53 protein-coding genes (2 of these 53 cut by a window edge) are annotated in these 57,671 nt (G+C 59.9%); 17 read left to right on the top strand and 36 right to left on the bottom strand.

Annotation, left to right across the window (positions count from 1 at the left end; all coding sequences use genetic code 11):
* The 3 genes from BCS36_RS04585 to BCS36_RS04575 form a co-directional block, all read right to left on the bottom strand.
* On the bottom strand, positions 1-26 hold the 5' end (the start) of the coding sequence (locus BCS36_RS04585) for a flagellar protein FlgN (protein ID WP_291301727.1). The gene continues 442 nt to the left of window position 1, outside the view; only the first 26 of its 468 coding nucleotides appear in the window; the start codon lies at positions 24-26; the stop codon falls past the left edge of the window.
* A gap of 126 nt (positions 27-152) precedes the next feature.
* Positions 153-1,979, bottom strand: coding sequence for a rod-binding protein (locus BCS36_RS04580; RefSeq protein ID WP_291301726.1), 1,827 nt, complete (start codon positions 1,977-1,979; stop codon positions 153-155).
* Complete coding sequence (locus tag BCS36_RS04575) at positions 1,980-3,092, bottom strand: flagellar basal body P-ring protein FlgI (RefSeq protein WP_291301725.1); 1,113 nt, start codon at positions 3,090-3,092, stop codon at positions 1,980-1,982.
* A 930-nt stretch (positions 3,093-4,022) separates the two neighbouring features.
* On the opposite strand from BCS36_RS04575, the gene BCS36_RS04570 reads away from it, so the two are divergent.
* A complete protein-coding gene (locus BCS36_RS04570) occupies positions 4,023-4,232 on the top strand; it encodes a hypothetical protein (RefSeq protein ID WP_291301724.1) in 210 nt (69 codons plus the stop codon).
* A gap of 778 nt (positions 4,233-5,010) precedes the next feature.
* On the opposite strand, the gene flgM is transcribed toward BCS36_RS04570, so the two are convergent.
* From flgM to BCS36_RS04550, 4 genes are all read right to left on the bottom strand, one after another.
* Positions 5,011-5,331, bottom strand: coding sequence for a flagellar biosynthesis anti-sigma factor FlgM (gene flgM, locus BCS36_RS04565; protein ID WP_291301723.1), 321 nt, complete (start codon positions 5,329-5,331; stop codon positions 5,011-5,013).
* 3 nt (positions 5,332-5,334) lie between these two features.
* Positions 5,335-5,823 carry a DVU0524 family FlgM-associated protein gene (locus BCS36_RS04560; RefSeq protein WP_291301722.1) on the bottom strand — a complete coding sequence of 163 codons (489 nt, stop codon included), beginning with the start codon at positions 5,821-5,823 and terminating at the stop codon, positions 5,335-5,337.
* 258 nt (positions 5,824-6,081) lie between these two features.
* Positions 6,082-7,461 (bottom strand): MFS transporter, encoded by a 1,380-nt coding sequence (locus tag BCS36_RS04555; RefSeq protein ID WP_291301721.1) that lies wholly within the window; start codon positions 7,459-7,461, stop codon positions 6,082-6,084.
* 708 nt (positions 7,462-8,169) lie between these two features.
* Entirely contained in the window at positions 8,170-9,042 is an 873-nt protein-coding gene (locus BCS36_RS04550; RefSeq protein ID WP_291301720.1) for a methylenetetrahydrofolate reductase, read from the bottom strand.
* Positions 9,043-9,203: 161 nt separating this feature from the next.
* Between BCS36_RS04550 and BCS36_RS04545 the strand changes: the two genes are divergently transcribed.
* The 4 genes from BCS36_RS04545 to BCS36_RS04530 all read left to right on the top strand — a co-directional run bounded on the left by BCS36_RS04545 (position 9,204) and on the right by BCS36_RS04530 (position 13,153).
* Positions 9,204-10,589 carry a phosphodiester glycosidase family protein gene (locus tag BCS36_RS04545; RefSeq protein ID WP_291301719.1) on the top strand — a complete coding sequence of 462 codons (1,386 nt, stop codon included), beginning with the start codon at positions 9,204-9,206 and terminating at the stop codon, positions 10,587-10,589.
* Positions 10,590-11,270: 681 nt separating this feature from the next.
* Complete coding sequence (locus tag BCS36_RS04540; RefSeq protein ID WP_291301718.1) at positions 11,271-11,651, top strand: desulfoferrodoxin; 381 nt, start codon at positions 11,271-11,273, stop codon at positions 11,649-11,651.
* A gap of 58 nt (positions 11,652-11,709) precedes the next feature.
* Positions 11,710-11,847 carry a rubredoxin gene (locus tag BCS36_RS04535; RefSeq protein ID WP_179979990.1) on the top strand — a complete coding sequence of 46 codons (138 nt, stop codon included), beginning with the start codon at positions 11,710-11,712 and terminating at the stop codon, positions 11,845-11,847.
* Between the two features lie 97 nt (positions 11,848-11,944).
* A complete protein-coding gene (locus BCS36_RS04530) occupies positions 11,945-13,153 on the top strand; it encodes an FprA family A-type flavoprotein (RefSeq protein WP_291301717.1) in 1,209 nt (402 codons plus the stop codon).
* 696 nt (positions 13,154-13,849) lie between these two features.
* On the opposite strand, the gene BCS36_RS04525 is transcribed toward BCS36_RS04530, so the two are convergent.
* From BCS36_RS04525 to BCS36_RS04470, 12 genes are all read right to left on the bottom strand, one after another.
* Complete coding sequence (locus BCS36_RS04525; protein ID WP_291301716.1) at positions 13,850-14,236, bottom strand: cytochrome c3 family protein; 387 nt, start codon at positions 14,234-14,236, stop codon at positions 13,850-13,852.
* A 100-nt stretch (positions 14,237-14,336) separates the two neighbouring features.
* Positions 14,337-15,110, bottom strand: a complete 774-nt coding sequence (gene cobJ / locus BCS36_RS04520; RefSeq protein ID WP_291301715.1) for a precorrin-3B C(17)-methyltransferase — start codon at positions 15,108-15,110, stop codon at positions 14,337-14,339.
* A gap of 3 nt (positions 15,111-15,113) precedes the next feature.
* Positions 15,114-16,379, bottom strand: coding sequence for a cobalamin biosynthesis protein (locus BCS36_RS04515; protein ID WP_291301714.1), 1,266 nt, complete (start codon positions 16,377-16,379; stop codon positions 15,114-15,116).
* A 561-nt stretch (positions 16,380-16,940) separates the two neighbouring features.
* A complete protein-coding gene (hemL, locus tag BCS36_RS04510) occupies positions 16,941-18,212 on the bottom strand; it encodes a glutamate-1-semialdehyde 2,1-aminomutase (RefSeq protein WP_291301713.1) in 1,272 nt (423 codons plus the stop codon).
* A gap of 11 nt (positions 18,213-18,223) precedes the next feature.
* A complete protein-coding gene (locus tag BCS36_RS04505) occupies positions 18,224-18,703 on the bottom strand; it encodes a siroheme decarboxylase subunit beta (protein WP_291301712.1) in 480 nt (159 codons plus the stop codon).
* Between the two features lie 113 nt (positions 18,704-18,816).
* Complete coding sequence (locus BCS36_RS04500) at positions 18,817-19,371, bottom strand: hypothetical protein (RefSeq protein ID WP_291301711.1); 555 nt, start codon at positions 19,369-19,371, stop codon at positions 18,817-18,819.
* A 1,317-nt stretch (positions 19,372-20,688) separates the two neighbouring features.
* Positions 20,689-20,955: an RNA-binding protein gene (locus BCS36_RS04495; protein WP_022659825.1), complete on the bottom strand. Its 267-nt coding sequence runs from the start codon at positions 20,953-20,955 to the stop codon at positions 20,689-20,691.
* A gap of 1,076 nt (positions 20,956-22,031) precedes the next feature.
* Positions 22,032-23,390, bottom strand: a complete 1,359-nt coding sequence (gene dnaB / locus BCS36_RS04490) for a replicative DNA helicase (protein WP_367209193.1) — start codon at positions 23,388-23,390, stop codon at positions 22,032-22,034.
* Positions 23,391-23,569: 179 nt separating this feature from the next.
* Positions 23,570-24,076 carry a 50S ribosomal protein L9 gene (gene rplI, locus BCS36_RS04485; protein WP_291301709.1) on the bottom strand — a complete coding sequence of 169 codons (507 nt, stop codon included), beginning with the start codon at positions 24,074-24,076 and terminating at the stop codon, positions 23,570-23,572.
* Between the two features lie 9 nt (positions 24,077-24,085).
* Positions 24,086-24,349 (bottom strand): 30S ribosomal protein S18, encoded by a 264-nt coding sequence (gene rpsR, locus BCS36_RS04480; RefSeq protein WP_179979999.1) that lies wholly within the window; start codon positions 24,347-24,349, stop codon positions 24,086-24,088.
* Entirely contained in the window at positions 24,350-24,658 is a 309-nt protein-coding gene (gene rpsF / locus BCS36_RS04475) for a 30S ribosomal protein S6 (protein WP_291301708.1), read from the bottom strand.
* Between the two features lie 205 nt (positions 24,659-24,863).
* On the bottom strand, positions 24,864-25,781 hold the full coding sequence (locus tag BCS36_RS04470; protein WP_291301707.1) for a hypothetical protein: 918 nt from the start codon (positions 25,779-25,781) through the stop codon (positions 24,864-24,866).
* Between the two features lie 280 nt (positions 25,782-26,061).
* On the opposite strand from BCS36_RS04470, the gene tgt reads away from it, so the two are divergent.
* Both tgt and ggt read left to right on the top strand, forming a co-directional pair.
* Entirely contained in the window at positions 26,062-27,201 is a 1,140-nt protein-coding gene (tgt, locus tag BCS36_RS04465; protein ID WP_291301706.1) for a tRNA guanosine(34) transglycosylase Tgt, read from the top strand.
* A gap of 452 nt (positions 27,202-27,653) precedes the next feature.
* A complete protein-coding gene (ggt, locus tag BCS36_RS04460; RefSeq protein ID WP_291301705.1) occupies positions 27,654-29,312 on the top strand; it encodes a gamma-glutamyltransferase in 1,659 nt (552 codons plus the stop codon).
* 605 nt (positions 29,313-29,917) lie between these two features.
* On the opposite strand, the gene BCS36_RS04455 is transcribed toward ggt, so the two are convergent.
* The 5 genes from BCS36_RS04455 to BCS36_RS04435 all read right to left on the bottom strand — a co-directional run bounded on the left by BCS36_RS04455 (position 29,918) and on the right by BCS36_RS04435 (position 33,650).
* The gene (locus BCS36_RS04455; protein ID WP_179980004.1) at positions 29,918-30,199 is read right to left on the bottom strand and encodes a hypothetical protein; all 282 of its coding nucleotides are present in this window, start codon (positions 30,197-30,199) and stop codon (positions 29,918-29,920) included.
* Between the two features lie 50 nt (positions 30,200-30,249).
* Positions 30,250-30,480: a hypothetical protein gene (locus tag BCS36_RS04450; protein WP_291301704.1), complete on the bottom strand. Its 231-nt coding sequence runs from the start codon at positions 30,478-30,480 to the stop codon at positions 30,250-30,252.
* A 67-nt stretch (positions 30,481-30,547) separates the two neighbouring features.
* Complete coding sequence (locus BCS36_RS04445; RefSeq protein WP_291301703.1) at positions 30,548-32,080, bottom strand: fused MFS/spermidine synthase; 1,533 nt, start codon at positions 32,078-32,080, stop codon at positions 30,548-30,550.
* A 323-nt stretch (positions 32,081-32,403) separates the two neighbouring features.
* Positions 32,404-32,973 carry a nucleoside deaminase gene (locus BCS36_RS04440; protein WP_367209185.1) on the bottom strand — a complete coding sequence of 190 codons (570 nt, stop codon included), beginning with the start codon at positions 32,971-32,973 and terminating at the stop codon, positions 32,404-32,406.
* A gap of 8 nt (positions 32,974-32,981) precedes the next feature.
* Positions 32,982-33,650, bottom strand: coding sequence for a TIGR00730 family Rossman fold protein (locus BCS36_RS04435; protein WP_291301702.1), 669 nt, complete (start codon positions 33,648-33,650; stop codon positions 32,982-32,984).
* Between the two features lie 457 nt (positions 33,651-34,107).
* On the opposite strand from BCS36_RS04435, the gene BCS36_RS04430 reads away from it, so the two are divergent.
* Genes BCS36_RS04430 through miaA form a run of 4 tightly spaced genes read left to right on the top strand, consistent with a single transcriptional unit; the run spans position 34,108 to position 37,788 of the window.
* A complete protein-coding gene (locus BCS36_RS04430) occupies positions 34,108-35,718 on the top strand; it encodes an MBL fold metallo-hydrolase (protein WP_291301701.1) in 1,611 nt (536 codons plus the stop codon).
* A 15-nt stretch (positions 35,719-35,733) separates the two neighbouring features.
* Positions 35,734-36,285, top strand: coding sequence for a 16S rRNA (guanine(966)-N(2))-methyltransferase RsmD (rsmD, locus tag BCS36_RS04425; protein WP_291301700.1), 552 nt, complete (start codon positions 35,734-35,736; stop codon positions 36,283-36,285).
* The gene (gene coaD, locus BCS36_RS04420; RefSeq protein WP_291301699.1) at positions 36,282-36,821 is read left to right on the top strand and encodes a pantetheine-phosphate adenylyltransferase; all 540 of its coding nucleotides are present in this window, start codon (positions 36,282-36,284) and stop codon (positions 36,819-36,821) included. Before rsmD ends, coaD begins: the two co-directional genes overlap by 4 nt.
* A 16-nt stretch (positions 36,822-36,837) precedes the next feature.
* A complete protein-coding gene (gene miaA, locus BCS36_RS04415) occupies positions 36,838-37,788 on the top strand; it encodes a tRNA (adenosine(37)-N6)-dimethylallyltransferase MiaA (protein WP_291301698.1) in 951 nt (316 codons plus the stop codon).
* Positions 37,789-38,257: 469 nt separating this feature from the next.
* Here miaA and BCS36_RS04410 read toward each other — a convergent pair whose 3' ends face one another.
* A complete protein-coding gene (locus tag BCS36_RS04410) occupies positions 38,258-38,911 on the bottom strand; it encodes a carbonic anhydrase (RefSeq protein WP_291301697.1) in 654 nt (217 codons plus the stop codon).
* Between the two features lie 686 nt (positions 38,912-39,597).
* On the opposite strand from BCS36_RS04410, the gene BCS36_RS04405 reads away from it, so the two are divergent.
* The 5 genes from BCS36_RS04405 to BCS36_RS04385 all read left to right on the top strand — a co-directional run bounded on the left by BCS36_RS04405 (position 39,598) and on the right by BCS36_RS04385 (position 44,496).
* Positions 39,598-40,581 carry a nine-heme cytochrome c gene (locus tag BCS36_RS04405; RefSeq protein WP_291301696.1) on the top strand — a complete coding sequence of 328 codons (984 nt, stop codon included), beginning with the start codon at positions 39,598-39,600 and terminating at the stop codon, positions 40,579-40,581.
* Between the two features lie 14 nt (positions 40,582-40,595).
* Positions 40,596-41,699, top strand: a complete 1,104-nt coding sequence (locus BCS36_RS04400) for a 4Fe-4S dicluster domain-containing protein (RefSeq protein WP_291301695.1) — start codon at positions 40,596-40,598, stop codon at positions 41,697-41,699.
* Positions 41,700-42,914 carry a sulfate respiration complex protein HmcC gene (hmcC, locus tag BCS36_RS04395; protein ID WP_291301694.1) on the top strand — a complete coding sequence of 405 codons (1,215 nt, stop codon included), beginning with the start codon at positions 41,700-41,702 and terminating at the stop codon, positions 42,912-42,914.
* Positions 42,915-42,940: 26 nt separating this feature from the next.
* Positions 42,941-43,093, top strand: coding sequence for a sulfate respiration complex protein HmcD (gene hmcD, locus BCS36_RS04390; RefSeq protein WP_291301693.1), 153 nt, complete (start codon positions 42,941-42,943; stop codon positions 43,091-43,093).
* 704 nt (positions 43,094-43,797) lie between these two features.
* Positions 43,798-44,496 carry a methyltransferase domain-containing protein gene (locus BCS36_RS04385; protein WP_291301692.1) on the top strand — a complete coding sequence of 233 codons (699 nt, stop codon included), beginning with the start codon at positions 43,798-43,800 and terminating at the stop codon, positions 44,494-44,496.
* A gap of 786 nt (positions 44,497-45,282) precedes the next feature.
* On the opposite strand, the gene dpaL is transcribed toward BCS36_RS04385, so the two are convergent.
* The 7 genes from dpaL to BCS36_RS04350 form a co-directional block, all read right to left on the bottom strand.
* The gene (gene dpaL / locus BCS36_RS04380; protein ID WP_291301691.1) at positions 45,283-46,509 is read right to left on the bottom strand and encodes a diaminopropionate ammonia-lyase; all 1,227 of its coding nucleotides are present in this window, start codon (positions 46,507-46,509) and stop codon (positions 45,283-45,285) included.
* 45 nt (positions 46,510-46,554) lie between these two features.
* Positions 46,555-47,568 carry a hypothetical protein gene (locus tag BCS36_RS04375; RefSeq protein ID WP_291301690.1) on the bottom strand — a complete coding sequence of 338 codons (1,014 nt, stop codon included), beginning with the start codon at positions 47,566-47,568 and terminating at the stop codon, positions 46,555-46,557.
* Between the two features lie 229 nt (positions 47,569-47,797).
* The gene (locus BCS36_RS04370; RefSeq protein ID WP_291301689.1) at positions 47,798-48,448 is read right to left on the bottom strand and encodes an HAD family hydrolase; all 651 of its coding nucleotides are present in this window, start codon (positions 48,446-48,448) and stop codon (positions 47,798-47,800) included.
* A 2-nt stretch (positions 48,449-48,450) separates the two neighbouring features.
* Positions 48,451-49,260: a DapH/DapD/GlmU-related protein gene (locus BCS36_RS04365; protein WP_291301688.1), complete on the bottom strand. Its 810-nt coding sequence runs from the start codon at positions 49,258-49,260 to the stop codon at positions 48,451-48,453.
* Positions 49,261-50,031 carry a 3-deoxy-manno-octulosonate cytidylyltransferase gene (locus BCS36_RS04360; protein ID WP_291301687.1) on the bottom strand — a complete coding sequence of 257 codons (771 nt, stop codon included), beginning with the start codon at positions 50,029-50,031 and terminating at the stop codon, positions 49,261-49,263. It lies immediately after the preceding gene.
* A 303-nt stretch (positions 50,032-50,334) separates the two neighbouring features.
* A complete protein-coding gene (locus tag BCS36_RS04355) occupies positions 50,335-51,249 on the bottom strand; it encodes an NAD(P)-dependent oxidoreductase (protein ID WP_291301686.1) in 915 nt (304 codons plus the stop codon).
* Between the two features lie 116 nt (positions 51,250-51,365).
* Entirely contained in the window at positions 51,366-52,148 is a 783-nt protein-coding gene (locus BCS36_RS04350) for an aldolase/citrate lyase family protein (RefSeq protein ID WP_291301685.1), read from the bottom strand.
* Positions 52,149-52,344: 196 nt separating this feature from the next.
* Here BCS36_RS04350 and BCS36_RS04345 point away from each other — a divergent pair, with 196 nt between their 5' ends.
* Positions 52,345-54,351: a substrate-binding domain-containing protein gene (locus BCS36_RS04345; protein ID WP_291301684.1), complete on the top strand. Its 2,007-nt coding sequence runs from the start codon at positions 52,345-52,347 to the stop codon at positions 54,349-54,351.
* Positions 54,352-54,443: 92 nt separating this feature from the next.
* On the opposite strand, the gene BCS36_RS04340 is transcribed toward BCS36_RS04345, so the two are convergent.
* From BCS36_RS04340 to BCS36_RS04325, 4 genes are all read right to left on the bottom strand, one after another.
* A complete protein-coding gene (locus BCS36_RS04340) occupies positions 54,444-55,652 on the bottom strand; it encodes an iron-containing alcohol dehydrogenase (protein ID WP_291301683.1) in 1,209 nt (402 codons plus the stop codon).
* Between the two features lie 518 nt (positions 55,653-56,170).
* Positions 56,171-56,599, bottom strand: a complete 429-nt coding sequence (locus BCS36_RS04335) for a molybdopterin-binding protein (protein WP_291301682.1) — start codon at positions 56,597-56,599, stop codon at positions 56,171-56,173.
* 471 nt (positions 56,600-57,070) lie between these two features.
* On the bottom strand, positions 57,071-57,463 hold the full coding sequence (locus BCS36_RS04330) for a DVU_2496 family lipoprotein (RefSeq protein WP_291301681.1): 393 nt from the start codon (positions 57,461-57,463) through the stop codon (positions 57,071-57,073).
* A gap of 94 nt (positions 57,464-57,557) precedes the next feature.
* Positions 57,558-57,671 carry the 3' end of a zinc metalloprotease HtpX gene (locus BCS36_RS04325; protein ID WP_291301680.1) on the bottom strand. The gene runs 750 nt beyond the window's last position, so 114 of the gene's 864 nt are visible here — the last part of the coding sequence; its start codon lies beyond the right edge, outside the window — the gene reads right to left on this strand; its stop codon occupies positions 57,558-57,560.

The raw sequence follows: 57,671 nt of genomic DNA, 5'->3' as shown, positions 1-57,671 counted from the left end.
AGGGATGTATGGACTGTCGTGTACATGATAAACCTCGCTGGGCGGCCTGTGGCTTATGGCCCGCAGGCAGAATCTGCCGCCCCGTCCCGGATGAAGCAATTTCCGTGCCCGGACGGAATGGGAAAAGGCCTGCCCAGGTGGGAGGCCAATCGTCAGCGCCGCAGATCCATGGCTGTCAGGGGCGGAATACCGTAGCTCCCTGCGGGCTGGGCCAACTGCGGCGCCTGCACGGCTTGTGATGCCACTGGCGTTACGGACTCGGCAGGCGTTGCGGGCTGGCCGACCAACACCGACGCGGGCTGCCCTGCCTGGCTCTGCATTGGAGCCTGCAGCGGCTGTATGGTGGCTGGCGCCTGCGGCTGCCCCGGTGCGGCCTGAAGCGGCTGCCCTGCCTGCTGCGCATGATAGGCGGCCAGTCCCGCTCCCGCGCGGCTGTTGGGGCCAACGGCGTCCACACTGCTGTTGCGCAGGATGTCGCTGGCTGAAGTCTTGCGCTGTCCGGGCGGCACATTGGTGGTATACCGCACCTTTTGGATCTGCGGCTGCTGCGCGGCCTCATGTCCGGCGGCAGCGGGCTGCCCCGGCATTGGCGCGCCAACGCCGGGCTGCGATGCCTGATGCGGCCCCTGCTGCGGCACTGAAGCATTTTCAACCGCGAGGTTGTGCAGAATGTCGCTGGCGGAAGTCTTGCGCTGGCCGGGCGGCACATTGGTGGTATACCGCACCTTCTGGACATGCGGCTCCTGCGCGGCTTCCTGCCCGGCGGCCATGGCTGGCCCAGGCGTTATGACGCCGCCTGCGGGCTGTGAAGCCTGCTGCGGGCGCGGCACGGGAATGCCCGCCTGCATACCGGCCTGTGCGCCGGGGAGGCCAGAAGCCTGCCCGGAGGTTTGCGCGAAAGTCTGCCCCTGCTGCTGACCGGGGGCCATTTCCGTCAGAGGCCCAATCTGGTCAGACTGTCCGGACTGACCTGTCTGGGTGGTCTGCATGGCAGCCTGTATGGCTGCGGGCGTGCCCATGCTCTGCGCCATGCGCATCTGCATGTCCAGCGCCTGCGCGGCCTGCCGGGACTGCGCCATTTGGGCCGTTTGGGCTGACTGTCCGTTTCCGGCAGCGGAGTTATAGGCAGGCCCGTTAAGGTGCGTGCGCGGCAGCACCGCGTGCGCGCCCAGCTTGCTGCCCGCCTCAAACTGTGCGGCGCGGGCCATGTTCAGGCCCGTATTCATATTGGGAACGCGCTGCTCCACCTCCTGCTTCGCGGTCGACTCCTTACGCGCCCGCAGGGCGGCCAGAGCCTGCTCCACTTCGGGCGGAGCAACCACGAGAGGCGGCTGGGACGCGGGCTGGCCCGCCGCCGCGAGCGCGGCCTGGGCGGACCCCGTGCCAGCGGGCAGCACCTGAATCTGCATGGATTCACCCATATCCTGCACCGGAGCTATGCCGTCATACACGGAAGGGATGGGCACTCTGCCGCGCATGGCGGTGTGCCCCGCTCTGCCCTGGCCGTCGTTTTGCTCCTCGGCCTGACCGGACGCCTCTGTACCCTGCGGCATTACCGAGGCAACCTGCGGCACAAAGCCGGACGCGCTGCCCGCTTTGGCCGAAGCCGTGCCACGGCTGGCCGAAACGAGATTGCGCGAAAGCTGGGCATACATCATGTCCGCCAGGCCAATACCCCCGGCCGCCGTCATAGACTTGGCCAGCTCCTGATCGTACATGCTCTGCCAGTACTGCTCTTCGCGCCCCTGAAGCATATTGGTCTTGGGCAGGGTATTGCGCATCTCCTGCCACATTTTCTGGATAAATATGGATTCAAAGCCTTCGCAGGCTTCGCGCAGCTTTTTTTCCTTGTCCGCTTCCGTCATTTTTTTGCCGTTGAGATTGCCCACGCCAGCCAGGCGGGACTGAAACTCGCGGCGGGACACTTCAGCCCCGCTGGCCTCATGCGGCACAAGACCTGTGGTAAGAGGCGAGGTCATTTATATTACCTCCAGCTCCGCCAGCAGCGCACCGGAAACCTGCATGGTGCGCAGGATGGAAATAAGGTCGCGCGGGGTGGCCCCGATGGAGTTCAGGCCGTCCACCAGTTCCTGAAGGGTCGCGCCCTCGACAATAACCAGATGGCGGTTTTCTTCGCGCACATTGGTTTCCGTCGTGGGGGTCACCACAGTCTGCCCCTGCGAGAAGGGGCCGGGCTGCGACACCTGCTGCCCTTCCTGCACGGTTATCTGCAAATTGCCGTGAGCCACGGCAGCGCGCATGATGCGCACGTCGCGTCCGAGCACCACGGTGCCAGTCTTTTCGTCCACCACCACCTTGGCGGAGGTGTCCGGGCTGACGTCAAGATTTTCGATGGAGGCCATCAGCGGAACCATGTTGTTCCGGTACTGGGCGGGGATATCCATAGTGATGGACATGTCGTCGACAGCGCGGGCAAAGGGGCCCCCCATGGCGCCGTTGACGCGCTCTGCCACCTGCTGCGCGGTGCTGAAGTCAGCAGTGCGCAGGTGCAGGGTGAGCTTGTCCTGCTGGTTGAACTCAAAGGGGATGCCGCGCTCGACAATGCCGCCGCCGGGAATGATGCCCACGGTGCTGATGTTTTTGCTGACGCTGGCTGCCTTGCCCTGACTGGAAAAACCGCCCACGGTCAGCGAGCCTTGGGCCAGGGTATATATTTTGCCGTCAACGCCCTTGAGGGCAGTTTGCAGCAGCACGCCGCCAAGAAGGGATGTGGCGTCGCCCACGGAAGACACGGTAACGTCAAGGCGCGTGCCCGGCTTGGCCGACACCGGCATGCGGGCCGTCACCATGACCGAGGCTACGTTCTTGGTCTTGAGCGCCGAAGAATCCACGCCAATGCCCATGCGGTCCATCATGTTTTTCATGGAGCTCATGGTGAAGACCGAGTCTTTCTTGTCGCCCGTGCCCGCCAGGCCCACCACCAGGCCATAGCCTATGAGCTGGTTGTCACGAACACCGGAAAAGTTGGCAATATCCTTGATGCGCACGGCCTGCGCCGGAAGAACCATGCTGATCAGCAGGGCTGCTGTGAATATCCACAGAACGGGATTGCGCAAGATCGTCAATTTCATGGCGCTGACTCCTTGCCGGAATACCGGCACAGCTTGCTTTGCAGAATCCGTGCCGGAGGTGACGCTTTACCTGTGGGGGGCGCCTGCGGCGGGATTTTAGCCTTGGGCGGGAAGTGGGGCTTGCGGTGAAGATTCGGTTTTTTCGGGGAGAATAGAACCGGGCTTTCCGTTGAGAGGCTTTTTGTGCACCCTGCGGGTACGGAACCTTATCATTTATTTCATTTGGGCCGCCTCCGGCGGGGGCAGAAGGGGCCTGTGAAGGGGGCTGCGCCCCCTGGCGAGGCCCCCTCTGCACTCCCCCCGTTTACCCCCAGAGCTTTCCAACTACCGCAGATTGGCGAGGGCTGCGCGGCACTTGCTGCGGGAGCTTCCTCGCTTCGCTCGGCGATCTCCCTCCGCGCCGCGCAATGCCATCAACTGCTTTTGCTGTGAAAATAGGCTACGATGCACCTTAGGCTGCAACTTTTGCAGAAAAACGGGTTATTCCTCTTTGAGGTGGCCATGCGCTTGAGGGCGTATTCCAAGGCAAAAAAACTCTGACAGCACACGCACACTCTTTTCTCAAGGATGTGATTCCCCGACAGTGTGAAACAGAATCAGACTTCGTAATAAATACTAAAATCCAATACGTTGGTATAAAACGCCATTCCTGAGACTCCCCCACACCAATAAAGACCTTCACAGCCACTGAGACGCCCTCCCCGATCTCACATTCAAAGCGAAAGCGCACGCTGGCGTTGCGCGGCGCGCAGGGAGATCGCCGAGCGAAGCGAGGAAGCTCCCGCAGCAAATGCCGCGCAGCCCTCGCGGAATAACGGAAACGGGAAAACCCAAGCGGGGTGCTTCGGGGGGGATGCAAGGGGGGCCGAGAAGGGGGCGCAGCCCCATAACCGGCCCCGCCTTGCCGCACGCCGCGCAGGCGGCCAAAACTTGATAAAAGAAAAGCCGCCGTGCCCGCAGGGCACTCAAACCGCCTTTCAAAGGACAAGCCCTGCTTTATCTTCTTCAGAGCGCCAGCCCGCAGCTCTGCACTTCACCGCCGCGCAGTCGGCCAAAACAGCAGAAAAAGAAAAGCCCCATGCCCACAACAGGGCACAGAACCCACATCGCAAAGGACAAGCCTTGTTTTGTTTTCTTTAAATACTGATTGCGGATGTCCTCGCGCCCCAAAACCAGACTCAAAGCCTTTGCCACAACGTGCTATTCTCTGACAGTGACGCGCCATTCCTGAGACTCCCCCACACCAATAAAGACCTTCACAGCCACTGATACGCCTTCCCGATCTCACATTCAAAGCGAAAGCGCACGCTGGCGTTGCGCGGCGCGCAGGGAGATCGCCGAGCGAAGCGAGGAAGCTCCCGCAGCAGAAGTCGCGCAGCCCTCGCGGAATAACGGAAACGGGAAAACCCAAGCGGGGTGCTTCGGGGGGGGATGCAAGGGGGGCCGAGAAGGGGGCGCAGCCCCATAACCGGCCCCGCCTTGCCGCACGCCGCGCAGGCGGACAAAACTTGATAAAAAAAAGCCTCGTACCCGCAGGGCACTCAAACGGCCTTTCAAAGGACAAGCCCTGCTTTATCTTCTTCAGAGCGCCAGCCCGCAGCCCTGCACTTCGCCCCCGCGCAAGTGGCCAAAACAGCAGAAAAAGAAAAGCCCCATGCCCACAACAGGGCACAGAACCCACCTCGCAAAGGGCAAGCCTTGTTTTGTTTTCTTGAAGCACCGACTACACAGCCCCACGCCTCACGCCACTGGCAATCCAAATAAAAAAACCAGAGCGATCTCACAATGAAATCGCTCTGGTTGCTGCGCCAAAAAACGCTCACCACGACATCGTACGCGCGGGCATATCCGCACTGTTACGCGTCGTGGCGGGCGTCTTCAAACATCAAAAAAATATTTTCAAGGGCACTGAGCCTTATCACTGGAACAAGCCCGGCTCTTCGCGCACAAGATTGGCGGCAATAAGCTTACTGTCCGGCTTATAGGTTCCGTCAGCCACCTGAATACGCAGGGCCTCCACTTTTTCGGAGCGCACGTCCGGCGCGCTTTGGGCCGCGCGCCGCGCCTCTGTGAGCAACAGGGCATCCTGCGAAACGGTCACGGTATCCCCTTGGGAGGCCTCCGTACCGGCTCCTTCTGCCCGCGCCTTCAAGCGCGTCTCGTTTCTGGCCTCGGTGCTTTTGTCCAGCCCGGCGGCATAGGGATCAAAAAAGCCGTTCGTCGTGTTCTTGATTTCCATTTCCTACTCCGTTGAAGGTGCTTTCGCGCCGCTCTGCGCCACTGGCTTCACAAAACTTTCGCTTCTTGACGGTTCTTCCAGCATGCTTTTATCAACGGTATCACGGGTGATACGCCACAGGGCATGCCGTGTTTTCCGCTGCACGTCTTCTGGCAACGGCTCCATGCCTTCGGGGCCTTCACCCACGATGTGCAACTTCTGGCCAGGGGGATAGGTAAAACGTACCTTCTGCCCCACTTCCTTGCCAAGCTCATGGCGGATATCCTCCACCACGGGATTGTCGCTGCCCGTAAAGAGCAGCGTTTCGTACAGCTCGCGCGCCACTTTTTCAACGCAGGCGCGCCTGTACGCGGCCGGATCCGGATCATCTGGCGCATCGCCGTGGGCAAGCCTCATACGAACCCGAAAGCGCGCAAGACGCCGGGCAGCCAGCAATTGCTGTTCGTACCCCTGTAACATCATGCGCAGCTTCGCGGAATTGGCATCGGCCATGAATGTCTCCGTCCTTACTGCCTGTTCGGCGGCCCGCCAAAAAACTTTAGACTTTTCCTTCCCGCCCGCGACGTTTTTTCGTGATCTGGAGCAGATTAGGGGAGTTACATTTGCAACGGCGGCCGCGCGGCCAGCGCTTCTTCATGCGGCCAGAAATCTTCATGCTGCGACCGGCGCTATTTCACTTTAAAGCCCCTGCTTGCCTGCATTGGAGCCGCCAGCGCGGCGCCTGCCTCAGCAGATAAGGGTAACCCCTCTCTATTTGCGATTGCGCACAAGCACGCAGCCCACGGCCAGCAAATTCAGTATGCCAAAGAAAATCAGGTCAAGGTGCATGCTGTCCATAAAAGCATCAATGGTCTCCGGCCCTGCGGGCTTGTCGCCCAGGTAAAAACCCAATGTCAGGGTAATGACCACCATGTTCACAAGCTGGCCCCCGGTACGCACGGCTCCGGTGAGCCCCGCCGCCTGCCCCACATGCTCTGGCCCGGCGCTTTCAAGAATAATGGTGGTATTGGGCAGGGCAAAAAGGCTTATGCCCACGCCAAGCAGGCCCTGAGCGGTCAGCAGCACGCCAAGGGGCGAATCCACGGCAAGAAAGGCCGAAACCAGCAGGCCAAGACCGCACAGCCCCACGCCCACGGCGCTCACATGGCCGGGGTCAAACTTTATGCACAGTCTGGCGGCCACAGGGGTGGTCACGGCCTGCACCAGAGACTGCAAAGCCAGAAACATGCCCGCCTGCTGCACGGTCATGCCGAGTCCAAACTGAAGATACAGGCTGAAAAAAAAGAGTACGCCAAAAAATGAGCTGTAGTTGATAAAGGCCGCCAAAGACGACAGACCAAACACCCGGTTGCGCGCAAGCAGCCGTATATCAAGGATGGGAAACTCGCTGCGCAGTTCCTTGAAGCAGAACAGCACCATCAGAATGACAAAAGCCGCCAGCAGAAAGCCCGCCATCACCGGATGGGCCGCCAGTTCCGACGAACCGAAGGTCAGGGCCGTCATGGCCAGGCCATAGATGATGCAGCCGCCCCAGTCAAAGTGGCGTCCCTTGGCCTTGCGCCAGTCCAGTTTGACGCAGTATTTCATGAGCAGCAGCACAGCCACCGAAGTGAACGCGTTGCCCCAGAAAAGCCAGCGCCAGTCAAGCCAGCCAGCCACAAAGCCAGCCACCGGCGGGCCGCAGGCAATGCCCGCGTACACGGCTGAACCGCTGTAGCCGAGATATATGGCCCTTTTGCCGGCAGGCGCGGCCGATGCCAGCAGGGCCAGTCCGCAGGCGCTGAACATGGCCCCGCCCATACCCTGCACCAGACGCAGCCCCAAAAAGGCTCCCACCGAAGTGGCAAAGCCCAGCAAAGCCCCACTGGCCCCAAAAATGGCGGTCCCCCAGAGAAAGATGCGCTTGTACCCCCAGATGTCGCCAAGACTGCCGCTGGCAAGCTGAAAAACGGCAAGCCCCATGGCGTAAAAAGCGCCCATGAGGCCAAGCTGTTGCGCGCTGGCTTTCAGGTCCGCGCCGATGGGCGGCAAAACCGCGTTCACGCCAGCCATCATGAAGGGCATGCAAAAAAGTGAGGTGCAGACCGCAACCAGCAGCCAACCATGGCCTTTTTCGATGGAGGATGACATATAAAACAGTATCTCCGGGTATGGAACAGGTCAATACAGCGCCGCTTCAGAAATGAAAGAACCAGCCTGTGAAGCTGGCCTGCCAGCGCCGCATACGCATGATGGCGTGCAAGCGTGCCTGTGCGCCACATGTCGGAAACAGACAAAAAGAATCGCCCGCGCGAGTGGGCCTGGATTCATTGGCTGCCTCATGGCGAGCGAACTGCCCATGCGGAAAGAGGGATGGCATGCGCACTGTTCGCCAAACTGCAAATCCACGGTCGGCGCGCCCTGCGCCGTTGCGCTTCCATGCCGCCCCTTGGTGCGCCCCCGCGAACAGGCGCAGGCACATCCAACCCGTATGCACTGCGGCTCTTCGAGCCAGAAATACGGCAGAAAATTTTTGTCATGCGCGCCAGCTCAGCTTGCGAAGCTATACCGGACGCACGTTCTGGTCAACGGAAACAGGCGGTCCCCGGCGGTGTACGCCGGGGACCGAAGTGTTGCGCCAGAGCCAGGGCTCTGCGTCGGGATACTGGATCAGACAAGCGATGCGAAGACCATTCGCGCCATTGTTGGCGCGCGCTTTTCGGCGCGCAGCAATCCGGAGATCCAGCGCCTAGGCCTTTATGGAGCGCGTCTGCTCACAGCCGTCGGGGCAATTGCAACATGCTCCTGCTCCAGCCCGCGCCGCCCCAAGATCATGCGCCATGAAAGGGCTCCTCATGCCTATAAAAGGCCCGACTCTTCAGCCAGCTTCAGGCACATGTCAGCCTTGTTCAATGTATACAGATGAATACCAGGAGCGCCGTTTTCCAGAAGAAAACGTATCTGGCGCACCGCAAATTCCAGCCCCACTTCACGCACGGCCTCGGCCCCGCCCTTGGCATTGGCGCTTTCAAGGTCAAGGTAAAGCTTGCCGGGGATGTTTGCGCCGCAAAGCGAAAGCACCCGCCGCAGCGAGTCAAAACTCTGGATGGGCAGTATGCCGGGGATGACGGGCGTGTGGATGCCCCTGCCGCGCAGATGTTCCAGCAGGTCCGCATACTCACGCGCGTCAAAAAAAAGCTGGGTTACGGCAAAGTCCGCTCCGCTGCGCATCTTGTCCGCAGTGTAAAAGCGGTCCAGCGCGATGGAGTTTGATTCGGGGTGCGGCGCGGGATAGGCCGCCACGCCAATACCCATATAGGGTTGCTGGCGACGGGCGAAGGCCACCAGATCAGAGGCATGCCGGAAGTATCCCGTGCTCCAGTCCCATTCCTGCCCGGCGGGCGGGTCTCCGCGCAGGGCCAGCACATTGTCCACCCCCGCAGCGCGCAACTCGGCAAGGTAGGCGGATATGCTCTCAGGCTCCGCCCCCACACAGGTAAGGTGGGCCATGGTGTTCAGCCCACGCTGGGCCAGCTCTGCGGTTACGGCAAGAGTATTGCGCTGCTTGCCGCCGCCTGCGCCGTACGTAATGGAGACAAATAGCGGGGCCAGAGCGCGTAGCTTCTCCACGGTTTCAAAAAAGCCGGGCAAGTTTCCTTCATCCGACGGAGGAAAAAACTCCAGTGAGAAAAATGGCTTCTTCGCGGCGCGGATGCTGTCTCCGATATGCATGCTGCAACTCCTTGTGTGCTGCGGAAATGCGGCCAGTTTTTGTGGGGGCCGACTTATTTATGTGTATATCTAGATAAATTGATATGTCAAGAAAAAAGGCCGAGGAGCCTTGCAAAATGGCTGGCTTGGTCGTAATTCAGGGGCAAGCCCAACAGCATATTATGAAAATACATACAGGCTTTTTCGCGTGCGGGCCGGGCCCGCACACCGCCTGCCCCGGCAGGATACAAGGCTTCCTCTCAGGTCGCGCCTTGCTTCTGGCGTGCGCCCTTTGCACCCTGACAGCCCTGCTGCTCTGGCATGCCCCGCACGCGGGCGCGGCCCAGAACACCTCGCCTGAAGCGCCCCAGGCCGAAGTCGGCAGCCCCGGCGCTGCCGCTGTCGCCGATACTGCCGGCAATTCGGACGCAGGTACGGGCGCTGATAGTGCCGCAGGTACGGGCGCTGATAGTGCCGCAGGTACGGGCGCTGTCAACGCCGGGCCTGCCGATGCCAGAGCTGTTGCAGATGGCGCTGCCACCACAGACGCTGCCAGCGCCAGTGCCGTGCCCGCAGCGAAGCAAAATCCCACTACCGAAGCCGTCGTTCCCACGCCTGACACTGTCATCAGCGCGCCCCTTTACTTGCCCGCCCCCGGCGTGGCCGCGCCCGCGCCGTCTTCCGCCGGCGTTGACGAGCAGGGCAAGCCCGACTGGCGGCAACTGGAACCCGGCCTTGATTTCGGCCAATTCCGCCTCAACGATAATGAAGCCCTGCTGACGGCCCTGCGCATTGATCCTGCCTACTTCAATTTCATACTCTGCGCCCGCTCCCAGGACGGTGGCCCTTTGCGCTCGCTCAACCAGTGGGCCGAGCAGTATGATCTTTCCGCCGCGATCAACGCCAGCATGTACCTGCCCGACGGCATCACAAGCACGGGCTACATGAAGCAGGACGAGCACTTCAACAACAGGCGCGTTGTGCAGCGCTTCGGCGCGTTCTTTGTGGCCGGAGCCACTCAGCCGGGCCTGCCCGGAGCCGCCATTGTGGATCGGGACGACCCACAGTGGGAGCAGCATATCGGCCAGTACCGCCTTGTAATCCAGAACTACCGCATGACCAGCGCCGACAGGCGCATCCTCTGGTCGCCCGGCGGCCCCCACTACTCCATTTCCGCCGTGGCCCAGGACGGCGACGGCCGTATTCTCTTTCTGCACTGCCGTCAGCCTGTAGAAGCCTACGCCTTTGCGCAGCAGCTTTTACACCTGCCCCTCAATGTGCGTACCGTCATGTATGTTGAAGGCGGCGGCCAGGCAGGCCTGCTGGTACGCTCCGCCCACTGGCAGCATGAGCTGGCGGGCATGAGCCCGGCCGGATTTCTGGTGACGGGCGACCTGCGCGCCCTGCTGCCCAATGTGCTGGGCGCCGTGCGGATCGCGCCCGCCCCTGACGCTCCCGCAGCTGCCCCTGAAGCGGAAAAAGCCAACCCACAGGATCTGCCCCCTGCCTCAACGCCCAAGGAAGAAACATCTCCTGCGGGAGTGCCGCCGCAACCCACCGCGCCTTAGCCAGGATACCTTTGAAATACTTTGTGGGAAGACCCTGTGCGAAAGCTCCTGCACGCCGCGCTGCCCCTGCAGTTGGTTGGCAGCGCGTGCAGGAAAGCTTGTGGGTGGGGGCCCTTTTGCATAAGGGGCTCCTCCCCGACGCTCCCCCCAAAGCTCTTATTGCCTTTTAGCATGCTACAATAAGTTTTCTGATCTGAGGCGGTGTTCCAGAGGCGCGCCTTCCAGACAGCCCCCATCACAAAGATGCCTGCTTTAGTGCGAAGAACATCCTGTCTTGAAGCGGGCGCTCCCAGCACCCAAGCATTCTTATTCTCCAAATCTTAGATGCCCCCTGCCCCGAGCCGCGCAAAGAACCCACGTACGCCTTCACAGCGAGCGACTGCGCTCGCAAGCGCGGGAGTGCTCACAACAGGAGCAGTTGCAAATATGAAATTGCTCTTGCGCCAGGCCGTTTTCTGTGCGACTGATTGAGTGAACAGGCTCGATGCCCTAGCGCGCCTGCTTTTTGATAATAATTACTAATTTTTATAAAAACGCTTTACTTTGACCCTGACTTCTTACACAATATTATCGGTATCCGGGGCCAAGAAAGCGCATACGCTATTGTATGGCCCCCGCCCGGCAAGCCCGGGCGGCAAACTATATCAAGGCCGTAACGGCCTAAACGTCTGTGAGGAAACCATGCCCAAGCATCTGGAAGTTTATAAGTGCACCCACTGTGGCAATATTGTTGAAGTTCTGCACGGCGGCGGCGCGGACCTCGTCTGCTGTGGCGAACCAATGAAGCTTATGGTGGAGGGCGCCACTGACGGCGCCATGGAAAAGCATGTTCCCGTCATCGAAAAGGTTGACGGCGGCTATCTGGTGAAAGTGGGCAGCGTGCCTCACCCCATGGAAGAAAAGCACTGGATTGAGTGGATTGAACTGCTGGCCGACGGCAGAAGCTATACAAAGTTCCTCAAGCCCGGCGACGCGCCCGAGGCTTTCTTTGCCATCGACGCCTCCAAGGTGACCGCCCGCGAATTCTGCAATTTGCACGGCCACTGGAAGGCTGAAAACTAGGTTTCATAAACACGTTACCAAGCGCGGGATTCCGCGCCATTTCCCCAGGAGGATTTCAATGCAGAAGTATGTTTGCACCGTCTGTGGCTATGAATATGATCCCGCCGAACATGACAATGTGCCCTTTGACCAGCTGCCCGATGATTGGTGCTGCCCGGTTTGCGGGGTGAGTAAGGATCAGTTCAGCCCGGCCTAACCTCGATCTTTTACTGTATTTTCCCCCGCTTTGCCGCTGCTTGCGGTAAAGCGGGGCTTTTCGTAAATGGGAAGACCCATCATTCCGGAGAAAATAGATGCAACCTGTTGAAATTAAAAAAGACATCTTCTGGATAGGCTACGTGGACTACGACCACCGGGACTTCCACGGGTATTCCCGATCCCCGGATGGCTCCACGTACAACGCCTACCTTATTAAAGACGAAAAAAATGTGCTGATGGACACCGTGGCCTCTGGCTGCGAAGGCACCCTGCTGTGCCGCATGGCCAAGGTGCTGGATCCTGAAAAAATCGACTACGTCGTCTGCAACCACCTTGAACTCGACCACGCCGGATCTCTCGAGACCATCATGGAGCGGTGCAAGCCTGAGAAGCTTTTTGTTTCCCAGGCCGGGCTCAAATCGCTGGCGGGATACTTCGCCTGCAAGGATTGGCCTATCCAGGCCGTCAAAAGCGGCGACACCATCAGCCTGGGCAAGCGCACCATCGTTTTTCAGGAAACGCGCATGCTGCACTGGCCCGACAGCATGGTCTCGTACATTCCCGAAGAAAAGCTGCTCGTCAGCAATGATATTTTCGGCCAGAACATAGCGAGCTCGGCGCGCTTTGTGGACGACTTCGACGACGATGGCGAATACAAGCGCCGCGTCAAGGAGTACTACTACAATATCGTGCTGCCCTATTCGCCCATGGTGCTCAAGGCCCTGCCCATTTTGGAGCAACTTGACATCGACATGATAGCGCCCGACCACGGCCTCATCCACCGAGGCGAAAAGGCCGTCCGCGACATCATCGACATGTACCGCGCCATGGCCGAGCAAAAGCCGCAGCAGCGCGCGCTCATCTTTTATGACACCATGTGGCAATCCACGGAAACCATGGCCTACGCCATATGCAGCGGCCTGGAAGAAAATGGCGTTCCCACGCGCATCATGTCTGTCAAAAGCAACCACCACAGCGCCGTCATGACGGAGCTGGCAGACTGCGGGGCGGTGCTGGCGGGTTCCCCCACGCACAACAACACCATTCTGCCCCTGGTGGCCGCCCAGCTGACCTACATGAAAGGACTGCGCCCCTTAAACCGCATTGGCGGGGCGTTCGGCTCCTTCGGCTGGTCTGGCGAAGCTCCCAAGCAGTTGCAGGAGCATTTGACCAGCATGCATATGGACATGCCTGTGGAGCCTGTGAAATGCAGCTGGCGGCCCGACCGTGACGTTCTCAAGGCCTGCCACGACATGGGCAAGACCATTGCCGAGGCCCTTAAAAAGAAGTGCCAGGAAGGCTAAGCCCCTACCCGGCCTATTTTTGCAATGAACCGGCAAAAGCGCTGCTTTTGCCGGTTTTTTCTGTAAACAGTCCCCGCAGAGGGCCATACACTTTGGGATGATGCGCAGCCGGAAGACGCTGCTCCGGCTCCCCGCTTCTGGTCAAAACTCCTTGAGCCATGCCATACTGGAACATTTAGCATTTGAAATGCTCGCCTGCGGCAAGCAAAAGCCTCCGCCTACCCGCATTTCGTGGTAAGAATTTTCAGGAAGATCCTTGTATGCTCTGCAACAAGAGCTTTAGGGGTGGGCCGTGGGGAAGAGACCCTTTTGCAAATGGGGCTCTCCCCACGCCCCCACTCCCACACACAAAGCCTTTCAACGTAAAATTGCGTTTGTCTGGGGCTATACGCAAAAAGGCGGCGCAAGCAGTGCTTGCGCCGCCTTATATGAGCCCGGCCAAAAGTTATGCAAACCTTTGAAAACATGGTTCCCAAAGGCTGCACCGCGCGGCACGGCACATGGCCATGCTGGCAAACGTCATGTCCTTAGCATCAGCGGCAACAACGCCCTGCCCAAGACGATTCCGTCAGCGGATCAGGCAAACCCGCGAACAAGGGCGAAGCCGCACGCATCCTCTGCGGCGGGCGTCCGTTTGCGCGGACGCCCGGGCAGATCAACATAAAAGACTCTACAAGGCCGGAACAAAAACCAGGCTTACGGATGGCACTTGGACTTCGCGCAAGCGGTGAGGTCCTTCTTGAGGTCGGGCTTTTCGGTCACGACCTTGGTGTGACATTCCATGCAGTTGGTGTGCTTGAGTCCGGTCTTGGTATGGATCACGTAGTACAGGCTCTTCTCACCCTTTTTGCCCGTCAGGTCATCGTGACAGCCAGCGTTGCTGCACTTGGCAAAGCTTTCCTTGCCATCAACAGGGTGGTGACAGGTCACGCATTCCACCTTGGCATGAGGGGCATGGGGAAACATGACGGTTTTCTGGGAGCCTTTGAGCTCCAGGGGTTTGTCGGGCACAGCGGGGGCGGCCCAAGCGCTTACAGCAAAGAGCAGGGCCAACATACAGGTAAGAGCAAGAGATTTTTTCACGACAGTCCTCCATGGTAAAAAAAACAACACATGAGAATTGTTGCGAGCTTACGGCCAGCATGGCGGCGTGTCAATGGCCCCCGTGAAATACATTTTCAAGTTATTTGTCCGTTTGCGACTGCCTTTTGCGTGCATATCCTCTAGGTGTGAGCATATATGACCCAAGTGATCTACTTTCACTGTTGCCAATTATCAGCAGCGAAAGCATGTCCACCTGTGTTGCATCAAAGCTGTCCAACCTGTGCACGCTTACGCTCTGTTCAGGACGGTAAGCCTGACGCACCAGGCCCACCGGGCACTGCGGCTCGCGAAAACGGCGGGCCAGGTCCAGGGCGGCGTCCAGATGGCCTGGGCGGCCCTTGGACCGGGGATTATAGATAACGCAGACAAAATCAGCCTCAAGGGCCGCCGTAAGCCTTTTGACGATGGTTTCCCACGGCGTGAGCAGATCGCTCAGACTGATGCAGGCAAAATCGTGCGTCAGGGGAGCGCCCAGCAGGGCCGCGGCTGCGCATACGGCAGGCACCCCCGGCACAACGCCAAAGGGAACGACGCCCACGAGACTGCGGGATTCCAGCACTTCAAGGGCAAGTCCGGCAAGAGCATAAATGCCGGGGTCGCCCGAACAGACGAGAGCCGTGCTCTGCCCTGCAAGAGCGGCGGCAACTGCGGCCTCGCACCGTTCAGTTTCATGCCGCATGCCCGTGCTGATGCGCTGTTTGCCTTCAAGCAGCTCCGGCGGGACCAGATCCATATACAGATGATAGCCCGCAACGCATTGGGCCTGCTCCAGAACGGCGCGGGCCTGCGGCGTAAGGCAGTCGGGATGGCCGGGGCCAAGGCCCACCACGTGAAGGCTGGCAGCTTGAGTCATGACCTACTCTTTTTCAGTATCTTTTGCATGGGCAGCAACGGTATTTTTTGCTTCAGGGGCCAGAGCCACGGCAATGGTCAGCTGTGACTGATAAATGGCCTTGCACACCAGAAGCTGCGCTTCATTGACGTCGTTTTCCTTACTGGCGGCCAGCAGAGCCGCAGCCTCGCACACGCTGAACGGCGGCTGGCCGAAGCGCCGACCCGCAGCTTCGGAAGGATTGGGCACCGGGCAGCGGGCCAGGCGGGCGGAATCAAAGCCCAGAAGGGGCACATCGAGCCGAAAGGCAAGCTCGCGCAGGGCAGGCTCCTGCAATTTTTCTGTCACCGTGCCCAAGGCGGCTATGGCCTGCGGCTCCAGCCCGTGGAGTTCAAAAAATTCTCGCAAAGCCGCCAGCGCCATTCCCGAGGGCAAATCCTTGCGGCAGCCCAGCCCCACATACAGGCGCGGCACCGCCACACGCAGCAGCCCTTCAGAGAGCGGCAGGCGACGCCAGTGCGCAGCCAGACGGGGCGGCGCATGCGCTTCGCGCTTGGCTCCCATAAAGGATGGAGGCGGCACGGCCGCGTCACCCTCGCAGGCGACAGGCCTGAGCGAGGGATGCGCGGGCACGGCGTTGCAAGGGTCCCATACCTCCAGGCAGTCGCCCTCCAGCAGCGCGGCCTGCGCGCGCGGCAGGCGCTGCCAGTCCACAATGCGCAGCCCTGTTTCGCGCAAAAAAAGGTCAAGGGCCAAAGGATGGACGCCGCCATCATCGGGCTGGCTGTCGGCAGGCTCTGCGGCCTTTACGGTTTCAGCCGGAGCAGCATCCCCTTCAGCAGCGACATCAGAGGCCGTTGTGACGATCGGGATCGCCCGGAGCAGCTTGGCCACATGGCGGGCAAGTTCGTTGCCGCCGCCCCAGTGGCCGGAAAGAAGGCTGATGACAAAGCAGCCTGCCCCATCAAGCACCAGAACCGGCGGGTCTTCGCTTTTGTGTACAAGCAGGGGAGCCAGAGCGCGGACGGCAATGCCCGTGGCTCCTATAAAAATGTGCGCGCCGTGCTGCCTGTAGGTTGATGCAAGCAGTTCGCCCAGCCTTGTAAAAGCCTGCGCGTCAGTTGGACAAAAACGCTCTGGCGCGAATATCTGGCATTCCGCCAGGCGGCCCCCCTTGGGCACAGTCCAGGGCTTTCCGGCCAACAAAGATTTGAGCCGCCGCGCCAAAGGCAACGCAGCAGCGCTCAGGACATAGCAGGCAAGAGAATTTTTTTCAAAAACGGGGTGCACAAATGCCTCCGGCGGTCTGCCGCCGCACACGGCTTGAAGGGTGCGGCCTGTGGCATGAAAAAATGCACCGTGTGACGCAATGATCGCAGCCAGGAGTCTTTAGACCAGAGTACCTTTGAAATGCTTCATAGTTCAAAGGTGTTATACAGCCGAAAAATGCAATTTACGGTAGACGTTAGCGGGGCTTTGCCTCTTATGGATAGCGACAGTCATCAGCAGGCTGCCCGTTCAAGTAACGAATTGCTGTCTTCAAGCGTAGTTTCGCGGCAGCCGTTGCCCGAAGGGCTTGCCTGAACCGTTGACGGAACCGTCTTACGGGGCAGGACAGCATCGCTACGGATGGCGACAGCGATTGTATGGGACAAGCCGTGTCGTTACACATGCTGTCTTCAAGCATAGTTTCCTGCGTCACAATGCTTTAAGCCTGCGTCACAACGCTTTAATCATCCGTAGCTTGCTTCGCCACAGCAGGCAAGGTTCGGCTGAATCCACGCCACGCTGCGAGCGCTGCACTCTTGTGCAGCGCTCGAGCAGGCAACGTTATTTCAAATGTAACAGGCTCTAAAAAATGACCTTGCGGGCCGCGTCCAGAGTCTTGTTGAAGTCATCGTCCGTATGGGCGAACGACACCATGCCGGTTTCATAGCCTGAAGGCGCAAGGTAAATGCCCTGTGCCCGCATCTGCTTGTAAAACGAGGTGAAGAGCTTTTGGTCGCACTTTTGCGCGCTGGCGAAATCCGTCACTTCATGTTCGCTGAAATAGGGGCAGAACATTGAGGCCAGGGTCGGCATCTGCAGCGGAACGCCCTTGCCGGCAATGATGTCGCGCAGGCTGAAAGCGAACTTGCGCGTGCGGTCTTCAAGGGCGGCGTAGTCCGCCTTCCTGAGGATGGCGAGCGTGGCCAGGCCAGCGGCCATGGCCAGGGGATTGCCCGAAAGGGTGCCCGCCTGGTACACGCCGCCGCGTGGAGCGACAAGTTCCATATAACGGCGCTTGCCGCCAAAAGCCCCAACGGGCAGGCCGCCGCCGATAATCTTTCCAAAGGTGGTGAGGTCGGGATCAATCTTGAAGCGCGCCTGCGCCCCGCCCAATGCCGCGCGAAAACCCGTGATGACCTCGTCAAAAATGAGCAGGCTCTGGTACTGGTCGCAGATGGCGCGCAGCCCTTCAAGAAAGCCGGGCTTGGGCAGCACAAGGCCCATATTGGCGGCCACGGGCTCCACAATGATGGCGGCGATGCTTTCGCCGTGCTGGGCAAAACATTCCCTTACCGCTTCAAGATCATTGTACGGCGCAAGGAGAGTGTCGGCCACAACAGCCTGGGGCACGCCCGGCGTGCCGGGAATGGAGAAGGTGGCCAGCCCGGAACCGGCGGCCGCCAGGAAGGGGTCGGCATGCCCGTGATAGCAGCCCACAAATTTGAGCACCTTGTCGCGCTTGGTGACGGCGCGGGCCAGACGCAGGGCGCTCATGGTCGCCTCTGTGCCGGAATTGACCATGCGCACCATTTCAAGGCCGGGCATGGCGGCTACCACGGCTTCGGCCAGAGCCACTTCATCAGGGCAGGGAGCGCCATAGCTGGTGCCTCGATGGGCGGCGTCGCACACGGCGCGGGTGACTGAGGGTTCGTCATGACCAAGAATCATTGGCCCCCAGGAAAGCACAAAGTCGATATACTGGCGGCCATCGACGTCGGTCAGATGGCAACCGTGGGCTTCGGCGATAAACAGCGGGTGGCTGTCCACATTATGGCAGGCCCGCACGGGGCTGTTGACGCCGCCGGGAATGACCGCCTGGGCCTTTTCAAAAAGCTGACGCGAAATCGTATCCATTCTGGTCTCCTTCAGGCGAAGTACGTCATAGAAATTTTTTTCAGTTCCTTGAGGCTGCGCAGGATGGCGTGTTCCTTCAAGTCAGTCATCTTCATGATGTCTTCCACCACGCCCAGGCACTCGGCCTCGCTGCGCCCGTGAATCATCGTATACAGCTCATAGGGCCAGTCAGCGGCGGCGCTCGGACGGTAGTAGGCGTGCGAAATATGGTTGTGCTCGGCCACTTTGCGGCCACAGGACTCAACCTGTTCAGGCTTTACCTTCCAGGCGACCATGGCGTTGTGCGTCCAGCCGGTCTTCTGGTGCTTGATGCTTGCTCCAAAACGGCGGATGGCCCCGGATTCCTTGAGACGGCCAAGCAGCTCAAGCACCTGGGCTTCGCTCATTCCCGCCTGTTCCGCCAGATCGGCGTAAGGGGTGAGGCTGTCGGGCAGATTATCCTGCACAATGCGCAGAACCGCTTGTTCTTCTGGGCTGAATTGATGGCTCATGAACTCTCCGGAAAGAATGAAGAAGCCGCGCGGCAAATGGCGCGGCAGCCGGTCTGTGTCCGCTTACGTGGCGCTGACCCGGCCCGGAAAACCGGGCCGGGCGAAAAACAATTTTAGCGCGTGAAAGAACGGGCAAAAAGATTCTGAATGGCTACGCGGCCATTATCCTCAAGAAAACGCGTACCCGTGGCGGCAAAGTGCGCAAACTCGATGGTGGGATTTTCCACCTGCACCCATTTGTCTTTCTGCCAGGCAAGCCAGGCATTACGGGGCTGGTCAAACACCAGCAGGGGTTTGTTGCAGATTTTGGCAAATTCAGCGCCCCATCCGGTTCCACCCTTGACCGTGCCGTCCGGCTGCACAGCGCCCACCACGATAACCTGCTCGCCGCTGCTGACCTGCCAGCATATGGACTGCAAAACCTTGCGGAACAGAGGCGCGCGCGTATACTCGCGGTTCATGAGGCGCGAAACATAGGTAAGGCTCACATCCTTCAGGGCCAGTTCCTCAGAGGTCAGCACACGTACACCCCGCGTGCGTTCGGTCTGATGTCCCTCAAAGCCGTAGTTCACTTCTTCCATGCCCCAGCTTTCAGCAAGAGCGCCGAAAAACTGTTCGGTTCCGGCGGCGCCGCCGCTGTAAAGCACACATTGTTTGGGGTTGAGCATGCTGCCTCCTCAAGGATTGTTGCGCCGGGCAAGATTGCAGTTGGTGATCTGTTGATCCGGCGGAAGCGTCATGCCCCATAATGGCAAAAATTACAGCGCTCGGCAAGGCGGCCCGGCCAAAGAAATGGCAACTGCGTCTGGCGTCAGATCGCATAATGCAGGCATAACCGCCGCATTTGGGCAGTGCAGGTAAAGCAGGCGGCAAGCAATAGGTCAGAAGATTTTCAGCGTTGAGGATCGAACGACAGCGAGCGCGGTCGGTCGTCCCATGCGGAAGGCGCAGCGCAGCCGCAGGCATTACCCAGAGAGCCTATGGATACTTGCGGCGCTGTGCTGCGGGAAAGCCCGATTGCTGCAAAACTTGTGAGCCCGTGGCGCACGGGAAATGGCAGCGCGCGTGCGAACGATTCGGCGTGTTCCGCAAGCGTCGCTGTTCTTGAAAAGCACGCCATGCGCAACCCGTCATTTTTATCGCATAAAAGCGCTGTCTGTTATCGGGCGGGCATGCGAACGTCATGCAGGAAGGCATGCTGGCGGGCATGCGCACCGGATACCGGCAGAGTCACGCGCCCAGACGGAGCGCCTCCCCTTACGCATGTTCCCCCTCAAAGGAAATTTGTCGCAACAAGCAACCAACCCTGCATGCGAATACACCGCGCGCAAGCCCCACAAGGCATAGTGCGGCAGTGCAAGGCTGTCGCACTGAAATGCTCCGCAGCAGCGCGAGAGGCATAAACAAGAGCGTAAGTGCCAGTGGCGGCGCTAAATGCACTTACAGCAAAGCGTGAACGCCGGTGACGGCATGTGAGACACCTGCAGCGGAGCGTGCATGTCAGGTCGGCGCGAGAGGCGCGCGCAACGATGGCGTGAACGCCGTGCCTATGTCCGGAAATATGTGGGAGGACAAGCAGACAGGCGCACGGGCAGGCGCACGGGCAGGCACTCGGATAGACGTATGTACGCTCCAGAGCGGCGTCTTCAATCGTTGAGACTACCCTTTCCCCCAATATTTTGCGTTAGAGCGTGCAGACGAGAAAGTGCACAAATCAAGAGAGGCCCTAACGACCAGGTCAGGCCGAAAGGATTGAAGGCAGGCAGACGTGCTGGAGCCTCAAGCGCCCCGGACACTGCGAGCGGGCTCGTCAAACCCATGAAGGGGCAAACCATTCAGGGAGTTGCCGGGCCCGCACATAAAGTGAACCCCTAAACTGCTCCGCGCGGGCAAGCCTGTGCCGATGGCACAGGGCCTTGACGGAAAGACTGCAACCGAACAAAAAACGCCCCGGTTACAGGGGCGTTAAGGTCCGTTGCCTAGTCCTAGTAACGGGGCTGGCGAGGAGCCCTGGGTTTGGCTTCGTTGACGCGCAGCGTGCGACCACCAAAGCTGAAGTTGTCAAGAGCTTCAATGGCGGAATCGGCTTCGCCGTCTTCCATTTCCACAAAGCCAAAGCCACGGGCACGGCCGGTATCCCTGTCGCTAACGAGTTTCACGGACAGAACGCTGCCGTATTCGGCAAAAAGATCCTGAACTTGTTCTTCAGTAGCGGACCAGGGAAGGTTCCCGACATAAATGGACTTGGACATGAAACACCCTCACAAAAAAAACAATCTTCCCGCGCTCCCATCCAGTAAAACGTATTACCGGTACGCGGCCCATGCAAATCATGGAAACACGCTTTTTCGAGCTTGTCAACGAAAGTACAAAAAAAAGTTGGCATTGCGCGCTTTTTGCGTGATAAATTCCGTGACTCAAGGAAATTACTGGAAGTTTTCTAAAAAAGATGTTCAATCTTGACGCATCGTTAAGCCGATGATGCGTCTGCAACATCCGGCACTCCGCCCTATGCCTTAAGGCACTGCTGCATTCAAATCAGAGCAATTACATTGGATACCGTTCCTTAAATGCAGCAGAAACACATATTGTGCGGATAAACAGCCCTGCACAATGCTTTTTTTATGCACCTGTAACGCGCTAATAAATTGCAGAAATATTGTGTGAAAATATGCGCAATGTCAGTAAATGCTTTTGTCGGCCTGCGCCGACGCAAATTCCGACTCATTAACTCTTGCTTATCCACAACAATCAGGTCAGTCATGCTGCCGCAAGCTCTTTCGGGGAAGGTCAGGGGAGTGACGCGACAAACACCACGCAGCCTGGAGCAATGCCGGGCGCACGAGCGCACACCAAGCAAAGCCATACGTCAGCACTGAACATAGCCTCATTGAACTACATTTTTTTATGACTCTGCGCTCCGCCCGCGCTCCCATACGCCTTGCCGATCATATTCTGCCACTGGCAAGCGCCAGATGCTTACAATACCCGATGATATGTTGCCCGCAACGGCACAAGGGCCCGACCGAGCGCATGCCGTGGTCAGAGCCCGGTGAATCCCGGCTGGAACTTGAGAGCTAAAAAACGATGGGAGAGGGTTGGCGCAAGTCAGATTTGATACGGCCAGATTTTATACGGCCAGCTTTGAGCATGCCCAGCATTGAGAGCGCGTGCCCTGAAAGGAGCCCGCGCTAAAACTGGTTCAGGCAGGGGGTTTCTCTACCTAATGGCGCTATAAATAAAGATTTTAGGGGGAGGGGGCGTGGGGGAGCAGACCCTTTTTCAAAAGGGTCTGCTCCCCCACAAAAAATTCTAGCCCGCAGGGATGCTAGCCGCCTTCAGACGGGGGCGGCGACCAGTCGGGGGCCATGTCTTCAAAGGAGGTATAGGGCGACATGTACATGAGTTCGGCAACGCCCACGGGGCCGTTACGCTGCTTGCCGATGATGATTTCGGCCACGCCCTGTGGCGGACGCTCGGCGGGTTTGACGAACTTGTACACGTCGTCGCGGTAGACAAACATGATTACGTCGGCGTCCTGCTCAATAGCGCCGGATTCGCGCAAGTCCGAAAGCATGGGCCTTTTGTCGCTGCGCTCTTCGACCTTGCGGTTGAGCTGCGAAAGAGCGACCACAGGAACCTGCATTTCCTTGGCAAGCCCCTTGAGGGAGCGCGAGATGTCCGAAATTTCCAGTTCGCGTGAATCTGTGCGGCGGCTGGTGCGCATGAGCTGCAGATAGTCCACCACCACCATGCCCAGGCCCTTGTCCGCCTTGAGGCGACGGGCGCGGGCGCGCAGTTCGAGAGTGGTCAGGGCGGGCGTATCGTCAATAAATATGGGTGCGCGGGCTACCACGTCCGCAGCGGTGTACAGGCGCTGCCAGTCTTCGTCCGTGAGCATGGACGGGCGGCGCAGCTTGGAAAGGTCCACCTTGCCCCACACGGCCAGCATGCGCTGCATGAGCTGCTCCTTGCTCATTTCCAGCGAGAATACGGCAACGGGCACATTCTGGCGCACAGCTGCGTGCAGCGCCATGCACATAGAAAACGCCGTCTTGCCCATACTGGGGCGAGCCGCCACGATGATGAGGTCCGAAGCCTGAAGCCCGGCAGTGAGCTTGTCCAGCCGGGTGTAGCCGGTGGTGACGCCGGTGATGACGTCCTTGGCATCGGCCAGGCGGGACAGGTTGTCAAAAACCTTGTCCAGCAGTTCGCGCGTGGGGGTGAAGTCGCGCCCAGAAGTGCGCTGCGAAATGGCGAAAACGGCCTGCTCCGACTCGTCGAGCAGGGTTCCCACTTCAAGGGAGGCGTCATAACAGTTGGTGATAATGCCCGAGCAGGCTTCAATAAGGCCGCGCTGCAAGGCTTTGTCGCGCACGATGGTGGCGTAGTATTCAGCATTGGCTCCGGACACGACGGCCTGGGCCAGATCGCCAAGGTAGACGGCGCCGCCAGCCTCTTCAAGGGCGCTGCGGCTCTTCAGCATTTCTGCCGTGGACAGCAAATCTATGGGCGCGGACTTGCGGTAAAGCTCAAGAAAGGCGTTGTAGATGGTGACGTGGGCTGGCAGGTAAAAATCTTCAGCCGCCAGCTGGTCCACAATGGAGTGCATGAGTTGGGGCCGCATAAGCACGCCGCCAAGAACGGCCTGCTCCGATTCCACGCTGTGGGGCGGCACACGCCGCAGCAGATCGGCCTCAGCCCTGTCCGCAGCGCTGCCCTGGCTGCCCTGGCGGCCCTTGAAGCCGCCCTGCCCCTGCTGTCCGCCTCTTGAGCCACGGCCAGCGCCGCTCTGCCCAAAAGGCGCGCCCCCGGCCTCGGGGCCGGGGGCGGAGCCATGATCACCGTGGGAAACCACTATATCCCCTATTCGGAGGCCTCGGCTTCTTCAGCAGGAGCTGCAGGAGCGGGCTCTTCTTCAAAGGACTGGTGGTCGGACACGACCTTCACCGGAACCACTGCGACAACGCTGGGGTGCAGGCGGATGCGCACCGGGTGTTCACCCAGGGTGCGGATAGGAGCGTCCATAAGAATGCGACGGCGGTCGACATCCACACCAAGGGCGGCGATAGCGTCGCCGATGATGGTGGTGGTGACGGAACCGTACAGCTTGTCATTGTCGCCCACGTGCATGGTGATAACCACTTCAAGGGCTTCAAGACGGGCCTGCATTTCCTGAGCTTCGCCGCGCAGGGAATCCATGCGGGCCTGGAGCTTTTTGCGCTCCTGCTCAAAAACTTTCAGATTGGCCTGCGAGGCCACCATGGCCAGGCCCTGGGGCAACAAAAAGTTGCGGCCATAACCGGCTTTGACTTCAACCACATCACCAAGACTGCCGAGGTTTTCTACGTCGGCGCGAAGTATCAGTTTCATATGCGCCTCCTAGATGTTGCTCTTTTTCTTGACGCCGGAATCGTGCGTAGCGGTGTAGATGAGCAGGGCCATCTGACGGGCACGCTTGATTTCACGGGTCAACAGGCGCTGGTGGTGCGCGCAGGTGCCAGTAATACGACGGGCGATGATCTTGCCGCGCTCGGTGATGAAGTCGCGCAGGATATCAGGACGCTTGTAATTCAGGGGCAGGTCTTTGTCTGCGCAGAAGCGGCAGAACTTGCGACGAGGGGCAAATTTTTTCTTGAACGCCATTTATGCAACCTCCCCGGCCACTTCATCGGCCAGCTTGACGGTCACAAACTTGAAGATGCCGTCAGTCATGCGAATGTTGCGTTCCAGTTCGGCCACGAGGGTAGCCGGGCTCTGGTACACGAGACGCACATAGTAACCGCGCATCAGTTTGCGCACCGGGTAGGCGAGATCGCGCATGCCCCAGTTGTCCACTTCTTCCATGGCGCCCTTTTCACGCTCGATAACCGCAGTGAGGGTGTTTATAATGCCCTCGCGGTTTTCGGCGGAAAGCTCCGGTGAAAGGAGCAGCAGGGTTTCAAATTTCCGCATTGTGGTTCTCCTTTTGGATTGGCAGCCCGCACACACGGGTGCGAGCAAGGAACGAGATGTATACTGCCCGGCATGCGCGCTGTCAAGCCCCGGCGGCGAAGACGGCCACCGGACGCTGCGGGCAGGCTCAAAGCCCGGCGCTGCGGGAAAACTCAAGGCAGGACGCTGCGGGCAGGCTCAAAGCCGGGCGCAAGTCGGGCAAGGTTTATGGAAAAGGACAGGCGCAGCGGGAGGGTTTTTCGGCCAGCAGGCAAAAATCGTTATTGATCCAGTCGCGCAGAACCGCCACGCCGTCTTCATCCACCCTGTCCCACGCGCCGTGACCGCTGCCATCTGTCTGCCACACCTGAACAAAACGCAGACGAAGCGAAAGCCGCCGCAGGGTGCCGCTGTGCAGACTTTCCACACAGTGACAGACCACAGGCGCTACGCAACGCTTGCGCCCCGGCCCGCTGAGCACGATGCAAAGCAGCATTTGCGTTCCCGTAAGTCTGCGGTAGCGTTCGTTCTCTTCCACTTCTTCAACTTCAATGCGCGCCCCGCTGGCGGAGACATTGATAAGCTTCAGCCGTGAAGCCTCGCCCGCTCTGAAAGTAAAGTCCGCAGACCCCAGTTCGCGCCAGTGCTTGGGCAATTTGCCCCGCAGCCACAAATCCACGGTCTTCACCATACCCGTCGAGGGAAAGACCCTCTCGTGCTTGCGCAGGCTGCGCTGCACATAGGCGTGGGGTATGGGGACCTCAATTTCGCAAAAGCGCTTTTCGGGTTCCAGATGATTATGGATAATGCGGGTCTTGCACAAAAAACCGGCCCGCGCCTGACCGGGCGACATCTTGAATGTATTGACGAGAAACGTGCGGGGAAGATTGAAATACAGCAGACACTGCTCGCCGTTGAGCGCGTCCGGCAAAAACTTGGTGGCGGACATGAGCCGAAGGCTTTTTTCATTCAGCGCCATGATGCGGCAGTAGACGTTGTCCATCTGACGGTTGCGGTCAGTGAACAGCACTTCCACACAGACATGGTGCGCCATGGCCGCGCGCAACAAGGCCATAACCGAGACCTTGTGCGCCGGGGCGTTCTTCTGGCCGGAAAGACGCATAAAGCGGCTAAAAAAAAGCATTCTCCGTCCTCGCGAAGGGAACTCCCCATAGCTTGTGCAATGTGAACTCCGTATGCCTACGGATATTTGCTTGTGTATGCAGTTATTCGATTTCTGTCAAACAATCTCCGCCTGCGCCAGGCTGCCGGTTCCGTACGTACAGCACTTTCCAGGCGCTGACCAGCCCCCCCGCGTACTCCCGCGTGACCCGCAGCAACCGCCCGCGCGCAACCGCGCCAGCCGGTCGCCGCAACCCGCCAGCCCCTTGCATCTGACGCCGCTTGCATATAGTGTGCGCGGCATGTCTGATTCCATCTTTACCATAGAACACAGGGACGGGGCCGCCCGGGCAGGACTCCTGCGCACGGCTCACGGCGTCATCCCCACGCCCATCTTTATGCCCGTGGGCACAGTGGGTTCGGTCAAGGCCATTGCGCCCGACGATCTGGCGGCCATCGGCGCGCCTGTCATCCTGGGGAACACCTACCACCTGTACCTGCGGCCCGGCGACGAGCTTGTGGCCCGGCGGGGCGGTCTGCACGAATTCGCCTCCTGGCCCGGCGCCATTCTTACGGACAGCGGCGGCTTTCAGGTCTTCAGCCTCAGTTCCCTGCGCAAAATCCGCGAAGAAGGGGTGGAGTTCCGCTCCCATCTTGACGGGTCACGCCACTTGTTCACGCCGGAAAAGGTGCTGCAAATCCAGCGCAATCTCAATTCGGACATCATGATGGTGCTGGACGAGTGCGTGCCCTTTGGCGCGGACTACGACTATACCGCCAAATCCCTGGCCCTTACCACGCGCTGGGCGCAGCGCGCCAGAGCCGCCTACCCGGCGGGCACGGCGCACAATCTGCTGTTCGGCATTACGCAGGGCGGCTTTCACAAGGACCTGCGCAAACGCTCGGTTGAAGAGCTCTGCGGCATTGATTTTGACGGTTTTGCCATCGGCGGCCTTTCAGTGGGCGAACCCAAGGCGCAGATGTACGACCTGCTCTACCACACCGCTCCCCTGCTGCCCCAGCACAAGCCCCGCTACCTCATGGGCGTCGGCACCCCCCTGGATATCGCCAATGGCATCAACGCCGGGGTGGACATGTTCGACTGCGTGCTGCCGACCCGCAATGCCCGCAACGGCACGCTCTACACCTCGCAGGGCAAGATCAACATCCGGCGCAAGCAGTTTGCCGAAGACGACGGCCCCCTGGACCCCAACTGCAATTGCTACACCTGCCGCACCTTTTCGCGCGCCTATCTGCGGCATTTGTACGCCAGCCAGGAGCTGCTGTCCTTCCGACTCAACTCCCTGCACAACCTGACCTATTTTCTCGACCTTGCCCGCAACGCGCGGCAGGCCATTGTGCAAGGACGCTATACCGATTTTCTGGCGGGCATCGAAGCCCTGTACCCCGACGAAGCGGCCAGGGCCGCCGAGGGCGCGTAATCCGGGAGAAAGACCTGGGTGAAAGGCTTTGTGTGTGGGGGGACCCTTTTGCAAAAGGGTCCCCCCACACGCCCCCTCCCCCTAAAACTCTCATTGTGGAAACGCTGATTTATTTCGTTTGGCGGCGTTGCTTCACTTTTTTTGAAACAGTCGAGGACGGAAGAGTCCACTCCTGCTTAAAAAAGATCGCGCTTGCCAAACAAAATAACTGCGCGTTTCCAGGAGGCTCTTTAATCAGGCTTCCTTGCAGTTACGTAGCGCACCAGACAGTGCCGTCACGAGACAGAGCCTTCCGGCACCACGCCATTTCAAAGCGCATCTGCCCTCGCCTGCGCCCAGGCCCCGGACCTTCCTTTGCTCCTTGCGCCCTCCTGTGGCATACTTCCCGCGAAACATCTTCGGCGCGCCCCGGCACGCCGGAATTCCTGCGGGACAGCCAGCACGAGGTCACAATGCAATCCAGCCACCGGTATTCCTTCACATCTTCCACTGCCAGCAATCCCCTGAGCCTGCGGGGCATGGTCACAAGCCCCCACTATCTGGCCTCCCAGGCGGGGCGCGACATCCTGCGCAAGGGCGGCACCGCCGTGGATGCGGCCATTGCCGCAGCCGCCGTGCTTTCTGTGGTCTACCCCCACATGTGCGGCCTCGGCGGCGACAACTTCTGGCTCATCTATGATGCGGCCACGCAGAACCTGCGCTCGCTCAACGGCAGCGGCCGGGCGGCGCAGGCGGCCACCGCCGCCCTCTACGCAGAGCGCGGCCACAAGACCGTGCCCACGCGCGGCCCGCTGGCGGCGCTGACCGTTCCGGGCGCTGTGTCCGGCTGGGGCGCGGCTTTTGCGCACAGCAAAAAAACCATGGCCTCGCCCCTGAACTGGGCCGACGTGCTGGCCCCGGCGCAGGAACACGCATCCTACGGGTTTGCCGTGTCCCATTCCCTGGCAAACGGGCTGGCCCTGGTGAGCAGCGGCAGGCCGAACTACAGCCTGCATCAGTCCGAAGACTTCCGCAGCCTGTACTTTACGCCCGAAGGACACCCGCCGGGCTTTGGCGCTGTCATGCGCCAGCCGCAACTGGCCGAAACCCTGGCCCGACTGGCTGCCAACGGCCCCGAAGAATTTTATGAAGGCCGCACGGCGCGGGCCATCATAAGCGCCATGCAACGTCAGGGCGGCCTGCTCACGCACAAGGACCTCGGCAGCCACACTGCTGACTGGACCGACCCCTTGCGGGTGGACTACAGGGGCTATACGGCCTGCACGCCGCCGCCCAACTGTCAGGGGCTGGCCACACTGGAAATTCTTAATATCCTTAATCAAATGGACATAGACATTCTGGGCGAGGGCACTGCCGACTACTACCACGTCATGGCTGAAGCCACCCGCGAAGCCTTCATCGACCGCCAGCACTATCTGACGGACCCCGATTTTGCCGACATCCCCACGCAACGCCTGCTTTCACCGGAACACGGCCAGCAGCAGGCGGCGCGCATCCACATGGACCGGCGCGGGGACGCCCTGCCCCCCCTGCCCCCCGGCGGCGACACCATCTGGCTTGGCGTTGTGGATGCGGCTGGCAACGCGGTGTCGCTCATACAAAGCATCTATCATGAATTCGGTTCGGGCGTGGTGGCGGACGGCGCGGGCTTTGTGCTGCAAAACAGGGGCTGCGCCTTTGCCCTTGACCCGGGACACGTCAACTGCCTGCTGCCGGGCAAACGCACCCTGCATACCCTGACGCCCGCCATGCTGCTCAAGGACGGGCAGCCTCACCTTGTGTACGGCAGCATGGGCGGCGACGGCCAGCCGCAGACCATCGCGGCCATGACCACGCGCATTGTGGATTTTGGCATGAGCCCGCAGGACGCCGTCAACGCGCCGCGCTGGCTGCTGGGCCGAAGCTGGGGCGAAGAGTGCAATGACCTCAAGCTTGAGGGACGCATCTCTGAAAGCGTCGCGCAGGAGTTGACCCGGCGCGGGCATGTGGTGCGGCGCATGGACGACTTCACGGAACTGATGGGACACGCCGGGGCCATACTGCGGCGGCCCAACGGCGTCTGGCAGGGAGCCTCGGACCCGCGCGGCGACGGCCAGGTGGCGGCCCTTTAACTATAGCGGCTGTCAGGCTGAAAGACTTTGTGGGGGAGGGACCCTTTTGCAAAAGGGTCTCCTCCCCCACGCCCCCTCCCCCTAAAACCTTTATTTCTTAGAGTTCAAAGAGTTTGCTAATCTGAAGTGGGAATATTGGAAACAGCGCCTTTCAACCAGCACGCCATCTGCATTCACAAAAATTTTGGGCATGGCCGCCGCAGAGGCGCAAGCGCTATTTATTTGCGCGGTTACGCGCCGAAGCGGGTGTCTTGTAAGCATTGAGAATGGATATTCTCAATGCGAAAATGCTATAAGGCGTAGCAAATCCAGAAAAAAGCGGCTAACCGCAGGTTCTGACCTGAGGTTAGCCGCTTTTTGCAACGTTTAGCGAGCAGTTACACGGACACGCTGTGCCTGCGCCTTCACTGTGAGCGCCTGCGCACGCAGCCGCTGAGCAATGTTACCGTGAAGCTCCCCAGACAGTGTTGTCGCGAGATGAATTTCCAGTCATATCATTGAGAACGAGTCTTTTATGCAGGGAGTGTACTCTGACGGTACTCGACCGGAATAAAGGGCGACGTTCGACGCAGAAATACCTGGAAAGGCGCTCGTGACGGCACTGTTCAGTTTATCCAGCTGCTGAGCGCATCCACAATCTTGCGGGCCTGCTCCGCGCTGGAAATGGTGAACTTGGACTGCTGGCGGTACTCGCCGCCGGACTTTTTGTACCGACGGATAACATACACATCCGGGCCAAAGTCGTCCTTTTCAGGCTGCCACTGCTGGTAGCGGAAGAGTATGGTCGTCCACAGCCCCTTGCTCAGCACAACCTTGTCCAGTTCATTTACAATGATCTGGCCGTTTTCTTCAAACTGAACTGTAAGATCGTCAATGGTTTCGTTCAAAATGCATTCTCCCTGCGGGGACTTGTGAGCGCTCGCCTGACCGAGCAAAATTATCCGGCATAATTTGCCAGCAGACCACGTATATCTTCAGGAAGCTGCGGCGGGGTCAGTACCATTTCCGCCGGGCCGGGGCCGTATTTGCTGGCGACAATCGCTCCCGCTGCGGACAGAGCCATCAACCGTTCCGTCATGGTGAGCTCCTGTCCGGCTGCCAGTTTGTTGCCAAGTATGGTCAGAACATTTTCACTCAAGCTCAGCGGACTCACTGTACTGAATTCCATAGGCCGCCTCCTCAACTTTTGTTGTGGATGCTACATTTTTCGCCCCGGCATCGCAAGGGGCGGGCATTTACTGCCGCAGCAGCATAAGCGCATAGCGTTCAACAGGGGCAAAGTCGTCCGTAAGGGGCGGCGTGTCAAAGACCAGCGGGCCCGTAAGACGGGTAGCCAGCATGGCGGCCATGCCCGCGTCGGCCTTTGCGCCCGCGCCTTCTGCCGTCGCCGCCGCCCTGGCAGTGCCCGCCCTTTTTTCAGGAAAGGCCACAACCATGAGGTTCTGCACTTCATCCGGCCTGTCGGGCCGGGACACGCAGTACACCTGCACTTCCGCAAAGGCTGCGGACAAAGCCCCGTAGATGCCCTGAAACAGGCGTCCGTCCTCGCCGTTCACAGCGGAGATGACGTTCATGAGCAGAGCCCCCCCCGGCGCAACGGCCCGCCGCAAGGCCCGCGCCGCTTCCACCGTGCCCATCTGGAAGGGGACCGCGTAGTGCGAGTTGAACACGTCCACAAAAACAAGATCATACTGCCCCTGCTGCCGGTTCAAAAAGGCCCTGGCGTCCTCGTGTTGCACAGTAAGACGCGCGTCGTCCTTGAGCCCGAACCAGCGGCGGGCTGTTTCAGTCATGGCCGGGTCAATCTCCACCACGGTCATGCGCACCTCATCAGGCGCTGCCAGGGCCGACTTGCCCGCCAGAATCCACTTGGGCACGGAATAGCCGCCCCCGCCGAGCATAAGCACGGAGCGGGCCTGGGGCACAAAGCGCGGGCCAAGGGCATAAAAGCGCGTGTACTGAAAATAAAGTTCCGCCGGGTCGTCCAGATACATGCCCGACTGGCTGTAGCCGGGGTCGGTGGCCATCAGCCGGACGGCGCGGCCCCCCTCGCCCCAGTCCATGCCTTCATAGACGCGGATGCTGTTATAGGGGCTTTCCACAAGCCGCACCCCTCCCCTGCCTTCCTGCCAGCTTCCGTACATGCCGTTCATGACCGCGCCAATCAGGCACAGGGCCAGCAAGGCAGCGCGAAGCTTGCCGCCGCGCGCCGCGTTGCACAGGGAAAGCGCCATCATGCACACGGCCACGCCCCAGAGGATGCTGCCGCTGCCGAAAAAGGAAATAAGCACAAAGCCGCCCAGAAAGGTGCCCAGAATGCTGCCCGCCGTGGACAGGGCGTACAGCCGCCCCACCGTGGCCCCGGCAGTGTCGACGCTGCCGATGCGCAGACGGATGGCATAGGGGCTTATGGCCCCGAAAAAGAAGGCGGGCAGGGCAAAAATGCCCACTGCGGCGGCCACGGCGGCCACATACAGATTGCCGATGCCCTCTGTGACCCACTGACCCACCAGCGAGTGGCACAGGGCCGTAAGCGCGCAGCCAAGACCGGCTCCGGCCAGGGCCAGGGCCAGGCCCCGGCGCGACAGATGCCTGTCGGCCATGCGCCCGCCCGCCCACGCTCCCAGAGCGAGGCAAGCCAGCACTACGCCGATAAGGCTTGTCCAGACTATGGCCGAGGTGCCCACATAGGGGGCCAGCACGCGCGCGCCCACCATTTCCAGCACCATAACCAGCGCGCCGCTAAAAAAAACCGTCAGTTCCAGCATGGTGATCCTTTTGGGGTCCAGCCCATGGCGGTTGGGGCGAAGCTCCGGGAGTGCGGCACGAACCGCGCAAGCGACGCTTCCCCACAGTCATAATCCAGAGCAGATCAACCTTGAAAACGCAATGTTTCAAGGCGTATAACTGCCAAGCATGCCTATCCGCAAAGCGAACAGGCAATGCCCGAGAATTGGCAGCGCCCGGCTGCCCGCACAAGCGCCGGAGCCGCTTCATTGGCCGGAGCTGTTACATTGGCCGGAGCCGTTGCCGTAAAAACTCCGAACAGTCGCCAGTCCTGCCAAATCCTGCGGCTGCGCCGGTGGCGTTCCTATTCTTCGCGCCGGGAGGCAAAAAAACCGCGCAGCAGTTCCGCGCATTCCTCCGCGCGCACGCCGCCCATATGCCAGAGGCTGTGATTGGCGCTCTGCGCGTCAAAATACTCGGCACGCGAGACGACGGCCCCGGCCTGCGAATCCGCCGCCCCGTAAACCACCCCGGCAAGGCGGGCATGGATGCAGGCTGCGGCGCACATGGCGCAGGGCTCAAGGGTGACAACCAGCACGCAACCGCCAAGCCGGTAATTGCCAGTAACACGCCCGGCCTGGCGCAGGGCCAGAATCTCGGCATGGGCCGTGGGATCGTGCAGGCCCACAGGGGCGTTGCCCTCCTCCGCCAGCACGGCGCCGTCGGGGGCCGCAATAACCGCGCCCACGGGTATTTCTCCGGCGGCAGCGGCCAGTCGGGCGCGCTCCAGCGCCCGCCCCATGAGGCTTTCCCAGCTATGCCCCGGCGGCGCGGGGGGCACAGGCCCGGCTGGCGCAAAAACGCGAACTCCCCCAACACCGGAGGCCGGGCCGCCGGAATGGGGGGAGAAGGGGTCTGATGCGTGCCGCCTCATGCAGCGTCCTAAAGAATAACGATTTTGCGCAGATGACTGGCCACTTCTTCAGGCGTGTCGCACACGGTGATGAGCCGGTCAATTTCCTTTTCCCGGATAAAGCCGCGCGCGGCCATGTTCTTGCGCAGCCATTCCACCATGCCGCTCCAGAAGCTGGAATCGTACAGCACGATGGGGAAGGCGCGCGTACGCCCGGTCTGGGCCAGCACAAAGGCTTCGGAGAGTTCGTCAATGGTGCCCATGCCGCCAGGCATGACCACATAGGCCATGGCGTATTTGACGAACATGAATTTGCGTATGAAAAAATAGCGGAAGTTACAGCGGGTTTTCACATACGGGTTGCAGCCCTGCTCATGCGGCAGGTGGATGTGCAGCCCGATGGACTCGCCGCCAGCGTCAAAAGCGCCCTTGTTGGCCGCTTCCATCACGCCGGGGCCGCCCCCGGTGATGATGCCGAAACCGGATTCGACCAGCAGCCGGGAAATTTTTTCGGCGTCCTGGTATTCCTGCGTGTCAGGCGTGCTGCGGGCCGAGCCGAAGATGGATATGCAATTGACCTTGAGGGCGTTGAGGGTGTCCAGAGCTTCCACCATTTCGGCCATGATGCGGAAGGTACGCCAGGACTCGGTGGTGACAGAAGCAAGATCGTCCACAATATTTTGTTGCAGTTCAGGCATGGATTCTCCTTAGGGTATCTTCCGTGGCTTCCGGAAAAAACAGACGCAAAAAAACGTCAGCAACGGCTGGTTGCCGCGGCGTTGTCGGCCCTCCGGCGGAAGCGCGTAAATGGGCCGGGGGCTTGCTGCCGCCCGGCGAACCAGAGTGGCAGTATATGTGGGCGGCGCAGTAAAGGCAATGCACAGTCCACAGTACGTGGAAAACCGGGCCAGGACCACGTCAGGCGGCAGACGGCGCAGGCTTGACGCTGCGCGCCCCAAGCGGCTATGGAAAAAAGTCCCCAACGCTCCTGCGGCCATTGCATGACAGCCCGCACGGCGTTTTACGCGCCGCGCCCTGTACAGCACCGGGTTTGCGGCAAAGGGGCACGTCAGACGGAAAACAGCAGCCTGCCTGCCCTCCGCCGCGACGGACTTTGCGGCTGCTTCTGGCCGTCACTTCTTATCGGAGGCCACGATGAAGGTTCAACTTCTGGGCGCGGCACAAACCGTGACCGGTTCCTGCTACATGATTGAGGCGTGCGGCAAGCGATTTTGCATCGACTGCGGCATGCACCAGGGCAACAAGGCCATTGAGGCGCGCAACCGGGAAACTGAAGTCTACCGCCCCACAGATATTGACTTCATCCTCATCACCCACGCCCATATCGACCATTCGGGCCTGCTGCCCAGGCTGGTGCGCGAGGGGTTCACAAACCCCGTATACTGCACCAAAGCCACAAGTGAGCTGCTGGACCTCATGCTGCAGGACAGCGCCCATATTCAGGAAATGGAAGCCCAGTGGGAAGCCAAAAAATACATGCGGCGCGGGCTGAAAAATCCCCCCGCAGCTCTCTACACCGTGGCGGACGCGCAAAAAGCCGTCACCCTCTTTTCCTCGGTGGACTACCACAAGACCTTTGAGCCTGCCCCCGGCATCACCGTCACCTACTACGACGCCGGCCATATCCTCGGCTCCGGCTCCCTGCGCATCGAAGCCGCCGAAAACGGCAAGACCACCAGCCTCATCTTTTCGGGCGACATCGGCCGCCCGCAGTCTCTTATCGTGCGCAGCCCCGAAAATCCGCCCCAGGCCGACTATGTGTTTATGGAGTCCACCTACGGCGACCGTGACCACAAAGATGAAGACGTCAGCGATCAGGAACTGGCCGACGCCATCGCCTACAGCTACGGCAAGGGCGAAAAAGTCATCATTCCCGCCTTTGCCGTGGAACGCACCCAGGAGGTGCTGTACTGCCTGCATGTGCTCAACAAAAAGGGCCAGTTGCCCGCAGACATGCCCGTGTATGTGGACAGCCCCCTGGCCATCCGCGCCACCGAAGTCTTTGAGCGCAACCGCGAGCTTTTTGACGACGCCGCGCAAAAGATGCTCAATAACGGCGACAACCCCTTCTCCCTGCCCAACCTGCGCTACACGCTGTCAGTGGCGGAATCGCAGGCCATCAACGACTACAAGGGCCCGGCCATCATCATTTCGGCCAGCGGCATGTGCAACGCGGGCCGTATACGCCACCACCTGCGCCACAATATCTGGAAGCCCGGCGCAAGCATCGTCTTTGTGGGCTACCAGGCCGTAGGCACTCCGGGCCGCAAAATTGTTGAAAAAGCCAAAAAAATAACCCTGTTCGGCGAAGATATGGACGTAGCCGCCCGTATTTTCACCATCAACGGTTTTTCAGGCCATGCCGGGCAAAGCCAGCTTCTTGCATGGCTGGCTCCTCTGGTGCACAACTGCGCCCAGGTGGTGCTGACCCACGGCGAATCCAAGGCCCAGGAAACCCTGGCCGGGCTCATACATGAACGCTTTGCCGTCACGCCCCACATAGCTTCCTACCTTGAGGAAATGACTCTGGTGGGTTGCGAGGTTGCCGAAACCATCACGCACGAGACCAAGGCCCACCCCAAGGTGGACTGGAATTTCCTTACCGACGAGGTGGAACGCAAGTGGGGCATGTTCAAGGGCAAGCTGGCCGATGTGGAGGCCCGCCCCTGGGTGGAGCAGACCGATCTGCAGGAAGCTTTGGAAAAAATGGACTACGCCCTCACGCGCCTTATCTCGCGCATGTAGGCATATGGGAGTATCATGCGCATCGTAGCAGGCCGCCTGGGCGGCCGGATTCTTAAAACTGTGGAAGGCGAGGGCTACCGCCCCGCCATGGGCAAAACCCGCGAGGCCCTCTTTTCCATGCTCGCCGCCCGTGGACTTGTATGGTCCACGGCGCGGGTGCTGGATCTTTTCGCGGGCAGCGGCAGCCTTGCCTTTGAGGCCATCAGCCGTGGCGCGCCGCATGCCCTGCTGGTTGAAAATTCCGTGCAGGCCATGCGCTGTCTTCAGGCCAATGTGGAAACGCTGGGCGTGCAGGCCGAAACGGGCCTTGTCAAAGACGATGTGCTCAAGGTGCTCAAGCGCCCGCCGCAACAGCCCTATAACCTGGTTTTTATGGATCCGCCCTACCGCAAAAAGCTGGCCGAACCGGCCCTGCGGCTGCTGGCGGCCCACCGCTGGCTCACGCCCGGAGCCTTTGTGACTGCGGAAATTGAAAAAGAGGCCAGCTTTGCCGTTCCCTCCGGATTCACCCTGGAAACTGACAGACTGCTGGGCCAAACCCGCATCTGCATCTGGATAGCGTCATGAAAATAGCCATGTATCCCGGCACGTTCGATCCAATGACCAATGGGCACCTCAGCCTCATCCGCCGGGGTTGCGAAGTTTTTGACCAGCTTATCGTGGCCGTGGCCGACAACACGCCCAAGCGCCCCCTGTTCAGCCATGAAGAGCGTGTGGCCATGGCCCGCGAGGCTCTCAAGGACGAACCCAAGGTCATTGTGGAACCCTTTTCCGGCCTGACAGTGGAATACGCCGCTCAGCGCGGGGCCTGCGTTCTGCTGCGCGGGCTGCGCGCCGTCTCGGATTTTGAATACGAATTCCAGCTGGCCCTCATGAACCGCCGCCTGCAGCGCCATATCCAGACGGTCTTTCTCATGACCGACTACCAGTGGCTGTTCATCAGTTCCACCATCGTCAAGGCGGCGGCCAGCCACGGTGCGGACATCAAGGGTCTTGTGCCTGAAAACGTGCGGCTGGCGCTTATGGAAAAATACGAAAAAGGCGAGGTTGCCCAGGCCACTCCCTGTCTTGCCCCGCCGCACAGTGGCTTTCGCACCTCGTAACAGCCGGATGAGACCCATGCGGAACACGCATACCAACAGCGGGGCGGCACAGGCTGCCCCGCTGCCTGTCATATGTCTTGCCGGGCCCACAGGATCGGGCAAGACTGCCGCCGCGCTGGCCATGGCCGACGCCCTTGGCGGCGAGGTCATCAATGCGGACTCCCGGCAGGTCTATGCGGATTTTCCCTGCATAACGGCGCAGCCCACGGCTGAAGAGCGCGCCCATTGCCCGCACCACCTCTACGGCTTTTTGCCCACAGCGCAAAAGATCAGCGCGGGCCGCTGGGCCGATCAGGCCACAGCGCTTGCCCGCGACATCCTCGACAGGGGCAAGACGCCCCTCTTGGTGGGCGGCACTGGGCTGTACTTCAACACTCTGCTGCACGGCACAGCCCAGATTCCTCCAGTGGATCCTGCCCTGACCCAGGCCCTGACCGACCGCCTGGAAGCCGAAGGCGCGGCCCGCCTGCACGCCGAACTGGCCCGGGTGGACCCGGAATACGCTGCCCGCATCCATCCCAATGACCGCCAGCGCATCGTCCGCGCCCTTGAAGTGCGGCAGGCCACTGGCAAACCCTTCACCTGGTGGCACCAAAACGCCATGAGCCCCCCGCCCTGCGCCGGGCCGCTGCTGGTGCTGGACGCGCCCCTCACATGGCTGGAACCCCGCCTGGCCCGCCGCCTGGATATGATGCTTGACGCAGGCGCCATGGATGAGGCCCGCGCGGCCCTTGAGAACTGCGACGACGACGGCGCGCCCGGCTGGTCCGGCATCGGCTGCGCCGAGGCTCTGGCCTTTCTGCGCGGCCGCCTGAATTTTGAAGAATGCCGCTCGCTCTGGCTGCGTAACACGCGCGCCTACGCCAAGCGGCAGCTCACCTGGTTTCGCGCCCGCAAGGAAGCCCTCTGGCTGCCGCCGGAAGATGTGGCGGGCGTGGTTGCAGTCGCGCGCAGCCGCTGGGCGTGATAGAGCAATAGTAGCTTGAAATACCTTGTGGGGAGGGACCCTTTTGAAAAAGGGGCTCCTCCCCCACGCCCCCTTTCCCTAAAACATTTATCGTATTCTGGCAGAGCGCAGTGGCAGTTCTGATCTGAAATGGGGGGGCAGAGCCAAAGTCTTCCTGAAATGCGGCAACCGCTCAAACGGCGGCAACTCCACTGACGTCACGGTTCAAAATTCCCTTGCGCATGCAAGCTGCCAACACAAAAAAGCGGCCCGCTTCAGACAGTCTCGTCACGAGATGACTTTTCAGTTATATCCAGGAGAACAAGCCAGTTATGCAGGGAGTGCACTCTTATGGCACTCGACCGGAATAAAAGGCGAAGTTCGACGCAGAAATAACTGAAAAGGCGCTCGTGACGGCACTGTCTATAAAGCGGGCCGCCTGCAAATTCTTTACTTACTTTCCGCACAAAAAGCTGTACGGCACACACGCCTACGACGCGGCTTCCGACCTGCTCAGTGACAGAAATTCGTGCTGGTCGGGATCATAGTATTCCATCTCGCCGGATTCGATATGGTAGAGCCAGCCGTGGATATGCAGGTCGCCATTCTCCACCTTTTCCCTGACGTAAGGATAGGTGAGCAGGTTTTCGATCTGGAAGACGATGGAGAGCTTTTCCGTTAGACGCAGCAGCCTGTCCTTGTCGGCGTCTTTGCCAAGCGCGAGCAGGGCAAGTTCCTTGGCCTTCTTGCCAAGAGAAAGCCACTTCTTGGTGTGAACGAGCTGTTCGCCGCTGATTTCCTTGTACAGGGCCTCAATGGCGCCGCAGTAGGTATGGCCGCAGATGATGATCTCTGAAATATCCAGAGTGGTGACGGCGTATTCTATGCCTGAGGCCATGGCGTGATAGTCTTCGTCCGGCTTGTGGGGAGCCACGAAGTTGCCCACGTTGCGCAGCACAAAAAGCTGGCCGGGAGGAGCGTTGGTTATAAGCGAGGGGATAACTCTGGAGTCGGCGCAGCCGATAAAGAGCGCTTTGGGATGCTGGCCGCTTCTGACAAGTTCCAGAAGCTCGGTTTCATTCTTTTTGAAATAGTTTTTTTGAAACAGTTCATTGCCCTGCAACAGGCTTTCAACACTCTTCATCAACGATCCTCCGTTATCGGTCAGGAGCTGCCGGCTCCATAGCCATATCCACAAACAGGCGGGCATAAAGCCGAACGCGCCCTTTCGACAGACCGGGTCTGGAACGGCGGCGGGCCTCGTGCCTGCGGATAATTTCGTATAATACCCTATCCCCTTGGGCGTAGAGCATCTTGAGGTGCAGGTCAAGAGCCGCCAGCCGTCACCGCCGCCCTGCCCTGAACAGTCACGCCACACGGCGCCAAACGCATAAAAATAGCTATAATTTACAATATATTATAAAAAAAATTAATGACTTGGTGAAAATTTTGCTTTGCCGAAATCTGCTTCCATAAGTCTTTTTCTCTCTGCTTGCTGCCGCTGCAGCAGCGGTTTTTTTGCCCTTGCAAAAAAAATTTCAAAAAAACTCGCAGTCATGTGCCCTAGTGCGCAAGCGGCCCTCATATTCACCATAACGCTTTGATTTGGCTTTTATTGGCGGAACGAATTTAATGAAAATTTTCCCAATCTCCTTGTTTTTCCAAGCATGAGAAGCCATTCCAAGACTGGCCCCTCCTTGACGTGTCTTGCAGCCTGCGATACCGTTGCAATATCTGCGTGTTTGCCCCCCGCAGGGATCGGCGGGGCCGGAGGATCCCGTCGCCAGGCGGCGGGTTTGGGGTAATGTCTGAATGCAAAAGGACAAGCACATGAGGAACGGCACATCACTGCTTCTGCTGGCGGCTATCGCCCTGGCTGGCGCGGCGTGTCTTACGGCGCTGGGAGCTGGTTCGGCAAAAGCCGCAGCCTTGGAGCCAACAGACAGCGGCGCGCCATCGGCCATAGTCATGTTTCCGGTCGGCGACAAGCCCAATCCCAAGGGCTCGGCCATGAAACCCGTGGTTTTCAACCACCTTATCCACGAAAAAAAGGTTGAGAACTGCGAGACCTGTCACCACACGGGCGACCCGGTGGCCTGTAGCACCTGTCACACCGTGGAAGGCAAGGCCGAGGGCAATTTTATCACCCTTGAAAGGGCCATGCACGCCACCAACATCGCCAAGCGCGCCAAGGGCAATACGCCCGTCAGCTGCGTGAGCTGTCATGAGCAGCAAACCAAGGAAAGGCGCGAATGCGCGGGCTGTCATGCCATTGTCACGCCCAAGCGCGACCAGGCGTGGTGCGCCACCTGTCACAATGTTACGCCGTCCATGACGCCGGAACAAATGCAGAAGGGCATTAACGGAACGCTTCTGCCCGGCGACAACGAAGCTCTGGCAGCCGAAACCGTGCTGTCCCAGAAGCCCGCTGCGCCTGTTTCTCCCATGCTGGCCCCCCTCAAGGTGGTCATCGACTCTCTGGCCGACAAGTACGAGGGAAGCAACTTCACCCATCGCCGTCACCTTACCTCCCTCATGGAAGGGATCAAGGACGACAAGCTGGCCCAGGCTTTCCACAATCAGCCTGAACTTCTGTGCGCTACCTGCCACCACAGAAGCCCGCTCTCTCTCACGCCTCCCAAGTGCGGCAGTTGCCATGCCAAGGAGATCGACAAGGTCAATCCTGGCCGTCCCAACCTCATGGCCGCCTATCATCTGCAGTGCATGGGTTGCCATAAGGGCATGAACGTCGCGCGTCCCAGAGATACCGACTGCACCACCTGCCATAAGGCCGCGCCCAAGAGCGCCGACTAGCATGGAGTAAGAATATGAAACGCAGAACATTTCTGACCATTCTGGGGAGCGCGGGCGTGGTCTCGGCCCTTGGCACCGCCAAGGTAGCCCAGGCTGGCCCCCACACCTTCCCATATTACGCTGACAGTTACGGAGTGCTGCACGACACTACCCGCTGCATTGGCTGCCGCAAGTGCGAAGAGGCCTGCAACAAGGTCAACCACCTGCCCAAACCCAAAAAGCCCTTCAGCGACCTTACGGTGTGCGACACTACCCGCCGCACCACTGAATACCAGTGGACCGTGGTGAACAAGTACAAGGTGAACGGCAAGGACGTATTCCGTAAGTTGCAGTGCTTCCATTGCAACGACCCGGCCTGCGCCTCTGCCTGCTTTGCCAAGTGCTTCTCCAAGCACCCCAACGGCGCGGTGCACTACGACGGTTCGCAGTGCGTGGGCTGCCGCTATTGCATGATAGCCTGCCCCTTCTACGTGCCCGGCTTCCAGTACGACGAAGCCTTTGACCCCCTGGTGCAAAAATGCACCTTCTGTGAGCCCCTGCTCAACGAAGGCAAGCTGCCCGGCTGTGTGCAGGCCTGTCCCAAGGACGCCCTCACCTTTGGCCGCCGCAGCGATCTTATCCGCGTGGCCCGTGCCCGCATGGCTGACAACCCCTCCAAGTACGTCAACTACATCTACGGCGAAACCGACGCCGGCGGCACCGCATGGATGGTTCTGAGCCCCGCAGTGGGCCAGGCCGCCGCCGCTGTGCCGGTGGACGACGCGCCGCTGGCTGGCGACGAACTCAAGCAGCTTGGTCTCAACACCCACCTCGGCAACCGCCCCATGGGTGAACTGACCTACGGCGCGCTCGGCGCGGTGCCTATGATCGTGGCCTTCTGGCCGGTGCTCTTCGGTGGCGCCTACGCCATCAGCAAGCGCCGCGAAGCCATGTACAAGGCTGAAAAGGACGAAAAGGTCAAGGAAGCCCGCGAAGACGTGGCCGCCGCCGTTGACGCCGCCGTGCGCAAGATTGAGGAAACCCAGGGGCCGGGTGCTGCCGACACGGCTCGCCGCGCCATGACCGAGGCCCTCAAGGCCCGGGAAACGGAGTGCAAGTGTCACGGGGAGGATAAGTAAATGTCGCACCACAGCATAGTCATTCCTACCAAGGACAAGCTGTTCAACCTTGGCGAGTTCTTCAGACCTACGCCGGGCAATATCATTACCGCCATCATCCTGTCGGTGGGCCTGGTAATCACCATTATCCGTTTTACCATGGGTATCGGCTCGGTCACCAACCTGAGCAACACCCAGCCCTGGGGCCTGTGGATCGGCTTTGACCTTTTGTGCGGCGTGTCGCTCGCGGCAGGCGGCTACTTTACCACCGTGGCCTGCTACATCATGGGCATGAAGCAGTTCCACTCGGCAGTACGCCCCGCCATCACCACAGCCTTTCTTGGCTATGGTTTCGTGGTTGTGGCTCTTCTGTACGACCTGGGCCATCCGCTGCGTCTGCCCTTCATGTTCTTCTTCCCCGGCACCACTTCGGTTCTCTTTGAAGTGGGCCTGTGCGTCGCCACCTACGTTACGGTGCTGCTCATCGAGTTCTCCGTGGCGCCTATGGAATGGCTGTCGTCCAAGTACCCCTTCCTGCTCAAGTGGCGCAAGGTTGTGGTGCAAGCCACCATCGTGCTCACCATCTTCGGCGTGACGCTGTCCACCCTGCACCAGTCCTCGCTGGGCGCGCTGTACCTCATTGCGCCCGAAAAGCTGCATCCTTTGTGGTACTCGCCCTTCATGCCCATGTTCTTCTTCGTCAGCTCAATGGCTGCCGGGTCTTCCATGGTCATTTTCGAAGGCATGTTCGCTCACAAGGGCCTGCACCACTACATGGATGAAACCCATTTGCGTGAAGCTGACGGCGTTATTTTCAGCTTTGCGCGTGCGGCTTCCTTCATCCTGTTCGCCTACTTCATGCTCAAGGTCATTGACATGCTTGTGCAGGCGAACCTGCCCTACGTCTTCTCAGGCTATGGCGCATGGTGGCTTGTGGAAATACTGGGCTTCGTGCTGCTGCCCGCCCTGCTCTACGCCAAGGGCGCGCGTGATCGCAACGTGACCCTGTGCCGCATTGCCTCGGTCAACGCGGTGCTCGGCATTGTCATGAACCGTTTCAACGTGTCCATGATTGCCTTTAACTACAATCTGCCCTCGGCGGAACGCTACTTCCCCAGCATCTGGGAGTTCTGCATTTCCATCTTTGTGGTGACGATGATTGTTACCGTGTACCGCTTTATCGTCTACCACATGCCGGTGCTGTACGAACACCCCGACTTCAGGGATGAGCACTAGTAGCCAATCCGAAAGAGGAGAATACTATGGAATTCCATACTTTTTACGATTACTTCCTCTATACGAAGAACTGGGCTTACACCATGATGTTCGTGGTGCTGCCCCTCTATGTAGTGTACTGGAACTTTGTGCTGTTTCCCCGCAAAAAGGGTCGTAACGGCGATTCAAAAGGGCACTAGGCCATAACAGGGTCTGAATCTGCCTGAACTTCGCAGGGGGCGGCGTCGCAAGCGCCGTCCCCTGTCATTTGGCAAGGCTTTTGCCTCATGCGGCATATGCCCGACCTTTTCCGAGTCCGCCTTTTTCTGAAGTCCGCTTTTTGTCGATGTCGCCTGTTGCTGCGGTCCACTGTTTGCAGCTCTTGGCCCTTGCTGACGACCGGCTGAGCGTGCGGATGCACGGCGCTGGCCGCCGTGCCGTCCGTTTGCCAGACAGCCGCGAGCTGTGGCGGCAGCCGTAAGGCAACAGCCGAACGCATTCACGGCAGGCATGCTCTAGCGACTGGGGCGGCAGCGGCAGCCGCAAGGCCACGGGCAAGCGCTTTTCCGGCACAATTTCTGGCGGCGGTGCAGATCACACGCCTGCCGCGTTCGCTGCCGGATGTCGCCGCGCTGTCACTCGCAGCGGACATGCAGACCCTTTGAAATGATCACAGCCTTACGGGTAGTCCGCTCTCGCGGAACCAAGGCACATTGTGAACAATTGCAGAGCGCATTGCGCCTTGCAAAGGCTTGCGCTATAGTTGGCTGCGTAGTGTGGCTTCGGCGCGTTTGCCATAACGCATTTATGCAGCCATGAGCGGGGGGTTGACGTGCGAAGATTTTATCAAGAAAGCTGGCAGGGAATTCCATTCACATCCTTTTCGCATATCTCCTTTTTCCATTTGGCGGAGCCCAAGTTTTACGCCGTATTTTATGAAGAGCTCTTTCGCCGGTTCAAGAATTGGGACGATCTGCCCGCCGTATGGCGCGAAAACAAGCGCAAGGATGCACGCTGGCTTATCGGACAGTTGCGCGACCAGCTCGCCAGGGAAACCCAGCCGCGCACCGAGCCTGTGCGCGTGCTTTCCATCGGCAGCGGCGTCGGCTATATGGAAAAAATCCTTCTTGAAGAGCTGCCCGAGCTGGAACTGCACGTCAACGAGCCCAGCACCGTGGGCATGAAGTGGCTGCGCCAGCACATTCCCAGCGAGCGCATCTACATTGGCCTGCCCCCGGCCTGTCTGCCGCCGGACGTTCACTATGACATGATATACCTGTCCACAGTGGACTACGGCATCCCCACGCGCGAATTCACCCATCTGCTTCAGGAACTCCGCGCACAGCTTACGCCCGGCGGCGAAATCATTCTGCTGTCCGCCTCGCTGCTGGAAGAGGATTCCTTTATCGGAAGCTTCGTCAACGCCATCAAGATTTTCATACGTGGCGTTCTGCATTACCTTGGCATACGGCGTCAGCAGTTCTGGGGCTGGCGGCGCACCCGCGATGAGTACCGCCAGATATTCAAGGTGGCAGGACTGACGGAAGTGAAGGACGGCTGGCTTCAGGACGGCTTTGAAACGTACTGGATTCGCGGGCGCTAGCGGGCTCAGTTCTGCCTGCGGGTTCTCTGCCCGCACACGCTGAACGGTGGAGACGAGGCGGGATACTCCCGCACGACTGCTCCCCCAAAAAGGGCATATTCAGCATCTTTCCCACGCATATCCAGCCAGAAACACAAGAATTTCCATAAAGAAGGCCGTGCCACAACCGCACGGCCTTTTTTATGGAAAACGCTCCATCACATGAAAAAACAAAAACAATGGGCTTAGAACATTTTCACTTTAAAATTGCTCTGGCGGCTGCGTGAGCAGATGCGCAAGCGCAGCTTCAGCCGTTGCCCGCAGGGTTTACGGATGCTTCAAGCGTGGTGACGCAGGCTTAAAGCGCTGTGACGCAGGAAACTACGCTTGAAGACAGCCCGCATAACAACACGGTTTGCCCATACAATCGCTGTCGCCATCCGTAAGCCCTTCGGGCAACGGCTGCCGCGAAGGCAGCACCGCTATTTCTTTGCGTGGTTCCGCGCCGAAGCGGGCGTCTTGGAAGCATTGAGAATGGATATTCTCAATGCAAAAAGGCTATAAACAGTGTCGTCACGAGATGAATTTCCAGTCATATCAAGGAGAACGAGCCTTTTATGCAGGGAGTGCACTCTGACGGTACTCGACCGGAATAAAAGGCGAAGTTCGACGCAGAAATAACTGGAAAGGCGCTCGTGACGACACTGTCTGGGGGGGGGCGTGGGGGAAGGCCCCTTTTGCAAAAGGGGCCTTCCCCCACAAAGCAGTTCAAAGGTAAAAGGCTCTAACGGCTGCCAGCCTGCGGCACTATACGCCGCATGCCTCCGCGCCGTGCCGACCGTACCAGACGATCTGGCGGTACAGGTCGGGCGAGGTGTCGCCCTCGGTGCTGAAAAGCAGCACGCGCGAAGAGTCGTCCAGGCCAAGGGCCTGCCGTACCTCCTCCATTTCGGGAGCACGCATCACATGTTCCAGAGCCCCCAGAGGGGCCGCGCCGGATTCGCCGCTGCATATGGCGGCATCGCCCTGCAGGGGAGCGGCGAGAATGCGCATGCCGTTGGCAGCCACGGTATCGGCGCAGGAAAGCGCGGCCACGGCCCTGTCGCGCAAAATGGGCCAGCACAGGCTGCTGGGTTCGCCGCAGGCAAGCCCGGCCATGATGGTGCGCATGTGCCCAGCCACGGAATGGGCTGCTCCATCGGCGGCCATGAAGGAACGGTAATAGCAGTCGGCGGCCTGCGGCTCGACAATGACGGCCCTGGGGGCGCTATGCCCCATGGCTGAGACAAAATACCCGAGCACGGCGGCGGCAAAGGAACCTACGCCTGCCTGTAAAAACATATGCGTGGGCGGCTTTGCCCCGCTGTTCTGCCATTGCTCGTCCGCCTCCAGGGCAAGGGTCGTGTAGCCCTGCATGATCCAGAGCGGCACCTCTTCATAGCCGTCCCAGGCGGTATCCTGCACCAGCACCCCGCCCGAATCCGCAGCGTGCTGCATGGCAAGACGCACGGCATCGTCGTAGTTACACTCGGTTATGACGCACCCGGCACCGGTGTTACGGATGTTCTCCGCCCGCACGGGGGCCGATCCTGCGGGCATGAAAACCATTGCCTTCATGCCGAGCTGCCGGGCTGTCCAGGCGACGCCAAGGCCATGATTGCCGTCCGTTGCCGTTACAAGGGTCATGTCGCCGAGCTTCTCGCGCACGGCTGCCGACCGCAGCAGATCGGGATTCACGTCCTGCATGGGTATGTCCAGCCGTTGCGCCAGATAACGCGCCACAGCATAGGAACCGCCCAGAACCTTGAAGGCGTTGAGGCCAAACCGCCGGGATTCGTCCTTCACCTGAATTTCGGCCAGGCCCAGATGCGCGGCCAGGGCCTCCAGGCGCACCAGAGGGGTGGCCGCATACTGGCCGAACCCCTGATGGAATGACCGGGCCTTGCGGGCTTCTTCAGGGCCAAAAAGACTTACGTCCGCAGCCGTGGACGCGCTGGCGCGGCGACTGTTGGCGCCATAGCTGACTGTTTTCATGACGCCTTACCTGCGGCAATTGCCGGGCTCATCCAGATATCTCGACTATTCAGGGTTGGCTTCGCGCACAAAAAGATTGTACGCCTGACGGCTGCCCACGGCGGCATTATTGAGTTCCTCCCGCACGGGGTTGTAAAAGCCCTCGTCCAGTCCTCTTGCAAGCGCTTCTTTAAACCCGGCGGCCTGTTTGAGAAACTCGCGGTAGGCCCGCTCCACATCCGGCGAGGCGGGGAAGGGAGGACGCCCGGCATCGGCAAGGCTGGCGTCAAGCTTGGCCATTACCTGCTCCAGAGCCTCACGGTCGGGCTTTTGCGACATGAGCAGACCGGCTGTTCTGGAAAACAGCCCGAACACCCTTCTGGCGTCCAGTATCTGCCTTTTAAGCGGATGCCCGTAGAGCAACACTTCTTCCACAGATGAAGCCCGCGCTTCAACCGTGCCCATGTAGCCGCTGCGGGCGGCGGAAAAACGCTCGTAACTCTTCTCTATGCTGGCTGCCAGAGCCTTGCCCTTGACGCCGTCGTCACGAATGCTCTGGTCCTTCACATAGCGCTCGAGCAGGCGGTAGTCGGCGCGCATGCTGTCGAGGCTCTGGCGCATGTCTTCCACCCACTGCTCCATGGCGCGGACCTCATCCTCGCTGAACATCCCCTGCGGAGCCGCAAGGCGCGCAGCCAGAGGCTTGCCGTCGCTGCCATCCGGGCGTGGGGGCAGCATCCATTCATGCAGGTAGTAGCGCACATTGCCCATCATCACATCGGCCTGGGTAAAGTACGGGTTGGCAAGCGTGCTGGCGGCCGTATTATAGAAAGCCACCAGGGCGTCGGCTTCATCAATCTGCTCTTTTGTGGGCGGCGGCCCCTGCTCCTGAGGAGCGTTGCCAGTATCAGCGGAGGCGCTGGCCTCGGCGGCGGGGGCACTCCCCTCTGCGGCGGGAGCGGGCTGTGCCTGCTCCGTTTTTGCGGAAGATGCGGGGGCTTCTTCCTTGCTGCCGGAATCGCAGGCAGCCAGACACAGCACGCCAAGGCATACAAGCCAGATGTATAGTTTTTTCATCATAGTGTGTTTCGGCGGCGGACGCCCCCACGCACGTAGCGGGGAGGCGTCCGGGCATTGTTGCGGTTGCTGTTGGAGTTAAGGAAGCGCTGATTAAAGAGCCTCCTGGAAACGAGCAGTTATTTTGTTTGCAAGGCGTGATCTTTTTTTGAAGCAGGAGTGGACTCTTCCGTCCCCGACTGTTTCAAAAAAGGTGACGCAACGCCGCCAAACGAAATAAATCAGCGTTTCCTTAACGCGCCACGTGGGCCTTTATCCAATCATTGAGCCCGGTAAGGTCCGGCCCCCAGGGATAGAGAGACTCCGAGGCCGGTTTTATGTCCGGGCCCACACCGTAAAAAAGCGTGCCCACTTCTTTGGCCGCGTCGTGATCCGTGGGGGCGTCCCCCACCATAAGCACATCTTCCGGGGCCATAGGCAGAGGGGCCACAATCTGGCCCAGCAGTTTGGCCTTGGCCGGAGGCGAACCGTGAATGGACACGAAATACTGGTCAAGATTGCGCTCGTGCAGTACCGCCTGCACTTCATCATGGGGCGCGCCGGAGCACACATAGAGGGGCAATTTGCCCTTCCAGGTGTCCAGAACTTCCTGAATGCCGGGAATGAGCGGACAGCGGCGGACTTCGTCCAGGGCGTATTCCGCGAACAGGCGGCCCAGCCGTTCAGACTCTTCATCCGAAATTTCGCGGCCCAGCACTTCATTGTAAAACCATTGGAACTTCTTGTAACGGCTCACCCCGCCATGCCGCGTGTGGTACATCACAAAACGATCCTGGGCTTCCTGCCCGTGGGGCGCGGCGATACGCGCAAAGGCCCGTGTTTTCACGGGCACGCTGTCCAGTATGACGCCGTCGCAGTCAAAAACAATGCATTGCAATGCCATAACTATCCTTTTGCGGCCTGGGTTGCCGATCCGGCAACGGTTGCGTCGTTACTGCCCCGCATGCCGATGACCTTGGCAGGCACGCCGCCGACAATGGCGAAAGGAGCCACGTTACGGGTGACCACCGCCCCCGCGCCCACCACCGCGCCGCGCCCAATGCGCACGTCGGGCGTGATGACGCAGTTGGCCCCGATCCACACGTCTTCTTCAATAACAATCACGCCTGGCACGTGCCCCTGGTGCATTATGGGCACGTCCTGCCGGGCTATGCAGTGGTTGGCCGCCCGTATGACGGTGCCCGGCCCCACAGCCGTGTGCGCGCCTATTTCAATGCGCCCGGCATCGGCCCCCACATGCACAAAGGGCGAAAGGGCCACGCTGTCGTGCAGCACAAGCGTGCCGTCTGTGGCGGTAATAAAGCAGCCGCGCCCAAGACGCACATTGTCGCCAAGCGTCATGCCCCTGCACCCCGCAAGGCTCAGCCCCGTGCCGAAGCGCACCGAGCCGCAGCGGGCAAACATCCAGCGCCAGCCAGCCAGACGCAGGGCCAGACCCACCGGAGTGGGTATCCAGCCCAGCAGCGCCACCCACAGCTCTTCCAGCGCAGCCCCAAGCCGACGACGCCAGCCCGGCGCGCCATGGGCGGCTGGCGGCGTGGTTGCGCCGGGGCCAGCCTGCGCGGCTTGCCTTGCGGAAGAACGCGGGCCGGAAGAAAGCGGGGCGGAAGAAAGAGGAGAGGAAGGCGCAGCCAACCCGGTGGCCGACGCCGCCTCCGCACCCCGCCCCATGCCTGTTTTTTCAGACTCGGCCATTTACTTGCTGTATTCCTTCATAAGATCGTCGCCTTCCATAAGGCGCGCCACGCGGGCCAGATCTTCGGGCGTGTCCACGCTCCAGCTGCGGCAGTCAGTGGGGACCATACGCACTTTTTCCCCGTATTCGAGGATGCGCATCATGTCCACGGACTCATAAATTTCCAGGGGGCTTTCTTCCATTTCATTGAAGCGCAGCAGATAGTCGCGGCGGAAGGGAATGATGCAGACCTGCTTGCGCATGGGCACCTTGTCCGACCCCTTTTTGCGCGAGGGGATGGGCTCGCGCGAGAAGTACAGGGCGTCGTTAAAGCGGTCCACAACCACCTTGACTTCATTGGGATCTTCAAATTCCTCAAGGGTGTCCATATCGGCCATGAGGTTGGTGACGTTGATGCTGGGGTCTGTCAACATGGGGGCAATGGCGGCGTCGATCATTTCCGGGCGCACCATGGGTTCATCGCCCTGCACCATCACCACGATGTCGGCCTTTTTGCCCGTGGCGGCTTCAATCTTGAGCAGGGCTTCAGCCGTGCGCGTCGAGCAGCGCACGTGATGGTCGCCGGTCATGACGCAGTCCAGGCCCGCACCCTTGCAGTAATTTTCAATGATATCATCGCAGGTGGCCACATAGGTGGCGGAAAGGGTTTTGCTCATGGCCGTACGAAAGGCCACATGCCCGACCATGGGCACGTTGTGGATGAGGGCCAGAGGCTTGCCGGGGTAACGGCTGGACCCCATACGCGCGGGAATGATGGCAATGATGTTCATGCAACGGCTCCTTGTGTCCGTATAAAATTTTCAGATCCAGGCTCCGGTTCCGAAATCCGGCGGGGGCGACGTTCAGCGCCCCGACAACGGCGGATTCCCGTGAACCTCAATTCTTTGCCAGAAGCGTTTTTGCGGCGTCGGCAGCGCAGGCACGGATTCGCCTGCTCGCGGACATCCCGCAGCAAATGCTCTACCGCTGCACGAAAGAGCAGCGCGCCACAGCGTGGCGTGGATCCTGCCGAAAATCGTATTTGTCGGCAGAATGACGCCTTTGAAATATGAAGCTTTCAAAGGAGGTCGTATCTAGTCGTCGGTTGCCACGAGATACCCGCCCTCGGAGGCCAGTTCGGGGTGGATTTCCTTATGTTCTTCTTCCATCACGCGCAGTATGCCCTGCCCGAGGTCCACGGTCAGCGGCGGCACAAGCTTGCGCCCCACCTTGGGCATGAAGGCGTAAGGGGTCACCTGATAGTGGCCGCTGTTGGGGTCGTTCTGGTAATTGATGACCAGTTCCTTGCCCAGCATTTCGCCTATCATCTTGAAGAGGTCGCTGACCCGCATGGGCTGGTTGCCGGAGATGATGATGTTCTGGTTTTCAAACTCCGGCGCGAGCACGGCCAGGGTGGCGGTGCTCGCGTCATCCACATGCACGTATTCACGCAGGGCCGTGGGCGCGCCGTAGTAGGTGATGCCGCCAGTGGAAAGCGCTTCGTAAACAAAGCGGTTGATGGCGTTGCGCCTGTCCGACCGGGGGCCGTACAGCGAGCCGTATCGCAGGATGGTGTACGGCAGGTTGTGCATGGCCTGGTAGTTTTCAATATACAGTTCGCAGGACTGCTTGCTGCAACGGTAAAAACCGCCGGACTTGCCGTACACGTAAAGCGAGCTGGCGAAGACGTACCGCTTCACGCCCGCCTTGCGGCAGGCCTCAAGAATCATGACGTTGCCGACCACGTTGATGCGCGCCGTGTCCACCGGGCGGTTATTGGCCTCGCCAATGTCCGCGATGCCCGCGTAGTTGAACACCATATCCGCGCCTTCCACGGCTTTGAGCACTGTTTCCTCTTCAAGGATGTTGCCCGTGAGCATGGTCTGGTCGGGTCGCAACCAGGGCGAGGGATGCAGGTCCACAATGGTGACGTTATGCCCGGCCTCGGAAAGCTTGTCGCAAATATGCGAACCCAGGAATCCGGAACCGCCGAAAACAGTTATTTTCACAATTATTCTCCCTGGAGAATTTTCTTGATCATATGCGCGTCCGCAGTGCTGCGCGACGCATGGGGGGCAAACCGGCCCTATGGCGGGCCTGCTGACGCCTTTGTCAGGCGGCGGAACTATTCGGGGCGCTCAGCCGCGCCCCAAAGAAAGACGGAGTCGATACCGTAGGCAATAAAGCGGCTGCCCGCCGCCACCTGGCGCGCCAGTTCCGCCGGGTCAGGCTGCACGATGTGCAGGCCCATGCGGGCCTTGTGCCGCGCGCAGGCGTCCACAATACGCGCCATGGCCGCCTTGAAGTCCGGATGTTCGAACTGTCCCGTAAGACCCATAGAGCCGGAAAGGTCGTACGGCCCAACCATGATGGCGTCCAGACGCGGGTGCGTCAGTATGGCGTCCAGATTTTCCACGGCGCGGATATGCTCTATCTGCGCCACAAGAAAAAGCTCCGGCGCGCGCCGGGCGCGGTACTCGTCAAAATTTTTGCCAAACACATTGGCCCGGCAAAAACCTACGCCTCTGTATTCCTGCGCGGTCTCGCCCTTGGCCCGCCACGTGTCCTGACCGGGGTACACGGCCCAGTCAATGGCGCGGTCAAGCTGCTCGCGGCTTTCTATCATGGGAAAGATCAGTCCCTGGGCTCCAGCCTCAAGGGCGGACTTTATCTGGGTTTTGCTGGCTTCGGGCAGGCGAGCGAAAGGGGCGGCGCCGCCGCATTCGATGGCCCGGAAAACGTCCGGCAGACCGGTGCGCCCAAAGGAGCCATGCTCCATATCCACGGCGACCCAGTCATACCCGGCACGGGCCATCAGCTCCGCCACGTCCGTGGAGGGCAGTTGCAGCCATGTGCCTACTGTGGCTTTATCCGCTGCCAGAAGCGCGCGTATGTCATGTACGGTCATATCAAGCGGCATGCCGCCGCAGGGTTGAGGTTACATATAAAGAATCACTATACGCCCAGGCGCGGCAGCACGCAATACGGCTCAGGGCGGCATGCCCGCAACAAGTATTTGCATGTGTGCCGTGAAGATGTATGTTTGTTGGGTAGATTCTCTCCTTCCGTCCATTCACGCCCCTTGCCCTTCCCAGGAGGATACAATGCCCCTCGACGCAAATATATATACGGAAATTACGCCTCTGAACGCTGCCCTCGACAACCTGTTCAAAGCTCTGGATGCGGCGCGGGAGTCCAGCGGGCATGAGCAACTGCCGCAGGCTGTCGCCTGCCCGACGGCCAAAGCCGAGGGCGGCGTGCTGAGCTCGGCCGTGGTCGCCGCCCTCCCGTTTCCGCCCGTTGCTCTTGCCGCAGCCCGCGGCTACGCTCTCAAGGCCGCAGACACATACGCGGCAACCAGCGAGGCCCCAGCCACGCTTCAGGAAGGTAAAACCTGCTTTGCCGTCACCTCCGGCGACGCCCTGCCCCCATCCTGCGACGCCATTGCCCTGTCAGCCCATGCCGCTGTGGACGGCAAGGGCGGAGTCAGCATCACGGCCCCCATGCTGCCGTGGCTGCACGTTCGGCGCGCTGGTTCGGACATTGCTGTGGGAGAAGCCCTTTTTTGCCGCAACCATATTCTCCGGCCCAGCGACATTGGCGCGCTTCTGGCTGCGGGTGTGAACGAGGTGCAGGTGTGGGACAGGCTTGAGGTTTTTCTGGCCACCGTGGGCGGCAGCTTTCGCCCGGCGGGGGGCCCCGCCGACGCCGCAGGCGGCACAGCGACGGATACCCGTCTGCTGGACGGCATCACCCCATCCCTCGCTGCCCGCACGGAAGCGCTGGGGTGCCTCGCCCACCTTGCCGCGCCTCTTGCCGCAACAGCAGACGCCTTGCGGAATTTTTTTCAAAAATCACTGGCGGCTGGCGGACATGCGCTCTTGCTGTGCGCTGCCGATGAAGCCGCGTTGGCCGCTGTGCGAGACTTTCTTAAAGCCGAAGGGCAGATTGTGTCGCCCAATGTTGGCCTGCTGCCCGGCGCGCCGACCATGACCGCTGTTTATGAAGGCAGGCCGGTTTTCTGCCTGCCATCCAGCCCGGCCGGATCACTGAGCGCCTTCTCGGCGCTGGTGGCTCCGGCCCTTTTACTCATGTCGCGCCGCCCCCCTCAGCAGTACTCCGGGATACTGCCCGGCGCGATCACCGAGACCGGCGACCTCGCGGCGGAACTGGCCGCCAGCCTGCCCGCTCACCCCGGTCTTGACGTATTTGCGCCCCTGGCGCTGGCCAGGGTGGGCGAAAAAACCGTGGCCCTGCCCCTGCGTATGGGGGACGGCTATAAAACTACCGTCCGCATCCAGGGTTTTGCCCACATTACCGCTGACGGCAAGGGCGTGCCTCTGGGCAGCATGATTCGCGCCCGCCCGCACCGCCCAGTCGAAACGCTGTACTCGACGCTTTTTTGCGCCGGCGGCAGCGATATGGTGCTGGATATCATGACGGACGCCCTACTGCGTCAGTCGCAACCCGTACATATGATTTCTGTGGGGGCCGATGCTGCTGACGCGCTGCAGGCCCTGAAAAACAATCATTGCCATGTGGCTGTGCTCCATATGGCTGATGACGACAAGGGCGAATTCAATTTTGGCTTTGTGCAGCGGCACTGGCCCCAGGGCAAGGTGATTTTTGTAAATCTGGCAATCAGGCAGGTGGGGCTTGTGGTTCCCGCTGGCAACCCGCACGGGCTCAAAAGCATTACCGACATCAAGGACAAAAAGCTGCGTTGCGTCAACCGGCTGGCCGGTTCCAGCACGCGCATACAGTTCGACGCGCTTTTGCGCCACGCCGGGCTGACCCCGCAGGATGTCCTGGGCTATGAGACAGAGGTGGAAAGCCAGCTTGCCGTCGCCGCCGCAGTGCTCACTGGCAAGGCGGACTGCGGCCCCGGCGTTGCCGCTGCGGCCAGCGCCATGGGGCTGGATTTTGTCCCCCTGGGCGGCGAGCGCTGGGACCTTGTGATCCCCAAAGCCTTTCTTGAAGACGCGCGGGTTATCAGCGCGCAAACCCTTTTGCAACAGCCTGAATTCAAAAAGCGTATCGCTTCTCTGGGCGGCTATGAAACCAATTTGACAGGGCAAAAACTTGAGCTTGGCGTTCGCCTTGGAGCGTGATACTAAAAAAGCCCCGCCGTCGGCAAACGGAGGGGCTGGGTATGGAGCGGACTGCGGCAGATCAGTCCGATCCTGGAGGAGGATGGGCAATTTCACGGCATAGGGCGTAACGAGTTCGTGTAGATTCTCGCCACACGCTGGCGGGAACTCATAACTGGCGCCACCGAGAGCAGAAGACCCAGCGAAGGCGTCTGCTCGATGAAGTTGCAGAACTCTTCCACATCTGACTCCTGGACTCCCAAGTCCAGGAGTTTTTGTTTTACGCCCAGGCTGAAAAGCCAGTTTTCAACGGCTTTGGCCGCCGTTGCGGCTTCTTCCGGATCGCCTTTCAATCCGGGAGCCAGGGGTTCAAGCACAAGGGCCAACACGTCGGGCCGGGCGGCATAGCATTCGCCGATGACGGCGGGCAGCAACATGGCCAGCGCCAGGCCGTGCGGAATTTTTTTAAAGCGGTGCAACGGGTGCTCAAGCGCGTGCGCCATGTGCAAGAGGCTGTTGTCAAAAACCACACCGGCCTGAAGCGCCGCCAGACACAGCCCATAGCGGGCCTTGAGATTTTGCGGCTCGGCCAGCACAGTGGGCAGCCACGTATGCACCAGCCCGACAGTCTCGCGCGCCAGGGTTACGGCCAGCGGGCCCGCCACTGTGGTTGTTGCGGCCTCCACTACCCTGCACAGCGCGTCTATGGACACATAGCGGCTTTGCTCTGCCGAAAGCCCCGTCATGAGAGCGGGATCGTCAATGGCGTAGCGTGGGTAGCTGCATTCATGCCCAACAATGGACCTGTGATTGCGCCCGGCCACAGTAACCACCGCAAATCGGTTTACTTCACTGCCCGTGCCGTGGGTGAGGTTGACGGCAACTAACGGAAGGGCCTTTTGGGGCGTGAAGCGAAAGCAAAAAAGATCTTCGGCGCTTTTACCGGGGTTGGCCAGCAACACGGCCGCCCCCTTGCCACAGTCCAGGGCGCTTCCCCCGCCTATGGCAAGCACCGCTCCGGCGTTGACGGCCCTGCCCAGGGCTGCGGCGTCATTGATGGTGTCCGTGGTCGGGTTGGGCATGACCCTGTTGTACAGAGCCAGTACAATCCCCTGCCGCAGCGCTGCGGCCTCGGCTTTATCCCACGCGCCCGAGGCGCGGTAGGCATGCCCGCCGCAAACGCAGAGCACTGACGAAACGCCCTCATTTTTCAAATTTCCCAGGATGCCTTCGATCCTGTCTATTGCGCCTACACCAATATACGCCGTTGTTTTAACACGTATTTCTCGAACCGTATTATAGTCGCAGCAGTTATCCCACACGGTTGCCTCCTGCGATCACGCTGGACGTTTTATGCGCTGCAATAACGTAGAATGAATAAAGCATTAGGTCAAGAACCTGCGCAATTTTTCACATAAATTTTGCAAAATTTTTCTTCTTGCTAAAAATGCCGGGGCACAGTAGAAAAAGTGTTTGTGAAACTTTCAATCACCTAATTTAATCTTAAATATCAGCCAGTTCTGCAAAGCAAGACCTGTGGCTCTTTTTATTTTTCAATGATGCCCGCGTATTTTTGGCGCGACAAGGCCCGGATCGCGTCAGCGTTCCGGGCCTCAGTCTTTCAAGCGCTCTTTGCGTCCTGGTTGCAGGGCATGAGGCCAGAATATTTGCATCGCGAGCGCCGCTCATGGGCATGCGCCAACAACCGATAGTACGGTGCGCGCACGTGCTGGGCGAGCAACCGCAAGCGCCGCAGTGGAAACCTCACCCCTTGGGAGTCTGGTTTTCTCGCAGCACCTTCACTCGCGAGCCTCTGTACTCAAGACTCGCTGCTCCAAGGTTACTTCGGCACCGCCAGAATAACCTGCGAAGCCTTGACGATGGCCGTGACCTTTTTGCCGGGAGCCAGGCCAAGGCTGGCGACGCTGCCCATGGTGACAATGGCTGTAATGCCCTTGCCGCTAGGCAGGTCAACCTGCACTTCGGCGTTGACAGCGCCGGGCGTCACCTTGCTGATGGTTCCCGCAAACTGGTTGCGGGTAGACAAAAGATAGTTTTCGGCGTCATTCATGAGCAGCACAAAGCTGGCCTTGATCAGGGCAATGGCTTCCACGCCGGGCTTGAGCCCCAGTTTTTTGGTGCTGACCTGGGTAATGGAGGCAACGATGCTCAACCCGCCCTCAACGGCCACTTCAATTTCGTCATTGACGGCGCCGGAATGCACAGCCGCGACCTTGCCCTTGAAAACATTTCTTGCGCTCGTTTGCATATAAATATCCTCATGCCGGGCATCACCCCGGCTGGTAAGCGCGAAAACTTTTTTCCGCATACTTGTAGCATACTACTGGACAATAAACCGTGCCACACAGACACGCTGTATGCATAAAATAGCAACAACACCTGAAATAACATCAAGTTACCCATACACGCACAGTAATGACACGCATTACGGCGCAGTTTCAATGATAAAGGGGCCGGTCATGAAGACCGGCCCCTTTATCTGAAAGCCCTTCAAAAAAGCACTGGATCCGTCTTTCTTAAAAACTGCCCGGGCAGCGGCGTACGCAGGTCCCTGCCATAATGGCGTTGGCGCGGCTTTTCCTCATGCGGCGTCAGAGCAGGCGCCTTTTTTCAACGTTAATCACCCTAAATACAATAGAATTTTAGTGCTGGGCGCATGAGGGAGGCGAACCTTTTGCAAAAGTCCTTTCACCACAAAGCCTTTCAAAGACAATCCGGTCTAGATATCTTCCGTCACCCAGTCCACAACCTCTGCCATGCGCTTGAGGGTGTAGCGATTCTGCGGGCTTCTGAAGGCAAGGTCGTCCAGACTGCCTTCAAGGCGGTAAATGCGCCAGTCCCCTTCAGGAAGAGCGCCACGGGCCACGGCGTAATCGACAGCCGCGCGGGCGGCTCCGGGCGAGCAGAACAGCTCGAATTCATTGACGCCGGGGTCAAGCACCACTTCAGAGCCGCTGGCAATGTCCACAATATAGTTGCCCGGGGCAACAACATAGACAAAGGGGCAAGGTTCCGCAGGCAGCGCCGGCTCGGCTTCGGCCACAGGCGCGGGCTTGTTGCAGGCCAGAATAGGCAGAGCCAGTAAGGCAACCAGCAAAAGACGTACGTACATTGTCTTCCTCAACATGTGGGTTCGTGGAACCCGGCAGAGCCTGTTCGGCCCGTTATCTGAGCGGTTCTGCGCCCGTTTTCGGCAGTTCCGGCAATCAGCGCCGGGATGCCGCCATGGCCTGAAGCCTGCGAATGCGTTCTTCCAGCGGCGGATGCGTGCTGAAAAGATTGGCCATGCTGCTGTGGGCAAACATGGGCGACACTATGAA

The organism is Desulfovibrio sp. MES5 (genome assembly GCF_002237645.1).
Lineage (GTDB): Bacteria > Desulfobacterota > Desulfovibrionia > Desulfovibrionales > Desulfovibrionaceae > Desulfovibrio.
Note: the sequence above shows the minus strand (reverse complement) of the source record. Positions and strands in the feature narration are given on the sequence as shown.

Coding starts and splice junctions, on each gene's coding strand:
- BCS36_RS04580 (WP_291301726.1), bottom strand. CDS start 1,979: ATGACCTCGCCTCTTACCACAGGTCTTGTGCCGCATGAGGCCAGCGGG.
- BCS36_RS04575 (WP_291301725.1), bottom strand. CDS start 3,092: ATGAAATTGACGATCTTGCGCAATCCCGTTCTGTGGATATTCACAGCA.
- flgM (WP_291301723.1), bottom strand. CDS start 5,331: ATGGAAATCAAGAACACGACGAACGGCTTTTTTGATCCCTATGCCGCC.
- BCS36_RS04560 (WP_291301722.1), bottom strand. CDS start 5,823: ATGGCCGATGCCAATTCCGCGAAGCTGCGCATGATGTTACAGGGGTAC.
- BCS36_RS04555 (WP_291301721.1), bottom strand. CDS start 7,461: ATGTCATCCTCCATCGAAAAAGGCCATGGTTGGCTGCTGGTTGCGGTC.
- BCS36_RS04550 (WP_291301720.1), bottom strand. CDS start 9,042: ATGCATATCGGAGACAGCATCCGCGCCGCGAAGAAGCCATTTTTCTCA.
- BCS36_RS04545 (WP_291301719.1), top strand. CDS start 9,204: ATGAAAATACATACAGGCTTTTTCGCGTGCGGGCCGGGCCCGCACACC.
- BCS36_RS04540 (WP_291301718.1), top strand. CDS start 11,271: ATGCCCAAGCATCTGGAAGTTTATAAGTGCACCCACTGTGGCAATATT.
- BCS36_RS04535 (WP_179979990.1), top strand. CDS start 11,710: ATGCAGAAGTATGTTTGCACCGTCTGTGGCTATGAATATGATCCCGCC.
- BCS36_RS04530 (WP_291301717.1), top strand. CDS start 11,945: ATGCAACCTGTTGAAATTAAAAAAGACATCTTCTGGATAGGCTACGTG.
- cobJ (WP_291301715.1), bottom strand. CDS start 15,110: ATGACTCAAGCTGCCAGCCTTCACGTGGTGGGCCTTGGCCCCGGCCAT.
- hemL (WP_291301713.1), bottom strand. CDS start 18,212: ATGGATACGATTTCGCGTCAGCTTTTTGAAAAGGCCCAGGCGGTCATT.
- BCS36_RS04505 (WP_291301712.1), bottom strand. CDS start 18,703: ATGAGCCATCAATTCAGCCCAGAAGAACAAGCGGTTCTGCGCATTGTG.
- BCS36_RS04500 (WP_291301711.1), bottom strand. CDS start 19,371: ATGCTCAACCCCAAACAATGTGTGCTTTACAGCGGCGGCGCCGCCGGA.
- BCS36_RS04495 (WP_022659825.1), bottom strand. CDS start 20,955: ATGTCCAAGTCCATTTATGTCGGGAACCTTCCCTGGTCCGCTACTGAA.
- rplI (WP_291301709.1), bottom strand. CDS start 24,076: ATGAAACTGATACTTCGCGCCGACGTAGAAAACCTCGGCAGTCTTGGT.
- rpsR (WP_179979999.1), bottom strand. CDS start 24,349: ATGGCGTTCAAGAAAAAATTTGCCCCTCGTCGCAAGTTCTGCCGCTTC.
- rpsF (WP_291301708.1), bottom strand. CDS start 24,658: ATGCGGAAATTTGAAACCCTGCTGCTCCTTTCACCGGAGCTTTCCGCC.
- BCS36_RS04470 (WP_291301707.1), bottom strand. CDS start 25,781: ATGCTTTTTTTTAGCCGCTTTATGCGTCTTTCCGGCCAGAAGAACGCC.
- tgt (WP_291301706.1), top strand. CDS start 26,062: ATGTCTGATTCCATCTTTACCATAGAACACAGGGACGGGGCCGCCCGG.
- ggt (WP_291301705.1), top strand. CDS start 27,654: ATGCAATCCAGCCACCGGTATTCCTTCACATCTTCCACTGCCAGCAAT.
- BCS36_RS04450 (WP_291301704.1), bottom strand. CDS start 30,480: ATGGAATTCAGTACAGTGAGTCCGCTGAGCTTGAGTGAAAATGTTCTG.
- BCS36_RS04445 (WP_291301703.1), bottom strand. CDS start 32,080: ATGCTGGAACTGACGGTTTTTTTTAGCGGCGCGCTGGTTATGGTGCTG.
- BCS36_RS04440 (WP_367209185.1), bottom strand. CDS start 32,973: ATGAGGCGGCACGCATCAGACCCCTTCTCCCCCCATTCCGGCGGCCCG.
- BCS36_RS04435 (WP_291301702.1), bottom strand. CDS start 33,650: ATGCCTGAACTGCAACAAAATATTGTGGACGATCTTGCTTCTGTCACC.
- BCS36_RS04430 (WP_291301701.1), top strand. CDS start 34,108: ATGAAGGTTCAACTTCTGGGCGCGGCACAAACCGTGACCGGTTCCTGC.
- rsmD (WP_291301700.1), top strand. CDS start 35,734: ATGCGCATCGTAGCAGGCCGCCTGGGCGGCCGGATTCTTAAAACTGTG.
- coaD (WP_291301699.1), top strand. CDS start 36,282: ATGAAAATAGCCATGTATCCCGGCACGTTCGATCCAATGACCAATGGG.
- miaA (WP_291301698.1), top strand. CDS start 36,838: ATGCGGAACACGCATACCAACAGCGGGGCGGCACAGGCTGCCCCGCTG.
- BCS36_RS04410 (WP_291301697.1), bottom strand. CDS start 38,911: ATGAAGAGTGTTGAAAGCCTGTTGCAGGGCAATGAACTGTTTCAAAAA.
- BCS36_RS04405 (WP_291301696.1), top strand. CDS start 39,598: ATGAGGAACGGCACATCACTGCTTCTGCTGGCGGCTATCGCCCTGGCT.
- BCS36_RS04400 (WP_291301695.1), top strand. CDS start 40,596: ATGAAACGCAGAACATTTCTGACCATTCTGGGGAGCGCGGGCGTGGTC.
- hmcC (WP_291301694.1), top strand. CDS start 41,700: ATGTCGCACCACAGCATAGTCATTCCTACCAAGGACAAGCTGTTCAAC.
- hmcD (WP_291301693.1), top strand. CDS start 42,941: ATGGAATTCCATACTTTTTACGATTACTTCCTCTATACGAAGAACTGG.
- dpaL (WP_291301691.1), bottom strand. CDS start 46,509: ATGAAAACAGTCAGCTATGGCGCCAACAGTCGCCGCGCCAGCGCGTCC.
- BCS36_RS04375 (WP_291301690.1), bottom strand. CDS start 47,568: ATGATGAAAAAACTATACATCTGGCTTGTATGCCTTGGCGTGCTGTGT.
- BCS36_RS04370 (WP_291301689.1), bottom strand. CDS start 48,448: ATGGCATTGCAATGCATTGTTTTTGACTGCGACGGCGTCATACTGGAC.
- BCS36_RS04365 (WP_291301688.1), bottom strand. CDS start 49,260: ATGGCCGAGTCTGAAAAAACAGGCATGGGGCGGGGTGCGGAGGCGGCG.
- BCS36_RS04360 (WP_291301687.1), bottom strand. CDS start 50,031: ATGAACATCATTGCCATCATTCCCGCGCGTATGGGGTCCAGCCGTTAC.
- BCS36_RS04350 (WP_291301685.1), bottom strand. CDS start 52,148: ATGACCGTACATGACATACGCGCGCTTCTGGCAGCGGATAAAGCCACA.
- BCS36_RS04345 (WP_291301684.1), top strand. CDS start 52,345: ATGCCCCTCGACGCAAATATATATACGGAAATTACGCCTCTGAACGCT.
- BCS36_RS04335 (WP_291301682.1), bottom strand. CDS start 56,599: ATGCAAACGAGCGCAAGAAATGTTTTCAAGGGCAAGGTCGCGGCTGTG.
- BCS36_RS04330 (WP_291301681.1), bottom strand. CDS start 57,463: ATGTACGTACGTCTTTTGCTGGTTGCCTTACTGGCTCTGCCTATTCTG.